Here is a 57,671-nt window from a genome sequence, read left to right as displayed (position 1 = left end):
ATCAAACTTTGCTTTTGAGCTAGTATAAGTAAACTCTTTGATTTTTAGTCCATTTTCATAAGTAAAATTACGTTCTAAGATATTTAATAAATCACGAAAATTACTATTCGTTGGAAATGGTCCAAAGTAAAAGCTATCTTTTTGATATTTATCAAAGCGATAGGCTGATGAGATTACTAATTCATTATTCTTTTTGATTTGTAAAGCTAAATATGGGTAACGTTTATCATCAGTTAAATCAATATTATAAGCTGGCTTATATTGCTTAATATAGTTTGTTTCTAGGGCCAAAGCATCTTTTTCACTACTACAAAGGAAGATTTCAAAATCAAAGATTTCCTCTAGCATTTTTGGAGTCTTATATGAATTAATTGTTCCTTTTAAGTATTGATTTAGACGCTTGTTTAAAGCTTTAGCTTTTCCGACATAAATTACTTGCTCAAAGTGATCTTTCCATAAATAAACCCCTGGTGTATTAGGTACATTTTTCACTTTAGCCTTGAGTTTTTCTAATATAGCTGCATTCATATTTTAATTTTATCATTAAGGCAGAAAAAAGCTCACAGATGTGAGCAGATTTCTAGCCTTTGTATTGTGTAAAGTAAAAGGTACTAATTTGTGATAGTAATTCTTCAGAAACACCTTTGATTGAGAAGTGTTGAATTCCATTTTTATCTTCAATTTCATATATTGCTAGTGCTTTTCGGTCTACTTGATTGTCTTGAATAAAGTAATTACGTTTGATAAATAAGTAGTCTAAATAAGCAGTTGGTGTATAGTTGATAAAGTCAAAGTTATTTAAGTTAGCATACTTATCAGCTACCACTGGAGCAAATTGTTCATTTGCTAAATCCACATGGTTAATTAAGTTAACAATCAATTCTTTAAGGTGACTAGTATCTTTAGTTTTAAATAATTTATCTGAATATAAGATAAAGTTTTGCTTAATTAAGTTATCGCTTAACAATTCATCAGTAACAAATTGATCATATAAACTGAGTTTACTAATATCATCTAAAGTTTGATTATATAAATCAATTAATCTTTTTTCAACTGAAGCATATTTAGCAATATCTTTAAATATAGGCTTAAGCACTGAATCTAAGTAATCTTGATAAATTTTTAAGCTGTATTTTTTATAAGCTTGATTTAAGTCAAAAGTATTATTAGCTTTTGAAAAACGTCAAGTTATATTTTGCAGCACACTTTCATTCAATGTTTTATATAGTTTACTTTCATAGTTAGAGTCAATATCATTTCTAACCACTATTCCATCAACTAGTAAGACATTTTGACCTATTTTTAAGCCTTCAACAGTTCCATTTGGTACTGTATCATAATTATTGTCTGAATAATACATATCTAGCATATCACCATTATAAACAATCCCGCTGTCAGTTTGTTTATTACTTGGGTCAAGTAATCTAGCTACAATATTTTGCCCATCTCCGTCAAGAGTAATGTAACGTGAATTACTTACTGGATATGAAGTAGCTGCTTGAATAACATTTCCAAATTGTACAATTTGGTTCTTATAATTTTGTTCTGTAGAAGTCCCAGTAAAAGGCTGTAAGGTTAATTTATTATTTTGAAAGTCATAACCTGAAGCATATAACATATTGGTACGAATTGCATCAGTAATGATGTAATTTCCATAGCCACTTTTTGAAATTAAATTAAGCTCATTTAATAATGAATATGGCTCAATAGTAGTTTGATATTGATTGCTTAAGGCTACAGCATTGGCTTGTAAGTTTTGAGCATTAATTTCTTTACCATTGATAGCTTTGGACTTATTGTAAGCAATCATTCCATCTTGAGCATAATAAGGAATAAAGTATTCTCATAAGTGGACTGGATTAGCTAGTTTTTTGCCATGAATGTCAGTAGTTAATTCATCATCATAAGAAGCAAGGTGATTAAAAACAATTGGTGAATAAATTTCTTTTAGTACATTAGCTAAAAACTCTGTATCACCTAATTTATTAAGCAATGCTTCATCAAAGTTAGCATGATCTACACTTTTGAATAATTTTTTGAAATCAATTTTCTTAATGTGACCTTTTTTAATTAAATCAATTGCTTGGAAGTCGCTTCCAATTCCAGCAATAGCTTTATTGTTAACTAAAGCATTGGTGAATTCATTGATTTCATCAAAAGTTTTATAAGTAAAGTCTTTTTGGATTTTGTCAATATTAGTTTTTGACATATAAGACTTATAGTTATAAAACGCAGGCTTAAATGGGTGAGAAAATTTAAATGCAGAAAGTAAAATTACAACTAAAGCAATTATAAAACTGCCAATTGCTAGTAGTGCAATTTTGATCTTCTGGAGAGGGGTTTTTTCTTTCATAAATATCCTTTTTCTTTAAATATGCATTATTTTAATACAATCCAGAAAAAATGATTAAAAAACACTCAAAAAAATTGAGTGTTTTGCATCATAAGCCGTGTTCTGTTCCGCACAAAATTGTACGGTGCTGACAATTTATCTAATATCATACGATATTCCCAAGTTTTATTCATTTCTTAGCTTGAGTTCCTCTACCAAAATTTGAGTTTCTAGCTTGCGGAGTTTACCCGTTTCATTTCTCTCGTCTCTGTGGCACTAGTCGTCTACAATTGCTTGTATCCAGGGCTTATTGGGCCAAGCGCAATCACTACCATCATCGCAGATGGTGCTAGCACGGACTTTCCTCTACATTTCTGCAGCTGTCAGCTGTATGCTTATATATAATACCATTAATCTAAGAGAAATTAAGAATTTTCTTAAAAGTCCATATCAGGAATTTCTAAATGATTATTTGCTTGCTTAGAAGATAATTTAACATCCTTATTTAACACAAATTTTAAATAATCATAAGCTAGCATATTAATATTAGCTTTATATCCATCAATGTATAAATTATGTGCATTAGCCAGTACCATTAAGCTATATGCATGTATTTTCTTATCTTTGATTTTTGCTGGCTTAGTACTTTTGAATCAGACTTTATTAACAATAGAGATGTTAACTGGTTGCTTTTCATCTTGAATTTTGTCCAGATTTTTGTCAGACACAACAATAAATTTGTGTCTACCTGAGCAAACTGAGACTTGATGATATTTTTCAAGTGCATCCGGTTGCAACATATTTTCAATTAAGTTTTCGTCTGCAAACTTACTATTTGCCATTTGTCATTCTTGGAAGCTATTTATAAAAGAATTACTCTGTCTAATATAGATCAAAGCATAAATTGTTGACAAGAATGACAAACCCGCTACCAGTAAAAGCGCTATACCGATAAAAAATAATGTACTAGTTTGCTTATCAATAGCTATAAAGCAAATTGCTAAAATAAAGCTTGGAACAAATAAGACTATGCTATAGGTCATTAAGTATTTTAAAGTCTTGTTAAACTTAATCCAGTAAGTCAAAATATCTTGAAAGTAAAAATCTTGAATTTTGATTTTTTTCGAAATGTAATAATCAATATTTGTATCTTGTTTTTGTATTACTTGTGCCATTGTTTTAGGCTGAAAAATCATATGCAAAATATATATTAATGTAATAATCATATCTAACCTAAATTATCTTCTTTTATTTTATTAGGCAGTTTCTTAATATATCACCCTCTAGTTTGACTGTGTACTTTAATCAACCCATATGAATATAATTGAATTTTACTCATTTTTAACATTTGATCCAATGTTTTTACTTCACCTGTTTTTAAGTTCTTAAAAACAGTGTTTTTTCCGCCAATTCCTCCTTCATCATATTTTTTATCAAGAGGTGTTTCATCAACCACAACTCATTCAACTTTTTCTATTTTTGAAAGATTAGATGAAAAATCAAAAAGTAATTTGTCAAGTTCCTTCATATGATTTTGATACATAATAATTTCTTTTGAAATTTCATACAACTTATAAGAATCAATACCCGCTTTTAGTAAAGCAGCCCCAGCACCTAAAACTTGTGTGCCAAATAATGCGTCTTCACCAGCATCAATGAGAAGATTTGCATTTTTAATTATATCTGTAGATTTCTTTAGCAATGTAGGAAATGCAGTTATCATTGATACAATTGAAATACTAATTGAGGAATTAAATGTTGTTATTAAAGAGTTTAATTTATTATATTCATCATTTAAAGTGTTAATTCTATTGGTTATGGATATTGATATTACACTCAAAATCGCTCCAACAGCTGTTAAAGCAGTTGCTGCTAGAAGACATGGTGGGCAAAAAAATGAAGCAATATATAATCCAGCTGCTGTTGCTGAAATTACAATCATAGAAGATACTAATGTAGCATTAATTATTTCTAAAGTCTGAATATTTTCATTTAATGGCTTAATTTGTTCGTTTACTAAATTTACCTTTCGTTTTAAATCATAATATTCTTTTACCACTAATTTAGAATTAATGCTTCCATCATCGTTAATAGCTCAACTCGGATTATCAGTGGTTTGAATTCTCTCTATCTTCGTTACTGTATTTTTATATTGCGATTCTTTTTTCGCCTTCTTTAATTCTTTTTTATAAGAAATAAATTGTTCTTTAGCATTTTGAACAAATTTTTTTTGGAATTCATCTTTATTAGATTCTAATTTTGATAAAATTTCTTTTTTCTTATCACTGCTTAAATCAGATTGCTTTATTCCTTCGATATATAAGTTATATATATCATTTTTGTCAGTATCCGATATAGACTCAACAAATTTCTTTGCTGATATTTTAGTATCTGACATTTTTTCAGAAAGTTTTTTAATAGTGGCATTGGTAGTGTTAGCCATGTACTGTGAAATATTTTTTAAAGATTCTAGTTCATTTTGCGATAAAAGCGCATCACCCTCAGGTGTTTTAATAGTATTATCATTCTCTAAATCCGAATGTAATACAGATATATTTGGCGTAGGAGCAACAGAATTTCCTATTGTTGCTGGTCCATTTAATAAATTTATAATAGATAATGTTTTAAGTTTCATTTGTCCTCCATAAATTATTCTAGCATGGAAGACCTATTTATTAAATTACTATGGAAGGCGTTTCAGAAAATTCATTTTTTTATAATTACTTGTTATTTTTTAGGGGAATTTAGCAATATTTTTTATGCTTTTTATAAGTTAAATATGTTTTTTAGTGTGTAAAGTAAAGAAAAAATGCTTTTTATAAAAAACTAAATATAACTGCCTCCCTTTTAACCCTAATCATAATGTAATGTGATTTCAAATTGGATTCAACTATAAAATTATCTTATTCATGTTTTGAACACACTTATCATTTTTATGTACCAGTTACATAGAATAATAAATCATATTTAATAATGTTTTTTACACTTTAGCAAAATTTAGATATAGCCCAAATACTGAAATGATTTCCTCTATTAATAGCAAACACATTACATATCCAAATAAAAAGATAAATTACTGAATATCAACATTTTGTTATAAAAGACTTTTTAAATATCATTATAGGTGCATTGCAAAATTTTACAGAATGGTTAAAAGTCTAAAGAATTTACTCACATTTTATATAAGGTTGTAACAACAATTAAAAGTAAATATAATCTATCGAAAAAAAATAAAAATTACTCAATTATATTAAAAGAAATTATAAAAAAGAGCAAATAAGCTCCTTAAAAATCTAAAAAATATAATTAAAAAATTATTTTATAAACTATATTAATTTTCAGACTTATCAGAAAATAAAACTACAATTTAATTGTTCATATAAATAAAATTTGTTAATAATCTTCTTGATAACACGAAAAATAGTTTTTAATTTAATTACTAACCGTGTAAGTAACAAATCTCCTAATTTTAAAATAATTGGATATAATTTTCCCATGCAGAAAACAATTGAAATAAAAAAATCAACATTTCATCAGTGAACTAAACTAAGAAAAGCAACATTATTTGCCGGAATTGCTATTTTGATTTTAATCTTTATTGCAACTTTATGAAGATGAGCAATTACAGCAAATGATATTGTTAGCATAATTGATAAATTTAGCCCTGAAGAAAAAGCTAAACTAGTAGCAGAAAAAGCTGTTCCAGCAGTATTGCCAAGTTTTTGAGCAATAACTGGAACATTTACTTGGATTAGTAACCTAGCTATTGGAATTGGACTAATACTTTTTGCCATTTATCCAAAAAGTTGAATTGCACAAAGAGCTTTATTTTTAGTTAACACCTATATTACAATTACATTTGTTGTCTTTTGAACATTAATTTTTCCAGTTAGCATAAAGTACTTCCAAGCTCAAAGATTTATTAATAGCGCAATTGTGCACTTTCTAAATCCATTAATTTGCTTTATTTTTGTGATCTTAAATCGCAAAAACATTCAAGTTACCAAAACTACCATTTGACTTTCTAGCATTGTGCTAGTGGCTTACTGGTTCTTTGCTCTATTCTTATTTTTCTTAGGGCAACCTGTACTAGATGCTTTAGAAGTTAAAAATCCAGGTCCAGATCTTTATAAACAATTAGCTCTAGTTGTCTATGATTTCTTAAACTTCAAACATCCTCTTTTCTATAAAGGGAATAGTGTTGCAATTATAGTGCTTTTAAACTTAGTTATTTTCATTGTAGGATTCTTAATTACACCTGGAATTGGATTTGCTTGAAAATATGCTTTAAAAATTCCTTATGATAAAGTAACTGAATCATGAAATATACAATAATCCCTAGAACATAGGGGTAAAAATCTAGTTAACAAACAAAAGTTAGCTAGATTTTTCTTGCACTTTTCACGATATATATTAAATAATGCTTTATAATTAAACTAAATTATGATTACAGAAGAATTAATTGTTAAAAAGTCCACATTTATTGGTTATTTAATACCTTTAACATCAAAGGATGAAGTTAAAGATATTATTGCTCAATTAAGAAAAGAACACAAGAAAGCTCGCCATGTTTGCCATGCTTATTTAATTAATCAAAATGGAGCTGAATCAGCTGGATTTAGCGATGATGGTGAACCTAAAAATACTGCAGGTAGACCTATTTATGATCTAATAACTTTAAAAGGAATATCTAACGTACTAGTGGTAGTGGTTCGGTATTTTGGTGGGATAAAGCTCGGAGCTGGAGGCTTAATTCGTGCATATCGTGAATGTGCTTCAATGACAATTAATAAATATCTTGAAGAAAGGAAAGAAAATGTTAAAAATTAATTATGATAAGCCAGGTTCAAGCCTACGCTTAAAAGCTGCTTTTGAAGGTCAAAACTTCCCTCAATGAGTTGCTAAAAAACAAGGAAGAATTACAAATAATTTACAAGCAAATGAAGCTTATGTATATTTTGATGTTAAACACCAAACATTAGATGAATTATTAGCTTTCTTTAAACAATTACCAGAAAGCATTAACTATTCATATGATATTGATGTTGAAAGCTTTGTACTAGAAGGAAAAATTTCTTACGATGCTACTTTAAGAGGAATTTATTCTAAAGTTGCATTTGGATCAGCTAAATTATTTAAGAAAACTATTGAAAAAGAAGAAAAAGAAACTAATACACTTTCTTTATTCTTAAACAGATCTCAAGCTCAATATGGTGAAGAAATTAAGAAACTTGAAATCATTGCTAAAGCAGTAAATGACACAAGAAACTTACAAATCATGCCAGAAAACTTCTTAAACTCAGAACAATTAGCTGCTGCTATTGCTTCTGATTTTAGTGGAATTGCTAACTTAGAAGTTCAAGTGTTAACTAAAAAAGAAATTGAAGAATTAAACATGGGATTACTTCTTTCAGTTAACAAAGGAAGTACTCATGAAGCTCGTGTAGTTATTGTTACATACAAAGGTAACAAAATGAATAAAAAAGACCACGTGGCTATTGTTGGTAAAGGTATTACATTTGACACCGGAGGTGTTAACACTAAAGGATACCACATGGAAGGTATGAAATACGATATGTCAGGTTCTGTAATTGCAGCTTATGCAGTTAAAGCACTTGCACAAATGAAAGCTAAAGTTAATGCTTCAGCAATTATGTGCATTACAGACAACAGAATTAATGCAGATGCTTCATTACCAGAAAACGTTTACCAATCAATGAGTGGAAAATGAGTTGAAGTAGTTGATACTGATGCTGAAGGGCGTTTAGTACTTGCTGATGGAATTTTCTATGCAGCAGATAGAATTAAACCTTCAACAATTATTGATGTTGCTACTTTAACTGGTTCAATTCTAGTTGCACTTGGAAATACATATTCAGGTATTTGATCAACTAATGATGATAAATACAGCCTATTTGCTCAAGCTGCAGCAAATGCACAAGAAAAAGTATGAAGAATGCCTCTTCATGAAGATTACAATAAAGGAAATAAAGGATCAAAAGTTGCTGATTTAGCATCATGATCACAAACAGTTCGTGTAGATTCTTCACAAGCTGCTATGTTTTTAAAAGAATTTACTAAAGATATCGACTTTATTCACTGTGACGTTGCTGGAACAGCTGACGTTCAAGGTGAACCACAAGGTTGCTTAGTGGCTACTTTAGTCGAATATGCTTTATTAAGTCAAAAATAATGACCATATTTAGTATTATTTTAGGCTTCTTTGCTTGTTTACCAGTATTATTTGGAAGTTACAAATTAATAAGAACTAAACACGTTGATGGCTTTTCTGTTTTTAGCATTATGGTTTCACAAACTGGATCATTATGCTACTCAATTATGGGATGAAATAATCCTACATACTTAGCAATTATTATTTCAGGTGGTGCTGTTTATTTTGCTAATGTGCTACTAATGAGCATTTATTTTGCTTTTAGTAAGAATGTCATTAGAATTGGAAAATTAAAATTAGATCACTGAGCTCAATTTAGTTTAAATTTAGCAATGTGATGTGCTTTTTACATAATTATTGCTATTGTATTTAGTTTTGTTCATGTAAAATCACCTATTTTTGAAGCAATTCTTTCATTCTTAGCACCATTCTTAATTGCTTTTGCAGTTATGCCACAAATTATTGAAACATTTAAGACTAAAGATGTTAAAAATCTTTCTCTACCAATGTTTTCAATTAGCCAAGTCCTATGTACTTGCTGACTTGTTTGATGATCTATTAATACTAATGCTGATGCATCAGCAGCCAATATCATTGGTGTCTGTGCACAAGTATTTTTCTTCTCAATTAATGCTATTCAAATTGCTTTAATAATAAAACATAGATACATTAAGAAGGATCAAGTTTAAATAAAAATAAATAACTACCACTTTAATTAAAAAGGGTAAAATATAACTACTTAGTTAAATACAAATTAGAAGGAGAAAATTATGTTTATTAAAAACGTTGACAAAACAAGAAATAATGCAATGTTATTAAAAGCTGTTTTCAAAGGTGATTCATACGATAAAACACTTGTTGAAAAAAACAATGTTGTTACAGATTACTTTGATAAAAACGAAGCTTTAGTATATTTAGGTGAAGGTGATAAATTCAAATATGAATCATTATATGCCTTTGCTAAAGGGTTCTTTGCTTCACAAGCTAGAGAATACCAAATCGATTTAGCAAGCTTTGTTAAAGGAAACTTAACATTAGCTTTAGTTGTTAAAGCATTCGTTGAAGCTTACAACTATGTAAATGCTGACATTTACTCAGCTAAAACAGGAAAGAAAGATGAAAAATTTGCTGTTTCATTACTTTCAAATGCAAATGAAGCTGAATACAAAGCAGAATTAGACAAAGCTATCATCTTATCAGAAGCTGTTAATTTTGCAAGAAACTTACAAGTTACACCTCCAAACATCTGTAACTCAGAATGATTAGCAGACCAAGTTGTTGCTGATTTAGCTAAATACGATAACTTAAAAGTTACAGTATTAGACAAAAAAGCTATTGAAGAAAACAAAATGGGATTATTACTTTCAGTTAACCGTGGAAGTGTTTACGAACCACGTGTAGTTGTAATTGAATACAACGGAAATCCTGATTCAAAAGAAAAAACAGTTTATGTTGGTAAAGGAATCACATTTGACTCTGGTGGATACAACATCAAAACTGGAAGAAACATGCTTGGAATGAAATACGACATGTCAGGTTCAGTATTTGTTGCCTCAGCTTTAAAAGCTATTGCACAATTAAAACCAAAAGCAAACGTAGCTGCTGTAATGTGTATTACAGATAACAGAGTTAATGGAGATGCTTCATTGCCTGACTCAGTATGAACAAGTATGAATGGTAAAACTGTTGAAATCAACAACACAGATGCTGAAGGTCGTTTAGTAATGGCTGACGGGTTAACATATGGTGTTAGAAAATTAGGAGCAACAAGATTAGTTGACGTTGCTACATTAACAGGTGCAATCTTAGTTGCTTTAGGACAAACATATACAGGAGTTTGAGCTACAAGTGAAAAAGCTTGAGAAGAACTTTCTACAGCTGCTAAAGAATCAAACGAACTTGTATGAAGAATGCCTTTAGATGAAGCTTTTGCTAAAGAAATTAGAAACTCAGTTGTTGCTGACTTAAAGAACACAGATTTAAGTGGAATTGGTGGTGGATCATCATCAGCTGCTATGTTCTTAAAAGAATTCACAGAAGATGTTGAATACATTCACTTAGACGTTGCTGGAACAGCTGATATTGCTTCACGTCCAACAGGTGTAATGGTTAAAACATTAACACAATTAGCTTTAAATAATAAATAATTATTACTTTTAAGATAGCACATTTTGCTGTTGCAAATATGCTATCTTTTTTGAAAGAGGAAAAATGAAACTAAAAACAACAGAAATTATAAATCTAGCAAGTACTTTATCTTCCAATATTATGCCAAATCCAACTCCAACTACACCAGCTATTGTGAATATTGAAGTGGATAAAATAAATAAGGCCAAGCCATATGAGCTTGCAAAAAGTCAAAATGAAGAACTAATAAATTATTTTAAAAATTATTCAATAACTGAAGATGAGAAATACTTTTTAAAAGAAAAAATTGAACAAGTAAGTAAATTAATAAATATTTCAGAAATTGATTTTCAAAAATTAGGAATAACAAGTGAAGATTTTATCGCTAGAACAGCATTAGAGGCAATGAGAATAGAGGAAAATCAATATAATCCAGAAACTATTAATACTCATATTTCTAACCTAACTAGCAAAATTAATGATCAAGAACTTATTAATAAGCTTAATGAAGTTAATAGTAATAACGAAATATATAACAACTTCAAAAAAATGAATGAATTGTATACCGTTGATCAAAATAACTTTAAGACAAGAAAAGCAATACCTTTTAATCCGGATGAAATATATTTTAACTTTCACCGTGGGGAGGTTCTCGCAAATGGGAAAATCGACAACAGAATGTCCATTACTGAAGCAGAAGCTAAAGAACAACTGAAGGATGATACATACAATAATCTTACTATTGAACAAAAAAAAGACGCAATTAAGAAAGCAGAATTTAAGTTGGGTGATGACTGATATTATTGTAAAGAAATCGAAAAATTTAACGATTCTGTTCAATTTAGTTGAGAAGTCTTAAATTGATATAGCAGTGCTTTATATAGAACAAATGTTATAGCATCTGGATTAGCTGCTGCAGAATTTGCACTAGCAATTTCATTAACCGTTGCTTCTTTCTTTACTGGAGGCAGCTTAGCACTGCAAGCAGCGACAGCATATTTACAATCGGGTGTTATGGCGTCCATAAATGTTTTAAGCTGAATGTCATATTTTAAATTAAAAGATACTATCAAATTGTATGATGACTATATAAAATCAGATGAATATGTCATCCTCTCAAAAATTACAAAAGCTGTTTCGGTTGCACCAACTAAAGAAGAAATAGAACGCGTTAAAGATATTTTATGTTGAATTTTCGAGACAAAAGAATCTGATAGTATGATGAAAACTATTGTTTCAGATGCGTATAATATAGGTATTTTTACATTAGGTACCGGTATGTCTTTATTAATTGATAGTGATGCAATTCAATATTCATTAAAAGCCCTAGGCGGAACATTAAAGAATGCTGCCACCAATTTAGCCAAAAAATTTACGAAAAATGTTCAGTCTAGTTTTAATTTAACAAAGAATTCTATTTCATCTATCTCTGAAAAAATAGCAGCTAAAGAAATGACATTGAAAATAACTTCTATTGCAAACCCTATTTCTTCATTTATTTCCACATTTGATCTTATAAATAGTGTTGTAGGTCTTGGTGAAAGTATTTTATTTGGACATATAATGAATAAGAATGATAGTAATTTACAAGGTTTAATAGATAATGTTAAAAGCAAAATTCAAGGATAAACCACTATATAAATACAATGCTGCTGCTTCATTTAATAATGCATTAGCATCTTCATTTGCTTTTACGCTAATAGGAATTTATTGAATTTATCATTTTAATCCATTATACTTGCTAATTTTTGCTTTTAATCCAATTACAATTTTTTACTATTTCCAAAGTTTTATTTATCTATTTAAATACATTGCTTATATACGTAAATATTCAAACCCTATACCAAATAGTCCAATTGTACATGAAGACCTATGATATGGTGTCCAAATGACTATCAAGTCTAGAATCAACTTTTCTTTTCAGCACTCTAGCCAATTAAGTCAAATATATAGCGACTTGCCAAAAACTGATGACCAAATCAAGGCAGAATTCGACAATTTTTATGCCTACATAGTTTCAAAAACCTGAACACAGCAATATTGTAAGTACCCTTGAGATATTTTTAATAAAGCAAGTAAAAGTCTTTTATCAAGCTTTTTGAGAAGATATCAAAAGAAACTTTCAATTCAAATCAAAACAATTCATTTTATATCTAATTTATTTGATGCTTTATTTAAGTGATCAATTATTTCTCTTATCTTTGGTTCAATTTTTGGATTTGTTAACATATTATCACTGCCTTCTATTGGAACTGATGAGGGATTTCACTCAGTTAAGAAAATTGTTTTTCATACAGCTATGTGCTTTGCTAATATTTTCCCCACATTTATTTTCTTATTTCTTGGAGTTCCATTAAAAGAAGGCTTGCTTAAAAGAATGTCATATTACACAGTTATTAAAACATGCAGTAATTTAGACAATAGCATGTTAGTTTCAATACTATGCTGCTATGATGAAGAATTTATTCAAAAATTTATCTCTTATAGTAAAAGAAGCAAAATTAGAAGCTGAAATAATATTTAAATCAATTTTATAAAACATCTTTTAGGGCTAAATTATTGTCACCTAAAAGATGTTTTTTTCAACTTTTAAACCTTTATGCTAAAGAATTAAACTTTTTAAACTTACAAAATGTGGAACAAAATGATAATTTCCACATTTTTACACCATTTCACCTATATTAAAGTAATAAATTACTATAATTAAGTTATATGAAAGGAAAATTCTAATATGAACAATCGAAAATATAAATTAATTCTATCTAGTGTAATTGCGACTAGTGGAATTTGCTTACCTGTTATTGCTATCTCTGCAAACACTACTAATGAGACAGTTAGTGCTCAAGGAGATAATGTAGATCCTTTACAAGCAAGTAAAGATGAAGTAACAAATATTATAAATACAGATAGTCAATTATCACCTGCTCAAAAAGAAGCTTTTAATACTCAAGTCTCAAGTGCTAAAAGTGATGATGAGCTAAAAAAAATTAAAACTGAAATTGACAGTTTAAATAAATTGATTCAAGAAATCTCAACATTTACTACTCTTACAACTAGCTATGAATACAAGCTTTCAACAAAAGAACAACAAGATGCATTCACTAAAGCATTCACCGAATTAGACGACACTAAGAAAGCTTATGTTCAAAGCATAGTGGATAAAACTTATGCTGCCACAACAGCACAAGCTATTAACACAGAATTAAAAGACCTACTTGTTGCATATAACCAACTAAGTGGTATTAGAACATATGAAATAATTAAGGATGCTTTAACTAATGAAGCAATTATTAGAGCTTACAGTTCACAAAACGCCACAACTTTAGATCCAGCATTCAAGGAATTAAAAGAAGTTCAAACTAGTGCTCTAACTGCAGAATTAACTTTTGACTTAAACAAACTTAATACAGCAATTGAAACTATTGGTCAAGAAAATATTATTGCATCAATTCAAATTTCAAATGCTAGAAAGCAACTTGATGATGCTCTTGAAGCTGCTGTAGCAAATCCAGCTATTCAATACATTAGCACATTAATATCATTTGGAAAAGGTCTATTATTAAACGATGGTAAAATTGTTGCTACACCAGCTGCTGCATTAAACACAGTTTATGCTGAATTAAATACACTTGTTAAAGAAGCTCCAACTGTTGCTGATTTATCAAGCTTAGTAAATAACACTAATTCACAAATTGCTGCTTTAGAATCATTTAAAACATCAGACAACAAAGCATTAGCTAGTCTAGCTGAAAAAGTAGCTGCAATTATTACTTTATATGCAAATGCAGCAACTAAAGCTTCTAATGACTATGACAAGAACTTACAAGATAACTTAATTAACTTTATTGTTGAATCAAATAAACAAGTAGCTAACTTATCTCTTGAAGCTTACAACACTCAATTAGCTAAATACAATCAAGCTGCTAATGCTGCTTTAGAAGAACTAAAGACAACTATTACTCCACTAGTTCAAACATTTGATCCATTATTTGCTCAAACCATTGACTTAGTAACAGAAATGGATAAGGCTACTGCTGAAGTTAAAGCTACTGCTCAATATGCTAATGCAACACAATACTTAAAAACACAAATTGACTTACTCAACCAAGAACTTAAAAAGACTTTAACTCAAGCTAGTGAAATCGATTCACAATTCCCTGGTTTTCCAGCCTTCTTAAATGCAGATAATTCTAACTTTAATTACAAATATGTTGATGCTTTAAACACATTACAAGATATTGAAACTAAATTTGCTAACACTAAGGCAGAAATTAGTAAATTCCCTGATACTCCACTTGTAAATGGAAAACAAGCAGCAGTTATTGAACTTGAACAAAAATTAACTATCTTTACTCCTGAAGCTAAAGAATTATTTAACAAACAATTCCAAACACTTCCTACATATGAAGCTACTCTAGGATTCATTGCTAAAGCTAGTGATTATAACACTGTAGTAAACAAACTATTTGTTTACTCAACTAAGAGTTTAGATTCATCAACAAGCTCACTAAACGCTTTAATTAGTGACCTTGGAACATCTGAAAAAGTTGCACCAGCTGTAAATAACTTACATGTTGATTCTAGTGCACTTACTTCATTAGCAGGATCAAATTCAGATAAAGACTTTGAGGATGCAATTAAATTAATTGATAATGCCTTCATTAATTTACAAGAATTCATGTATCAAATTAACAAATTTGAAAATTCAACATTTGATACTAATGTTCAATATCAAGCTAGCTATGGTGATGTAACTAAAGCAATTGCTAAATTTAGTGATGATACTAAGGCAAATATTAAATTAGCAGACTTATTTAACTCAGTAATTGATGTTGCAGGATTTAATACAGCAAATGATACTAGAATTAAAGAAAACACTTTATATGTTGATTTAATTAATGCAATTGAAACCAAAAATGTAGCACAATTTAATAAACTTGCTGAAGAACAAAGTTCAGATCCTCGTGTTATAAACTTAGTTAAATACATTAAAGAAAGCAATTACTTAAAATACACTCAAATTCCAGCAGTTAAATTAACTACTCAAGATAGAAATACCATGAATGATATGATTAATACAAAAGAATTTTATGGACTATCACCAATTGCTCAAGATGCAGTTAAATTTGACTACCCAGTACAACGCCAAGGATTCTGACTTGCTATGGGACTTTTAGGTGCTCTAGTTGCTATCTCAGGAATTGGACTTCTTGTTGCAAGAAGAGTAAAAAGAAACAAATAATTAAACTTTTATAGGCACACGCATGTGTGCTTTTTTATACAAAAAACTGCTCAAGGCAGTTATTTGGTTTGAATTTCATATTCTTTATCTAAAATATAGTTCTTTAATCTTAATTTTAATTTAGGGAAGAGATTTCTAGCTGGAATAACACTATTACTTTCAGCTTCTAAAAATGCTTTGGCTTTATCTTTATCAACTAATTCAACTAATTTGTCAAATCTTGAAAAGTCATTATAATTTTCTTCATTTGGCACGTAATTAATATATTCATTTAATTCAGCTTCTGGTAGTCCAAATGCAAGAGCAAAATTATGTATATTGGTGGTTTTAGTTGTGACTTTTCTTTCATTGATATAGTCTCTAAAGCTTTTATCCGGGCTAATAATTAATTCACCTGATTGAATTTCAAAAATCAATGAGTTAGCAATACTTTGTTCTTCTTGTGATAAGGTTGCAAATGATGATTGTAATTCTTGCAATTTATTTTGCACTAATTCAGCATCTTTATTTATTTGTAACTCTTTAGTTCACTTAGTAAATTTTTCTTCTAAGTAATCTTTATCAATTCTAGTTGCATCCATTTCTATGATGGTTGTATCTACATCATAGGCACTTTCACCAGCTGTTGCATATTCTTTTTTAGCTAGTTCCTTTAATTCATTATATCTTTGCATTAAGATATCATAAGTTACACGTTCTAAATCACAAGTAACTTGTCTAGGTTTCATTCCTTCTTCAGGATCAAACTCGGTATAATGAGTAACTTTTTCTCAATTAAACCCTTGTAAGGTAGCTGCTTGAATTCTTCTTCATAGTTTATTAAATTCACTAGCAAATTTGGCCTTTGCTGCCTTAGATTCAGGGTTTTTCTCAAAATTATGAATTCCTTCAGCTAGAAAGATTTGAGAGATTTCTTTAAATAAAATATTAACTGTAACAATATTTTGACCAATTTTATCAACGTAAGCTACACTAGCTTTATTTCCTGAGTAAACTTTAAAAGCTTCCTCAATGTTTCTTACCATGGTATAAGGCTTTTTGTATAGTTTGATATTTCCAGATTCCTTACGAATTGTTTCAATCCGGTTAGTTCTTGAAAAGGCTTGAATTAGGCCACTGTATTCAAGTATTTTATCTAGATATAAGGTATTAACATATTTAGAATCATATCCTGTTAGCATTTGATCAACTACAATAAGTAAATCTAGACGCTTAGAGGTCTCTTTAGCAACTCCAATATAAGCTCCTTTGTGAGCTAGACGATTTGCAACATCTTTTTTGAACTTATCTCAATCAGTTACCATAAAGCATTGGTCAAAGTTAGCGTTATAATCTTGTAAGATTTCAGCTTTTCCATCTTCTTTAAATAATGAACGTTCAGTATCAATGTTATCGATATTAGGATCAAATAAACAAGTAATTTTTAATTGAGGTCCATCCGGATTTTCTTGCATACGTAACTTAAATAAACGATAATACATGATTGCTTCAGGAATAGAACTTACAGCCATAATGGCACTATAAATTCTGCCCATACTTAGCACTTCTCAATTCTTTAAGATATCGCTAACAACCATATTTTTATGAGTTTTTAAATTAGTTGCTTCCTCTTCTCATGGGCGCTTATATTGCACTTCTGGTATTAAATCTTCTAGTCCAGTTTTTCTTTTGCCTAGCGAATCAATATAACCAGCATTAGGGAATTTTTTAGGATCATTATAATATAAGAAAGCTCCTTCTTTATCTGGATTATTAAATACTTCACTTTCGTTATTAGCTTTTGCTTCACGTAAAGCAATTTGCTTTCTAATTGCTTTATAATCTAGAGTGATAACAGGTGTGTAATCAAATCCTAGTACACTTTTATCTTTAATCCCATCTACAATGGTATAACGGTGTAGCTCATCCCCAAAAATATCAACTGTAGTACTATTTGACTTCATGTTTTCTTCTTGAATTGGGGTTCCGGTAAATCCAAAGAAGATAGCATTTTTAAATAGTTGCTTAATTTTGATAAACATATCTCCAAAAGTTGACCGGTGACATTCATCTACAATAAAGACTAAGCGTTTATTATTAATAATTTCTAAGTCTTTCTCAGTTCGATATTCAGTATCAATCCGATTCATCTTTTGAATTGAAGTTACAATTAAGCTATCACTAGCTGCATTAGATTTTAGTTTTGAAATAAGTGAATAAGTATTATGTGTATCTTGCACAGATTCTTGATCCTCTGCAAAGTTACGATATTCATTCAGTGATTGAGTACTTAATTCAATTCTATCTACTAGGAAAATAACTTTATCTGCATCTTTTGAATTAGCAATTAATTGAGCTGTTTTAAAGGAAGTAAGTGTCTTTCCTGACCCTGTGGTATGTCAAATGTAACCACCTTTAATCCCTTTTCTACCTCAGTTATCTTCACGATTAATTTTTCTAACTTGTTCAGCAATTGCTCTAGCTGCATAAATTTGGTAGCTACGCATAACTTTAAGCGTTCCTGTTGAGCGATCATTACCATCACTTTCAGCTACTGTATAAAATCCAATTAACTCATGCGCCATTGGAATGTTTAAAAAGAAGGTTGATAATTTACGTCAATCATTAATTACATCGTTATTCATATCAGCATAATGGAAGAAGAATTTTTCATTAAATTCACTATCTCCAGGGTTAGCAAAGTAAACCATTTCTTCCGGTGTCATAGCCACAAAAATTTGTACCATGTTAAATAAACCAGTAAAGCATTGTTCAGCTTTATATTTTTTAATTTGGTTAGTTGCTTCTGAAAGAGATACTCCTGAACGTTTTAATTCAATATGAATTAAAGGCATTCCATTAATAAGCAGTAATAAGTCCCCTCTGCGATCGCTTTTAAGTGGGTTATCAATTCTAAAAATAGGTTGTTCAACTATTTGATAAGTTGAAATCCCAGCTGCAATTTCATCACGATCATAAATTTTAAGGCTGATTTCTCTACCATAGTTATTAAGATCATCTTTATTATCACGAATAATTGAAATAGTTTTACCATTAACAAACTTATTAATATGATACGGAGTAGCGTATCTTACTTTTTCTAGAATTTGATTCATTTCTCCTTTAGTTAACGGATAGTTACCTAAACGATATGAATCACGGTTATTCTTGTATAAGATATCTGCTCAGTTTTGGATTAATTCTTCTTCTGTTTTGTTCTTGAGTACTTGAGTTTCTCACCCATTCTGGGTTAGTTTTTCAATTAGTGCTCGTTCAAATTTTAATTCTGAGTCAAAAGTCATATCTACCTTTCTTTGGGAACGTCCTCATTATATAAAGAATTAGCCCTAGGCATAGGGCTAAATGCTTATTATTAATTCATTGATAATAATTTTTTGAATTCTTCTAAACCTTTTTTGTCTTCTTCATTAGCATCAAGTTCATCAATTAATGAAATTAATGTATTTGAAACTTCTCTAATATCGTTTTCAATATCCATTAAGGTGTTTTGGTATTTTTCACCAAGTTTCTTAAGATTATCAGCATAAGTTTCAAGAATAGTTGTAGGTAAGCTTTCTAGTGATTTAATTACTGGAGTTACTCATTTAATAGTAATTAATTCTCTAGCATCAGCATCGCTTAAAGTATCATAAATAGCAATAGTTTGTTTTACAAGTTCCTCAGCTAGTGCCTTGCTTTGTTTTGCTACTTCTTTTTTCTCTACACCTAGAGTTGAAATTTCAACAATTTTAGCCTCAAATCCTTCAGGATCATTGCTTGCTACTTTGCTAAATTCTTTAAGTACTGATTTAACCTCTTTATCAATTAATTTACCTGTATCTTCAGCAAATAAGTTGCTGTAAGTTTCTTTATCTTCTTCAGTGATTTCACCAGTTAATTCTTCAATTCTAGCATCAATGTCTTGTACTTTTTGTTCAAGAGCTACTTGTTGTTGTTTTAAGTCTTGAAGTTTAACTTCTTGAATTAATTCAAAAGGTAAAATGTATCCCATGTAACCATCTTGTACTTCGATTGGATTATTGTTTTTATCTTTCTTAGAAACCATTTTAGGTTTAATAGCTTTGATTACATCAAAACCTTCAGCTTGAATGACTTCTAAATCATTAGAAACAACTTTTCATTCATCATCCATTAATTGGTAAGCTTGATAGAAGTCTACTAATTTTTTATTTTGTAAGCTAGCTGCTAGATGATTACTAATAATGTCTTCTTCTTGGTGGATGTTTACTTGCATCATTCCATCAATTAGTTCTTTCTTTAAGAAGGCTTCAAATGAACTTAAAGAATCTTTAAAGTCTTGTTCATAAGCCTTAACTTCTCTATTAGCAAAAATATCTTGATAAATGTCTTTGTTTTTAAGTTCTGAATATTTATCATTAATTGGTGCAAATAGTTCTTCCTTAAGAGTTGGGAAAGCACTTCATAGATCATTGAATGCTTCTAATTCACTGTTTGGAACTCCGCCAAACATTGAAGCATAAATATCTCATGATTCTGCTTTAGCATTAGAGTCTACATAACGTGGAATGTTAAGATTGAAATCATTTTGTCTAATTTCTTCTCTTGTAACTTTACGAGAGAATTTATCTACATTAGCTCTTGCTACATAAGTGTCAACAATCTTTTTGATATCAGATGATTGCAATCTATTGTTTTTACCATCTTTAATAAAGTTTTTAGATGCATCAATAAAGAGCACATCATCATTAACTCTATCTTTTCTAAGCACCATAACAATTGTAGGAATACCTGTTCCAAAGAAGATATTAGCTGGTAGCCCAATAATGGCATCAATATTGTTTTTTTCAATTAAATTACGTCTAATTCTTTCTTCTTCTCCACCTCTAAATAATACTCCGTGAGGTAAAACAATTGTAAGTACCCCATCACTCTTTAAGTGGTATAAATCGTGTAATAAGAAAGCATAGTCAGCTTTAGATTTAGGAGCAATACCATATTCAGCAAATCTTGGATCATTTTCCATCATTTCTGGATCTCATGGTTGAGAATATGGAGGGTTAGAAACAACTGCATCTAAATATAAACGTTCATAAACTTTGTTTTCATCGAAGTATGGTCAATCTTCTTTTAAAGTATCACCATTTCTTGTTTCAATGTTGTTAGGTAAAATACCTCTCATGATAAGGTTCATACGAGTTAAGTTATAGGTACTATCTTTTAACTCTTGAGCATAGTATTTAATGTTTGACTTATCAATGTATTTAGACATACTTTTACCAATGTTGATTAGTAAAGAACCTGAACCTGAAGTAGGGTCATAAATACTAATAGTTTCTTTGTTTCTAAGCACGTGAGAAACAATTTCAGCCATTAATACTGAAACTTCATGTGGTGTATAGAATTCACCAGCCTTTTTACCAGCATTAGCAGCAAACATTGAAATTAGGTATTCATAAATAAATCCAAGTACATCATAGTCTTGTTTATCATCCATTGGGATATCTTTAATTATGTTAATAATTGAGGCAATTTCCTTAGTTTGTGCTCCAGTACTATCTCCTAGTTTAGAAAGTCCTGTTTCAAGTGTATTAAAGATTTTATTAAATACTTTCTTGTGTTTTGGACCTATGTTGCTGTTAAAACGTGCTAGTCCTCTATGTACTGTATCAATTCCAAAGTCTTTACCCATTTTTAATCAAGTTGAGAATAAATCATCATATTGAATGTAGTATCCAAGTGTTGATTGAATATCAACAATAGTTTCAATCATAGCTTGATCATCTTCTGATAATGTTTCAAGTTCTTCCTTGTTATTAATCAAAGATAAGTCATATTTATTTTCACCTAAGTATTTAAGGTCTTCTTTGCTTCAGTTATATTTAGAAATTAAGTATTTTTCTTCTTGTTCAGATAAGAATTTGTAGAAGATAAATCCAAGGATGTAATCCTTGTATTCATTAGCTTCAATTTTTGAACGCATATTGTTAGCTGATGCTCAAATTCTATTTGCTAATTCTTGCTTATTCATATAGTGCTCCTTTTAAATTAATTTATTAATAAATTAATTTTATCATATCGCCAGCTTTTAGCATGCAAAAAGGACAAATGGATCATGAATTTATTACTTCGATGTGTAATAGCAATTTTCTTGCTTCAAAATTAAAAAATGCAGCCATAAGACTACATATTTTAACAAAACATTTTTTCTAATAAAGCTTGCTTGATGTTGTTTAGCTTTTCGAGTTTTTGTTCTTGATAATGGATAATAGAGTCTAGACTTGAGAAGAATTGACCTATTTTTTGTTGTTCAGATACACTAGTTGGAAATGTTGCATATGAGGATAGCATTTTTTGCAAGCTAAAACAAGTTCTTACTCCTCCCTCTTGATTAGAAAGCACTATAGAATTAAAAATTTCTGTTTTAAATCATTTCACTAAAAAAGTATCATTTACAAAATTTTTGTTTGTTTTGAAAACTTCATACATTGGACTTATCAAGATTTTTTCATCTTTATCTCAATAGCCAATTGATCCAACATCTATTCTAGCTGGATTATATGCGAATGTATTACAATCAACTATTGTTGAACGGGATTTATCTGCAGCTAAAGCTATTCCACCATATTTAAACTGTTCTTCCTGATTAATGAATCCATATTTATTAGATACTGAATAGCTTTTTAAAATTAAATTATTAATATTTTTTTCACCACTAGGGTAAATGATTTCACTAAAGTAATACGTTTTCCATTTCTCATTGAACCCTTTAAACCTTATTTCTGGCACTTTTTGGTCATATAAAGCAAACATTTTGTCTAATAATGATTGTTTAATAGTTTGCAGTTTTTCCAGTTTTAGTTCTTGAGAATGAATAAGCAAAGCAAGATTATCTAATAAATCTGAGATTTCTTGCTGTTCATCAAAAGAAGGAAAAACAACACGCCCGCCTAAAGCTGTTTCATCACTTATTAGTAGTGTATTTTTTGCGCCTTTATTAACTAATGGGTAAAGATAATTATTTAATCTATCATATTTAGAGAAATAATGTTCTACAAAGCTTGAATGACAAGCACTACTTGGCTCATAAGTTGCATATAAGGTAGAAACTATTCCTTGCTCATAGTTGTTAGTTTTTATTATTCCAAAAGGAGTTTCGTTTAATGGTGATTTTGTATATACAATATGGCTTAATTCTAAGATTTTATAATTTCTTAAATCGCTGCCAGCATAAGACCTACCAAGGTATTTTATTTGGTTTATTACACCAGAGTCTTTAGAAACTGATAAAACCTCATTTTGTGAATATCTTAGTTGTTCATTTCTTTTAACTACAACATTTAAATAGGGACCGTGAAAAATGAGTGTGTAGCTCTACTTCGAAAAAGAAGTAGGGCTTTTTAATTAAGCCTTGCGTAAATGAAAAAGTGAGGTGAATTATGGAAAACACAAAATTTGATGCAAAAGATTACGTTAATATGAATGATAAAGCTATTAATACACTTAAAGGAATGAAAGTTTGTGTTAACAGAGAGTTCAGTTTGCTTTTTCACAAAAAGATGTACTTTTTTGTTTTAATGCTAATGAAACACAAAGAAGAAAACAATGAATGTATTTCACTTAAAGAAATGAGTGAAGAATACGGAATTAGTTTGAATACACTTTGAGGTGCTACAAAATATTTAGTTGCAAATAATTTAATCATCAAGAAAGCTAAAAAAGAATTTAAAGTTAATGACGATATTCAATATGCAAAATATGGTGAAAAATATATTTCAATTGATAATGATGTTAAATGAAATTTATTATTTGCTGGGAATTTTATTACATTATGAATTTTCCAAAAAATGTTAGTTAAAGTACGTAGTAAAAAAGATTTAGAAAACGTTGACTTACCTAACAAAGCATTTAGATTTCTTGGAATTAGTAGAGTAACAATATATAAACAACTTAAATTGATTTCTGAAGTTTTATTGAATTGTGATTTCAATGATGTTTTTTGCACTGAAAAAAATTCATACAAATTAGATAAACCTGTTTTCGAAACATATACAAAAGAAGAACTTGAAGAAAAAATGTTAAATGATGAAGAATTTAATATTGATAAACAACTGTGTAAACACTGTTGTGATTTAGAATATTCCTTACATAAGACTGATGGATATAACTGAACTCGGTTTCGAAAGAACGGGTGATGTTACTTTTATAAAAAATCACAACACAAAAATAAAATTCACTGAAAAAGTCACAAAAACCAAATAGTTAAATTTATCAAGTCCGGATTACAGTATTTTACAAGAAGAACAGCGAACAGTCAGCTGTTCATAAATATATTAGCTTTAAAAAGTTTCTAACAGTACGAAAATTATCCTTAAGTATTAAATAAATTTAATACTATTTTAGCTCAAGCCCTGAAGCTTGTTTAGTTGTAATTTGATAGTTATAGAAGGTGGTTTATGAAAGTTATATCTAAAAAAGAAGAAAACTTTGTCTGAATAAATTTTCAAAATTTTAATGTTTCTAACTTTTACAATAACTCAATTAATATTGAAGGCAAAAATATTGATGAAAAATCAAGACATTTTGAAATAGTTAAGTTTTTTAAAAAAATTGCATCAAAACTTAATATTAATATTAAAAATATTAATTACTCCTTTGAAAATAATTTTATTAATTTTGAATTAGACAACAATTCAGATATCACTAAATTTATAAGTGTACTTATTAAAAAAGATAATAACTTTGCATTTAGTAACATAACAGTGAATATTGGTAAAGTTGTTTCTAGAGAAATAGGCTTTGATATAAATGGATAATTATTACACATCTTTTGAATTCACTAAATGAGGATTATCTAAAAGTTTGCTTAAAGGGCAAAATGAAGTACACGATTATGATTTTTATGCAAGTGGTACTTTTATAGATTATGTAACTAGAAGTGATGCTGTGTATATACAAGATAACAATAGTCAAATTGAACTATTAGATATGTATAAATCATCTAATTTATCATTTAAAGACTGATATAACACACGTAATAAGCAAAATCTAAAAAGCAATAAGAGTGGCGCATATAAATTATTTGAGCAGCCTAATGATGTTCCTATAACAGATATAAAAGATAATTACAAAAGCATTTCAAAAGACCAACATATATGAGAGATGATTATTAATTTAGGTAGTGATGGCGAAAAATACTTCTTCATTAATAAAGAAAGTTGAAATGATGCTTTAAATAAAACATTACCTACGCTATTAAGAAAAAATAATTTATCTTCTAATAATATTGATGGTTACTGAGCTATACATTGCAATACCGGTAATCCGCATATACATTTAAGTTTTTGAGAAAAAGTGCCTAGTATTGAACAAGGCGGGAAATTTATTTATAGACCTAAGGGTGCATTTAATAAATATTCATTAACTATGTTTGAAAAAATGTTTAAAGCTGAAGTTCAAGCAATTGCAACAATGAATTCAAATCAAATTTCAATTAATGAAATAAGAAAAAGCAAAAAGGAAATTTGAGATAAAAGAAAAGAAATCAAGAATGAATTAAAGAATTCACTCAAAATGTTAAATGATGAATTGCTTTGTTTAAATAAGGTTAAAGAGATTAAGGCTGAATTAAATAATAAGGATAATAAAACATTCGCTAATTTAAGTGAAGCTAATAAGCAAAATGTATTCGAAATATTTAATTACTTAATCAGCAATAATGAAGAGTTTAAACATTATGTTGATAGTTATAAGAATACGCTTAATCAAATCGAGGATAAAGAGTATCCATCTGAATTTTTAGACAATTATGTTAATTCTTTTATTGAAAAAGAAAATAATGAGTTTATGTCGCAAGTAGGCAATATTATTTGTAAAACAATTGATGCTTTAGAAACTAAAAATTACATTGATTATTATGTACCTCAAAAAAGAAAAAGTGAAATTGATTGAATTATAAAGAGGTGAGAATGAGAAGCTAATCGTGCTTTATGAATTAAAAAGCAACAAGCAATAAAAAACTTTAAAAAGGAAGTACTTAACTAATGCTAGCTAAGAATGATAAATTTTGATTAACAATAAAATTGTTTTTAAGTTTTGTTCTTACTCCATTTTTGCTAACTTTTGCTATGTTTGTGATTTTACAAGTTATAGTTGTTGGAAGCAATGTGGTTAAGGAATGAGTATTAAAGGAAACTAACTTTTGAAATGGCGTAAAAATCATTTGGACAGTTGATAAGTGGTATATATATCGGGTTTGAAATGTATTAATTCCACTGATTGGTTCACTTGCTTGCTTTATTTATCTTGTTTTATTTCCACAATTTAAAAACAGAACAAGGGATAATAAGGAAGTTGAGGGCTGATTATATAACGAAGAAAATAAAACTGGAAATTGAAATAAATTTAGAAAAACTTTTAAAGGTGGCGTAAATGGTTTTGCTTTAGGAAAAATTAAAGGAAGCTTTTATGCTAATGATAACGATACTCACGCAATTGTAATAGGAACAGCTGGTAGTGGTAAAACTCAAAAAATATTATTACCTAATATTGAGTACCTTGCAAGTGTAAAGTCTAAAAGTAATTTAGTTATCACAGACCCTAAAGGTGAAATATTAGCAAGTAGTGGAAATATACTTAAAAATAATGGATATAAAATTGTGGTATTTGATTTAGTTGATACTAGAAAATCTATTAAATGAAATCCGCTTAAACTTGCTTGAGAACAAGTTCATAATAAGCCAAAAGATGAAATCACACAGTATGAAATATCACGTGCATATGAAAGTATAAGCGATGTTATGAATGCTGTTTCTAAGTCTATATCTGAAAACAAAAATGAAAATGATATTTGAGAAAGAAAAGGTGTTGATATCGTTGAATTGGTCCTTAAATTTATGCTATTGTACTCTCTTGAAGATGATAATTTTAAATTAAATGACTTTTCAATTGCAAATGTAATGCAATTTATTAGCGAAAATAATTTTAAAAAAGGAAAATGAGTTGAAAAACTTAAAAAATATAGATACAAAAACGATGAATGAAAGAAGCTTTATGCTAGCTGGGAAATTTATTTTAATACTAATAAAGATACATTAACATCAGCTTTATTTAATGCTTCGGATTTATGCGCACCTTTTGCTGCATCTCCGGAAATTTCAAGTTTAACAAGTAATGATACGTTTGATGTAAAGGAATTATTAAGAGGTGAACAACCATTTGCTATTTACATTAAATACAATGATGCTAAAACAAAAATGAGATTTCTTATTTCATTGTTCGTTACTCAGCTATATCAAAATGCAATTGATATAACACAAGAAACATCAAATGGGAAATTAAAAACTCCACTTAGATTTATGCTGGAAGAATTCAATTCACTTCCTAATGTTGATATTGCTAATTGAATGGCTATATCACGTTCTAGAAAAATATTTTTCTGTATCGTACTTCAAGATTTTGAACAGCTTGCTAAATATGGTGGTAGAGATAAAACAGATGAATTGATTAAAAATCAGGCTAGACTACTTTACTATTTAGAAACTAATTCGATTAATACACTTGAAACAATTTCTAAACTGCTCGGTAAAAAGATTATTAAAAGGAAATCGATTACAACAAATTCTAATGGAAAAAGTGAAAATGTATCTGAGCAAGAAAAGGATTTAATGAGTGTTGATGAATTAAAAAATAAGAAAACAAAAAATGTAATTATCTTTACTGCGGGTAATAAACCAGTAATGGTGGCTCCTAAAATGTTTTATGAATATCATAAGGACTTAATTCCATATGAGAATGATTATGTAAAAGATGAATTAATTACAAAAGCATTTGATTTTGAAACCTTTAGTTTACATAATGTAGCAGATGAAATCGAACAAGAAAACATTGATGAACTATTGAATAAATACAAACACAGTGCTTGAAGTTTTCTACTAGAAGGAGCAAGAAGAAATGTTGAATTTAAGTAGATACGATGATTTGGAAATTGAACAAAAAAGAGAACACACAAAAGAATATATCGACACCGTAAAGCAATATGCGGAAAAGATATTTTCAAATCGAAGAGAATTGATGTCCTTTTTGACTTTTATCTCATATCAATTCAACGTCTTTAATATTTGAACATTGATTTATCTGTATTCAAAAAGCAAAATGGATTTATCACTAAAACAGGGCTATATATTCTTTAAAGCCCAAATTGAAGAAAATAATTGAGCAAGTTATATAAATTCCATTTCTGATAAAAATATATATCAAGCGCTTGGAACTTATACATTAGAAGATGAGGGGAAAAATAAAATATTTTTCTATGAACTCATTAATTTAAAGGATGTTATTAACATTACACAAGACCTTGCGGGCAAGAAACTTAGATATATCGATAGAGATATTAAGGTTGATGCTTTAGTGGGGTTTAAAAGAGAATTAGAAGCTAAAGGATACGATATTAAAATTAACGAAGATATTAAAAACTATGGCGGAATAATTGATTTGGAAAATAAAAAAATTTATGTATCTAGAAATTTTGAAGATGATGTAAATGGTCTAGATAATAAATGAAGTTACTATGCATTGTGATATTTAATGGCTCGTAAATTGCAAAACAATATGCAACTAGAACTAGAAAAGAAAAAATCGGAAATTATTCTAATGCAAAAAATGTTAAAGATTTATTGCAAAGTTAATGATGTACTATATGGAGCATTTATTGATGACTTGGAATTTCTAGGTTTAGATATCTGAGATAAAGTAATAAATTTTGAAACATTGTATTTAGAGGTACTTGATGTTTTGAAGGAAATACTAAATGATAGTCAGCCTAAAACAGCTTAATGAATTTAATAATGGAATACTAAAAGCTGATTTTAAAAATTTTTGTGAAATCAGTAGTTTGTATTTATATGTAGATTTTGAAGCTCTTGTAGATGATGACTTAAGACAAAATGGGCTATGTTCAGCATATTTGTTTTATTTTGACTATGTAGACCTATATAAGAAGCTTAAGATTAGTGATTTCTTATATGTCGAAGCATTCTTAGAGAAATTAAGTGTTATTGATGAATATCAAGTTATACGAATGTTTGTAAATATGATAAAGGAGGATTAATATGGGGTATATACAACATAAGGGATTAAAGCTAAAGTGTACTATTAAAGACTTTAATGAATTATTTGACCAAGAAGTAGTTAAAGAAGTCAAAAGTTATATAGATTGATATGATGTGCTTGATGCTTTAGAAATTACAACTAATAGCATAAGCTTTGCATCATTAATTAATAAAAAGACTGTTTATGAAATTAAAGATATTACAAAAAAAGATATTGCAAGATTTAGAAATTCTATCTTTAGTTCTATTGATTTAATGAGCAATAAAAAGCTAAATAAAGAATTAAAGGATATAGCTACACTGAAATTTGATTTCTTTAAATATACACGTCAATACTGAATAGATATTGATAATGAAAGAGTGTAAATGAAAATGCAAGAAACTAGCTATAAACTAAATTTACTTGATAATGGAAGATTAATAAATGAATTTAAAGCTTGACTGTTAGAAAATAATATTTTTGAAATTCAAGATTTGAAAGAAAAGCTAGATATAGGATTACGCGAAAAAGGGATAAATGCTACATTTAATTCATTGATTAATTCTGAACTAAGAAAAACATTACTCGAACATAATAAAGGGTTTATTTTCTTAAGTAAGGTTGAAAAAGAAATTGATGGATATGTATTAAAGTGAGAAACATTTTTAACAGATGATGAAGTAGTAGATATGTTTTTTAAGGACACAAATACAAAAAGAATACAAAAATCAATAAAGGAGAGTGATGAATAATATTGAAGAAAAAGTTTTAAAAAGAAGAGATGAATTCATAAAAGGTCTTGAAAATCAAATTGAATGGATTAAACAAGATGAATACTTTGATATGGATGTTATTTATCTTAGATTAAATAGTTTTATTCAAAATAACATTAGAAAAGAAAATAGATTACTAAATTATGGGATTGCAGAACTTAATAATTCTATTATTTTAATTGAAAGAGGAATATTAGACGAAACTATAACCTCAGTAGAAGAAATAGCTTTTGTTTCGTTTTCTCGGCCAATGGAAGATGGTAGTTTAACTTTTTCAGACAAGCTTGCAAAATTAGAATTAGATGCTGAGTTCGATAATTTTCAAGAGATAAATGAAGTATTGCATAAATCTCATTTAAATATTGATAAATTTGATAATGAACTAATTCATATTGCTGCTGTTGAGCAAAAATTAGCTAATGCATTAAAAGAGAAGTTTTGTTCGTTGTATGCTGGAAAGTTTGCTGATAATTCAAGCATAGATAATAAATTGTTTTTATTATTATGTGCATATGAATTAATGCAAGATAATGGTTACGATTACAAAGAAAAAGTTAGCCAAATCAGAAAAATATTGAAAATTTATTAAGCATACCAAAGAAGAAGTAAATAGGAGAAATATGAGATTTAAGACAGAAGAATTAGATTACATAAAAAACAAAATAGATGCATATAGCAACACTTTTGATAACGAAGAAAAAGAGGAATTTGCAGATATATTAGAAAATATGGATAATGTATTTTCGAAAATTGCATTTACTAATGGGATGAAATTAGAGATGTTACAAAAAATTTACCTTGTAGATGATTTTGATGAAATATTTGAAAAGCATTCACTTGGTGAGCTAAAACAAATAGACGAAATAATTACTGACGAAGATGATTTCGAAAATTATGTAGCTAGATATCAATATGATAACAAGGTATATACAGATATGGAACATTTCGAAAAGATATTAGATGAAAATTGAGACGTAGTAGGCTGAGAAGATATTGCATTTCAATATCAAGGTTTATGTGCTGGAGTAAATAAACCACAAGTGGTAGAACTTGATGTTTATGAAACAAGAATAAATAATAATTGAGCAAGCTATGATGAATTTAAAGATTATCTTAGATATGACTATTTAGTTGATGATGCATCACAAAAAATTCGTAGCGAACTAGGGCAAAGCCAAAAAAGATAATATGAAAACTAATTTTAATAGTGAAATATTTAACAAATATATTGATGCATTAGAAAATAGAAATGATACTGATGCTGATGTATTTAAAGTGCTAGATGAATATTTTTATGCCTATGAATATTGTGCAAAAGATACTAGCGAATACTTAAGATATGTCCCTAGTGAAAAAGAAATGCTATGTAAAATTATAGGTCTTCCACCAATAATTGCTACAGAAGAAAACATAAATGAATTTATTAATCAAGTTGATTTAACAAAATTACAGGCTGCTAATGAGACGATTAATTTTATCGCAAAAAAATTCGAACCTTATTATTGTGGACAGATTTCAAGATATTTTGAAAAATACTCAAAATCTGAAAGATGTAATCAATTTAATAAAGCAAGAAAGCTAATTAGCGGAACAATGCATAAGGATTTTGAAAAAATTATGCAAGAAAGATGTATTGAACTAAAAGAAGGAAAAACTCAAAAAAGATAAAGGACAAAATGTATGCAAAAAAGAGAAGATTTAGCAAAATTGCAATATGAAGCTTTTTTGAATAATATGAGCTGTAATGCAAAAATATTACACAATGAATATTGAAATGATATCGATAAAAAAACGAACTTTGAGTATTATATTGAAGCAGCAAATAAATTTAGGGATGAAAATGAATTTCTAAGCCTTTGCAATTATCAAGAAGCTTATCGGTTAGGATATGTTGACGATAAATTTGAATTTAAAATTTCCTATGAAAATACGCAAAATGATAATGATATCGTTACATTAGTATTTAATAAAGATACTATAAATAATTTTGAATTTTATGCTGATTTAGATATACCTGTAGAACTGCACAAAAAAGGGTACGTACAAAGTGAATATATTAGTTTGGAGGAGCCTAATATTATCAATGCAAATGGTTTTTTTGGACTAATAGATAAAAATTTTGAGTTAATTGTTAAATCAAAATATGGTTCAGATTATAAAGATAACTATAGTGCATTTTATGATGAGAATAGCATAGAAACCATAAAAGATTTCATAAATACTACTGTTGAAAATACCTATATAGTTGTAAATACAAGTCAATTTAAAAAAGAAGATTTCGAAATTAAACATTTATCTGATATTGAAAAAATAATAGCTAAAAGTGAAGAAAAGCATTCAGCTTCACTATAAATTACGGAGATTATATGAACAAATTATTTTTAAGTGGGTCAATTGCAAAAAATTCAGTTAAAAAAATTACTAGTGATAAAGTGATGGTTTATACATTTCAAATCAGATGTAAAAAAGAATATGGGCAAGGATATGACTTTATAACTGTAACTGCATTTGGTAAAACTGCTGAACATTTTGAAAAGTTCTATAAAGAAAATAAATTTATCGAACTTATTGGACACATAAATCAAACAATTTTTACTGATAAGAATGAAAAGAAGCAATACAAGGAACAAGTAATTGCTGATGAAATTCATATTATCGAAACAAAAACATTAACAGAAGCAATTGAAAATGTTGCTAATGAAAATGATGAAAATAAAGTGCAAGTTAAATTTGTTGAAACGGAAATGGAAACTTTAAATGATGTTACAAATGTAGAAAATGAAGAAAGCAACTTGGAAGATGAAGTATATGAAACTGAAATCTTGATTGAAGACAAAGAAGAAAATACTACATCTACAAGTGATAAAAACACACAATATGATGAATTTTACTAATGGAGGTAAAAATGGAAGAAAAGAAAAATGAAGTAACAGAAAATGTTACTGAAAACAAGATTATTAAAAATCAAAATAGAGAAAAAAATCAAAAGGGATTAAGTAATTTCTTTAATCCTAAAAATAAAAAGGCACAAATTATTTTGTTTAGTGCCTTAGGAATTTTCTTAGTATTCTTAATTGCAATAATAACAATTTCTATACTAGGAATTATATAAGCACACAATTATGTTATAAGGCTTTAATTTAAAATGATATAAAATTTAGTTATAAAGGAAGTTTATGAAAAGAAAATGATTATTAGCTTTTAGCTTATGTGGTGCACTTATAGCACCACTAAGTGCTGTGTCTTGTGATAAAGAATTTGTTTGAAAAATAGGTTTTGATACTTATAAGCCTAAAGGTGATGGAAAAAAAGATAAAAATAAAGAAAATCCACCTTTAGAAAAAGGTGGGGACAAAATTGAAGCGCCAGTATTAAGTGATATATTTGCATATAAAGATAAAACTTATTATCTAAATAATTCTGATACTTGAAAGACTTATCAAGATAGAGAAAAATGAAGATATGACTATGAAGCTGTGGCTGAAGAAAATAGCTGAATGGAACAAAAGATAAAGCAAGATTTAAATCTTGGAACATATATTGCTGAAGTAAATACTGCTGGTGATGGAGTGATTTCTCAAAACATTCCATCCATTGCATTCATTTCTAAATATGTTAGAAATCTTGATTTTACTAAAAATGGAAAATTAGTAAAAAAACAAGATGGAAGCTATGCTACTAGTGAACAATATAAAATGTTACTAGGAAAATTAAAAGAAATTTTAAATCCTAGTACAAAAACAGATTTTGATAGTAGAAAATATGGTGCTAGATATGCGGTAGAAATAGTTAAGCCAACTGAACAATATCTAGTTGAAAGTTGAAATATTCTAGTAAATAGTATAAAGGACTTAGATATATTTTCTTATTATTCAACCACAAATCAATATGCAAATAAAATATTAATAGCATCTGTTGAACTAGCACAAAATTGATGAAATGAAAATGGATATACTTCACCTTATGGTGGATGATACAATTATCCTAGCAAAAATAAATCATCAACCACTTTAGAGGTATTAATAAATGGATATCCACTATTAACAAATAGTACAAATATTTTTGATGATGTGTCGGTAGCATTTACATCCTTAAATATGGGTGTAAATGAGGCAAACCATCCTAATTATACTTACGGCAATGATATGAACCTTTATCTTAACCTAATATCTTCAAGTTATATTAAAATGCAAATGCTTCAATATCAATTGCTAAATGATTATTTAGACTTCTTAATTATGATGAGTAATAAGCAAGAAGATGAAACTATTAAACAACATTTAGCAAAAGAAGAAAACAAAAAAATTCTAAATAAATATCACAACAGATTAATTGAGTATCTACAAGCGAAAATGATAGTAGGAACTACTATTCCACGTGAAGATGGTACTTTTAAGAATTATGATTTAACATTATTTGCTGGTGGGCAATATGCACGAGCAAGTGATTATCAAGACACCTACTTATGAGCTAAAGAACAATTTGAAAACGTTACACTTCCTTTAATGTATGATGAAAAAGATGAAACAAAAAGCTCACTAGCTTTTAAGATTTCATTCAACGAACAATTCAAAAATAGTAATAAAGAAGATAAATATCAACTTATTTGAACAGCACTAGAAAAAAGTACTGGGGCAAGCAAGCCTAGCGTGCCTAATGATACAGCATTAGCAAGCAAGCAAAAAGATATTTATCAATATGCAACTGAATTATTTGGTTATGAAACAAAACAATAAATATAAATCACCATACATTAAAACTAAAGAAAAAATCATTTTAGAAGATAGAGATATTAGAAATAAGTTCTTAACTGAGCTTATGAAGAAAAATATTTAATAAGCCTTATAACATACAAAAAATTGTGTGTTGTAGGGCTTTTATTTATATAAAAGCAAAAATACTAATAAATAAAAATGTAAAAGTTATTATTACATATAAATGGAGGAAATTATGATTAACGAAATTAAACTAATGGGAAGAATTTCAAATGAGCCCAAATTACAAGAAACTGCAAAAGGAAATCAATATCTAAAAATTGATATTGCTGTGGATACAAAAGGAAACACTAACTTTATACCGGTTACATTATGAAACAAAAGCGCTGAGTATGTGGTAAATAATTTAGAAAAAGGCGCATTAATTATGTTACAAGGTAAGATTAAATGCAATGTTTTTACTAATGCAAGTGGTTATAACCAAAAACAATTAGAGGTTGTTGCTGATACTATTACTTGTTTAGAAACTAAAGCTGTACGTGAAGCAAGAAAACAAGATGTTGTAGAAAGCGAAGAAAATAATGAAGAAGAAAATACACGTAAATATGTAAGAAACGAAAACATAGATTATGAAGCTATAGAAAATATTAAACCTCAAGAAGAAGATGAAGAAGAAACATCATCAATGAAAATGTAGGTAATTATGGAAAATTATCAAGATATCGAAGCACTTAAATCTTATTTAGATGATATTTTAAATGAACGTAAAAACCTAATTCAAAATGCTTTAAATGATTTAGAAAATGATTATAAAGATAGCTTAAATTCTGAAGAATTAAGTAATGCTAAAGAATGAATTAAAAATTTAAAGGATTTTAATAACTTTGATATTGAAATACTAAAAGATGCATTACAAGATGCTGAGAATGCGAAATTCCATCATTATTCCATAGAAGATATTAAGGATAATTATGGTGACTTTATGGATAACTATGATGCTTATAATAGTATCTTGTATGAAAAATATATAGAAAATAGTCAAGATGATGCCGAGACTTTTGAATACTCAAATATAAGGGATGATTTAAATTTTCTTTATATTAATGATATTCAATGCCTTTATATACTAAATCTTATTAAAGATGTTTCTAATGATGAATATTATGAAACATTAAGAGATTTAAATATCACAACAGATATTTTAAAAGAAAACGAAAACTTAAATTTAGATGAAGAATATACTTCATCACTAAAAAAATAAACGGAGGTTCTTATGAACGATAATTTAATTAAATTTTTTGAAGGTGGAAACAGTGAGACTATTACAACTGGAATTTCACAAATCGCACAACAAGTGCAAACATATGCAAATATTATACTTGGAGCTTTAGCTGGTTTATTTGTACTTGCAATGGCTATTATATGTGCTATTGCATTCTATAAAGGTGCTAAAAGTGAAGATGAAAATGAAAGAAAAAAACAACTTGATAAAGTTAAATGAGTATTTATTGGATTTATTGCAATTTTAATCATTTGAGCATTAACTGGTGCAATTACTGGTATTATGCAAAATGCATTTATGAATGGAACTGGGTCAAAAGCTGAACTAGTAACAAGCGCTTTAATTAATTTCTAGGAGGTAATAAAAATGTTTGGTGGACTATACTATTCAGTTTTTAGTACTTCATCAACCATTTTTGTTGCATTACCTTTAAAGCTGATTTCAGTAATAGTACAAGCTTATCAATTAATCGCGATTGATTTACCACAATATATCCTTTTTGGAGTAAGAATACAAGATGGTATAAATGGTGCTGAAGTTCCATTTATGTTTGTTCGATTTATTGTAGTCTCATTGATATTATGAGTATTTATGGTTATGTTTAGTGTTGTACGGATGCACTATGCAAAAATGGATGATAGTGATAATTATGTAAAAATAGCAATAAAAAGAAGTGCTGTTGGTACATTATATCTAATAGGTATACCGATTATAATTTTTGTTGCTAATATGATTATTTCATTAATTGTTGGAGTAATTTTAGGAGAAGGTGGTTCTACTACATTGTCCGATACAATTTGAAGTTCTTTATATGATAAAAAAGCATTAGCTAATAGAATTTCATTTGAAGAATGAAATAAATGAGGTTCTAATTTTAGCGAAGGGGAATATGTAATACCGAGAACATACTATGATAAGTTAAATTGAGGTGAAGGTGCAATGGTTATTGTTACTGGTGCAATGATTTCACTTGGAACAATTTATTGCCTTATTATGGGGATAATGCTAGTGGTTGGTAAAGTACTACAAATGTTTTGATTATTTATGATATCACCTTTTGTTATATCTGCCGCAATTTGCGATGATGGTAAGCGCTTAAAGATATGACGTACGCAATATATTGGAAAGCAACTTGCAATTTTAGCATTCTTTATTGGAATACAGATTTATGTGCAATTCGTTTCACGCGCTGGTAGTTACATTAATGCTATAGATAATATTAACTTTTTATTAAGAATACTTTTATCTGTTGCGCTTTATGTTGGTGGTGCTTTAGCAATGCAAAACTTTGGTTCTGAAGTAGCTAACTTTATTGGCGAAAGTGCAAGTGTTAAAGAAGGAATGCAAGATATGAAATCTATTGTGACTGGTGGTAGAGCGCTTGGTATGATGACTAAGGCTGGTATTGCTGGCGCAGCTGGTGCAGCCGTAATGGCTAAAGCTGCAACACACGGTTCAAATGGATTATCTGTATATCGTCAACGTAAGAATATTAAAGGACTTCAAAGAGCTGGAAAAATATCTGGTAGTGAAGCTAGAGAACGTATTCGCAAATTGCACGAAGGTGCGAAACAAGAGCGTGCGGATGCAAAAGCTAATAAGCAAGTATTTAGCGAAAGAAGAAATAGCTTAAGACAAGAATTAAAAGCTAATAAGCTTGAAAGCAAAATGTATAAGAAAACCGGAGATTTGGATGGATATGCTGATGCACAAAACAATTTAGATGATACAAGTAGAAACTTAAATAATTTTGATACAAAACATAGCCACGGAATTAAAGGTAAATTAAACCACTGAAAACAAGCAAGAGAAGCAAGAACGAAACAAGGGCTAAAAACTGCTAGTGATTACTATGATGGAAAAAGTAATAGCAAATGAACAAAAAATAGAAATGAAATCGAGGAATAAAAAATGCTACAACCAAAAGGTAATAATAAAAATAAACTTTTAATTTGAAGAGATTTTAATCTTGGGGATTTTGCTGTTGCTATGGCGCTAGCTGTTCTTTCGTTTGTTCTAGGATTTACTATTTTACCATCAAGTGTAAATGAAATATTTAAATTAATATTAACAATATTTTTTATGATTTCATTTAGCTTTTTGCTTATTAAGAATAGAAAATATAACTGTAGAACATACGTGCTAGGTTTTAGAGCCTTAATGTACTTATTTTCAAGTAAAAAATATACAAAAAATAGCACGAAAGGTAATACAACTTTTAATCTATTTCCGTACGAAGATATTGAAGATGAAATGTATATTAAAACTAAAAACATCAAGGGTGGAAAAAGATATTTGGGTGTAATTGCATTTAGCGGTAATAATCCGTGAAGTGAAGATGAAAATGATGCTGAAATGTTTATTAAACAATTTACAGATATTTTAGATGCAAGTGAAACTCAAATAAGCATTGTAAGATTACGTGATTTAGAAGATTATTCTAATAATGTTAATTGCCTTAAAAAGAATAGAAAAGAAAAAGAAATTTCTTTAGCTAAGGCAAGCGAAGAAGTCAAAGAAAACTTTAAAAAATATTATGATGCTAGAATGCAAGATTTTGAAATACTTGATACAAATTATGAAGTAGATAAATACTATTTGGTTCTATATTCTAAAAATAAAAATAACGTTTTTAAAAGTTTAAATAACGTTTCAGATGCTTTAGATAAAATGGGGCTATTAAATGAAATACTAAAAAAGGAAAAACTGTTTAAATTTTTAGCTAATAAAGAAGATATTGATATTGATAACGAAACAATTGAGAAATATTTCTCATCTGAAAATTGAGAAGGCGATGAACATATTTATTTAGATGAGTTGCTTACTGTAGATGAAATGATTTTTAAAAAGAATTATTTTAAGAAAAATGAGTTATTTTACAGCATACAAGTAATGAGTGATTTACCATTAAAACTGCCTAACAATTGAATGTTACCACTATTAAGCAATAACTCTCAAGTTGTTGTGCAATGTGTACCATTTAATGAAGATATGCAAGCAATAATGCTAGATAAAGGTACAAAGCGTACTGAAGATAATATTAATGGGATTAAATCTAAATATGCTAAAAAGACAAATGAATTACAGCTTGAAGCAATTGAATATTTACAAAATCAATTGATTACTAATCAAAATAAACTTTATGATGTTCAATTTCTAGTTATTAATAAAGCTAATTCATTAGAAGAATTAAAGGAAATTGAAAATAGTAACTTTAGAGAAGCACGCAAAAGCAAAATAAACTTAAATCCTTTACCTTTTAAACAATTTGAAGCATATTCACAAGCTTGTTTAATTACTACTAATAATCTTAAAGAACAAATGGAAATGAGTTCTTACAATTTAAGTCACGGTTGAGCGTTCGAAAACGCAATGGTAAATGATGGAAATATTAATATTGCATCATTGACTTATGATACTGCCGAACCACTAATTATTAATAGATTTTATAAAAATAGTAGTAAAAGAAGCAATTACAACGCTTTTGTGCTTGGAAGTTCTGGAAAAGGTAAATCTACTTTTCTTGGAAAAGAAGTTCTTTCATTACTGGCTGAAAACAATAGAGTATATATTTTAGATATTCAAGGCGAATATGTTAAATTATGTGAAAAGTTTGGTGGTGAAGTTATTGACCTTGGAAGTGGTAAAAATACTACGTTAAATCCACTTGAAATTAGATATCAACTTTATGATGAAGATGAGGTTGATGCTTTAGGGGTAAAACTAATAATTAATAAACATCTTGAATGACTAGAGGCTTACTTTAAACTAATTTGCGATGAGTGAAAGACTGCGCAAATTATGATGATATTAAAGCTAGTTAAAGGATTATATGAAGAAATGGGTGTTTATAAGATTAAAACGATTGAAGAAATTAGTAATTTTAAATATCCTATAATGAGTGATTTAATTCAATATGGGAAAAGATATAAACTACCTAAGGGCGAAAACATTACAAGCAAGCAAATATTGCTAGCTGATATTGTTGAAACACTAGAATACTTGTTTGAAAATAATGGTAAGTATGAATTTATTTATAATGGCCAAACAAATATGAATTTAGATAGTGACTTTATAGTCTTTAATATTTCTAAATTAGATATTGCTGATGATGAAATATCAGCTGTTGCTGTGTTTGTGCTTATCTCTTATTTACAAACTAAGATATTTAATAACTTTATCTTAGATAAAAAAGTAAATACAACAATTCTTGTTGATGAGTTCCATCGATTTAAAGATAATAAACATACAATGGATGCATTATTCTTTATGACTAAAACTGTTAGAAAATATAATGCTGGAATGCTAATTGCATCCCAAAATCCATCAGATTTCTTATCAAGTGCGGACGCAAGCAAGAAAGCAGAAGCTATTATGATGAACTCTCAATATTCTTACTTTTTTGGATTAAGACAAAATGATTTAGAGGCTGTTAAAAAACTGTATGAAAATAGTGGCGGATTAAATAATTCGATTACTACTTTCTTAGCTAAAGCTGATATTGGAACTAATTTAACATCACTGCACGAGTATTCAAAAATAAAAGCTGAAGTATTTTACAACGACTTTGAAAAGAGCATTTTATTTAAACAAGGTAATTTTGGTAAAAACTAATTAATTAGTTGAAAGGGGAAATATGATAAATGAAGATGAATTAATGAGTAAACTTGCGCAAAAGGAACAAGAAGCTCAGAATGAAAAAGAAAGTAAAATTGAACAATTAATCAAAAGGGATTTAGCTAAAGTAAAACAAGCTGAAAAGCGAGCAAAAGAAAAGAAACAAAAAGAAACTGGAATTGCGACCACAATACGTTTTTATAATGGTGATGATGTTGCACGGCTAAATAAGCTTAAAAAGCAACTAGCTGGTCAAAAAGTTTCTTTAAGTGCATATTTAAGTGATATGGTAGCTATGCAGCTTGCTAATGATGAAAAAGAAATTGTTCTTAAGGATATTAAATCTGACTTATTTTATTCATTTAGAAAAAGTTTTTATGCATCATTAAGCCCTTTTCAACACAATATTATTGCTGAAATAGAAAATGTTGAAGATGAAGTAAAAATTCTAAACGAAAAAGTGGATTTAATATTAGAAGCTTTATGCGGATACAATATCTCTAAAGCTGATATAGAAAAAATTAATGCACATAAAAAAGCAATGTTACAAGAAAGGGAAAAAGAATGAACAAAACGCAAAAAATTAGATGAAACAAGAGAAGAAACACTCAATACATTTCAAAATTATGATATTGAACAAAAATTTGATAGCGAAATTTTAAAGGATGAAATTGATGATGAAATATTTGAATAAAAAAGTTAAAAATCTAATTTTATTAGGCGCAAGTACAATTGGTACTGTACCTTGTTTTGTATCTGCCTTTAGTAACTATGATATACCTACTGGAGAATATGATGTTTCACGAGCATTGTCTGAAATGCAAAAGAAACTATTAAATCGACCAATTGGTAGTTGCGAGTGAAGTTGGTCAACTAATAGTGAAATTAAGTCAATTGGTGATACTGTTTATTTAAAATTTGGCGAAAATAATATTTATCAAGGAATGCAATTACGTGATGATAACGAATTTATAGTAAACACCGAAAGTTTGGGTTCTTGAAGTACGAAAACAAACTATAAACGTAAATTAAGTATTCATCCAGATTTTATGGAACAGTTAATTCAAGGTAGGGATGTGACTGTTTTATATCCAAATGGGAAGAAAATTTTTTCTGGGTCTACAACTGCACTTATTAATAGTGATAAATGAAAATTATGAAAATTATCAAATACTGATACTAAGCTTGATACTAATTGAGAAATACAGTATGCTAAAGTAAATAGTAGAAAGACTTATACATCTACCGAAACTAAGTGATATATCACAGGGTTATCATTTACTTTTAAATACGAAGAACCTAATTTAGAAATTGATAAGTATAATGCTGATAAAATAGCTCAACAATATAACAATTTTGTTAGTGAATTAAAAAGTGAGTGAAGAAAAGGTGTAAATGTAACAACAGATACTGGGGGTGATATTTACACAGAATTGCCTAATGAACACGAAAAATCAACAAAAGCTAATAGTGAATATTTAAATGAAGAAATTAAAAAAGTAAATCTTGCAATACGTAATAAGTTATCTGCCGAAATGAATTTAAGTTTAGACAAAATTATTTCTTTAAAAACAAGTATTGCCGATAATACTCACATAAATTTATATTTAACATCACCTTGAGGAGATTATTTAATATATAAAAATTTAAAAGTTGATTTTATCCCATCAGAATACTTTAAGTCAAAAAATGTTGATAATAGATTAACAATTGATTTAGGTAAATGGGTTGATTTTGAAACCGGAACAACTGCATTAGTTAATGATAAACTAGTAAGAGTTGCTGGTGATAAAGAAATTAAGTGCAATGGTAAGAAATGTTATCTTGGTAAATATGAAGTACATACACCACTCAAAATTTCATTTACAACAGTTAATGAAAATGAAGTATTAAAAATCAATGGTAAAAGAATTGATGTTTTAAACAAATACTTTGAAGAAGAATTAAAGGATAATAGAAATAATGCTAACGATAATGAACGGGTATTTGATAGCGGTGTGCAAACTGTAAATGCTAATGGAGAAGAAGTAGCAAAAACAGAAGAAAATTCACATAAGAAAAATGAATATAGAATTGAAATTTATTCATATGATGGACAAGGTAACTTGGATAAAAATTTAGTTAAGCAATATGAAAAGATACTTGTAATTAATTCCAAAAGTATTCAAGAAGATTTTAAGTGATATGCTTGAAATCCAGATGAAAATTATCATCAAAAAGTTTTGATTTCACCATACAAAATCGATGAAAATGGAAATGAAATTAAGGATGAAAAAGGTCACAAAATACCTAATGAACTTTATGATGCAAGTATTGATGTTAAAACTGGTACTAAAAAACAAATAATTTGAGTACCATCTAAGGGATTTAATCAAAATGATGATTATGAAGAATATACTGATGAGGAATATTACTCCTCTTGAGAGCATATGTACAGTGTAGGAAGTAATGATTATAATTATTACAAGCAAACTTTTTTACCTTATGGGGCAAAAACATTATTTAAGCCGGAATTAAAAGATGCGGGATTTATTGCCGAAGCTGTTGTTCTAGGCAAAGGTGGATTAAAGTCGTATATTGGAGACACAAAAGATGTACATATCTTTAAAATATTTAGTGATAGCAATGTTTTAGGATATGGTACTGAATTTGAAACAGATATAAATCAAAGTTCAGAAAATAATTATTTTAGTGAAAGTGGTTTATACCTAATTGTTCAAGACGGAAAAAATGCAATTTCGAACTTTAAATTTGTACTCATAGATGAAAAAACAAATCCACAAAGTTTATTTACAGATAATGTGCAAAATTGATATTTAATTCCCTTTTGAAATTCAAAAGTTGGTGCTGAGATGTATAACTTTATCTCAGATAAATATAAATTAAAAGATGATGTTATATTTTCTTTAAAATATGAAGATGTTATGGAATATTATAAATTGTTTATGAATGCTATTTATAATAATGAAAAATTTAATGCTTATATTGCAATTACACCATTGCTAAAGAAATATAACGTCCTTACTAAAGAAGAATTTAATGAAAAGTTTAAAACAAATGATACGTGAAAATTCAATGATATTAAAGACTACTTTTTTGATAATTTTAAAGGTAGTCAATATGTAGAAATTGATAATGTAACATTTGATGATAAGAATAATGCTATTTTGCATTTAAAACTAAATTCATTTAATATTAATCACAAGCTCAGTAGCGAAACAATATCAATACCATTAAAAACTAATGGGGCGAATAAAACTGTTATCACTTTAAATTGAAATGCTAATTATTTCCAAAATGAATTAAGTAATAGTATGAACGCTGATGAATATAGCAATAAAATATTAAGTAATAAAGAAAAATGATTTATTAACTTTAATGATTGAGACAAGCTGATTGCTACAGAAGAAAAAAACAATTCTTTCATTAAACTAGGCGTTGTTTTAAAGCCGGAATTTCAAGATAAATACTTACTAGCTGGTAGTCCAACTTTTATGGTTGATATTACTGGTAAATTTGGAAAAGATAAGAAACAAAATATTAAGAATATTTTTGGAAATTTTGGTGAATTAACAATAAATTTAAATGGTGAAACTGATGTTGAAAAGATTAAGAAGTTAATAAAAGAAAAAATTGTAACCTATTACAATTCTCTAATTCTTGATGTAGATTATGAAATTAAAAATTTAGATACTGTAGCTAATGAAAGAAAATTTGTCGAATTACTTTTAAATAAGGACAGTATCGGAAGTAAATATTCTACTTTAGAATTAACTGCTAAAGAAGGCAAAAATGGGCGTGTATTAGTAAAAGTATATAACACTGCACATAGTATTTATGATAAAGAAATTGATTTAAGTAAAATTGCATTAAATGAAGTCACAATAAAGAATGCAAGCAATGCTGAAATGTTAACTGAACTATATACAAAAATCAATAATCAATTAAAAGCACATAATATCAGCGTGCCTAATGATATTGACTTTACTATAAATAGTGATTTAATGTTAAGTATTTTGAAAAGAAAAGGTTCTTTTAAAGCAACATTAATTGGTAAAAATGCAATGTTGAAAAATACTACAGCAATAAATATATTAACTAATATTGATGCTAATGCAAAAGAATTAATTAACTTAAATCAATTAACTGGTTTAGATAACTTAAAATTCAATGAGAATAAGCTTTCAGTGCTTAAAAATAAATTAATAAACACAATTAGTAATTACTTATTTGAAAAGTACTATTTAATTCAAAATAAGGATTATAAGTTTAATTTAAATGAAATTAATAAAACGTTAAGAGAAGTTGTTAAAAGCGATAATGTTGAACATAGTGGATACATTAATATTTATGGAATAGATAATGTATCTACTGGAACTAAAGCATTTGAATTTAGTAATACAACTGATAAAGAAATTGAAGATGATTTAGTAGATATTATTGACTTAGATAATATACCTAATTGAGACGAACACTCTTATAGCTTTAATAGTATGAATTTACTAAGAAATACGCTTATTAATGATGTGATTGCATATTTAGCTAAACAAAAGCTAACAATTTATAAAGATTACACATTTGATATTGACGAAATTAATAAAACTATTAGAGATGTTGTAGTTGGTGATGGAAAAATACATAAAGGCGTAATTAGCATTTATGGTGTTAACAATAGGAGTCAAGGTACTAAAGCATTTGAATTTAGTAACACAACTGATAAAAAACCTATTAATGATTTAGATAAAAAAATAGAAATAAATAACATTTCTAAAATAAAGGATTTAAGTGTTATTAAAGGTGCAAGCTTTGCATATAGCGAAAATGACCTAGAAACATTAAAATCAAAATTTATTAGTGATTTAAGTAAATATGTTGAAGCAATATATGGTATTAAATACAATATTGATTACAATTTAGATGTTAATGAGCTTAATGAAGCTATTAGAAATGTTTCAAAATCTGATGGTATCATACGAAGCGCATTTGTTAAACTTCATCCTTTAGGTGATGTTAAAAATGATGGTTATGTAACATTAATGAACCGTACAACACAAGGGATTAATGATAATTTAACAAATAATATCAATGATAAGCAAAATGAAAAGAATATAGCTAAACGCGTCGTGTGATTTATTGGTATTCCACTTGCATTATTAGCGGTGGGTGCTAGTTCAGTATTGGGATGATTTATTTATGTGCGTAAATATCGAAATAAAGTTAAATAGAAATAGCAAGGGTTTCCTTGCTATTTTTGTATAATTTTAATAATAAAAGAAAGGACACTCAACATAATACCAATCCCTGCTGAATGTCCATATTATAATTATATCAAGAATTCAGTAGGGTGCAAAAGAAGAGTGATTAATAAGATGAGAGAGAGAGAGAGAGAGAGAGAGAGAGAGAGAGAGACTAGCGAGCTAGTCGCAAATAAATCAAACAACTCAAACTTGCACAGTGCAAAAAATGCGAAGAATGATGAGTTTTATACTCAATATGATGATATTGCAAAAGAATTAAATCATTATAAGGAACAACTTAAAGGCAAGAACATTTTATGTCCTTGTGATTTTGATTTTTACCTTTTAAGTGAAGATGAAAAGAAAATCATTCAAAATGGAAAATTGCTTAAACAATATAATGATGGGTTTAGTTTTAGTAGATTTTTAAGAGCTAAAGAAGATGAATGAAATTTAAATTTAACGTTTAGCGCTTATAATCCTCAAACTAATGAAGGAATACCATTTCAAGAAAGCATAAAAGAATTTGCTAAAAAACATCCGGAAGGAATAATTATAACTAATCCACCTTTTTCATTGTTTAGAGAATTTATTGAAACTATAATTGAATACAATTTAAATTTTTTAATAATTGGTAATCAAAACGCTATTACATATAAAGAAGTATTTAAATATATAAAAGAAGATAAATTATGATTAGGGTATACAAATGTTAAAACATTTAAACAAGCTGACGGGAACTTTAAAACTTTTGGAAATATTGGATGATTTACAAATCTTGATGTTGAACCTAGACACCAAAGGATAATGCTTACTGAAAAATATAATGAAATAAAATATCCTAAATATGATAACTATGATGCGATTAATGTAAATAAAGTTAAAGAAATACCTTATGATTACGAAGGCTATATAGGGGTACCGATAACATTTTTAGACAAATATTGTCCAGACCAGTTTGAAATCATTGATTTAAGTAGATATGCTGAAAAAACAATAGGAACAAAAAAAGATGTATCAATTAATGGTAAAGATGTTTATATGAGAATAATTATTAAAAATAAACTAGTTAGAAAGGACAATTAATATGGAACAAAATAATATTGCAATGAGTATTGAGGAAGTTATTACAAAAGTTAACGATGGAAAAATTATTTCTGATATTTCAATACAGAGAGAAATTGTATATGATGCTAATAAACAAGCCTTGGTTATTGATAGTATTGTAAATGATATTCCTTTACCAGCCTTTTATTTTTGAGAAAATGAAAATGGTGTTTATGAAGTATTAGATGGTAAACAAAGAATTGAGGCAATAAAAAACTTCAAGCAAAATGATATTCAATACAATAATAAGAATTGAAAAGAATATGGAAGTGAAGAACCTAGATTACAAGAAAAAGTTAATAATACTTTATTAAATATCATTGTTTGTCGTGGTGATGAAGAACATAAAAGAAATATCTTTTATAGAATAAATACTTTGGGTGTACCTTTAAGTGATTTTGAAATAGTTAATGGTTTATATAATGGTGTTTTTATCAATACATTAAAGCAAGTATGTAATGATGATAAGAGCTTAAGAAAAGTATTTAAAGAAAGTAATAAAGCATCAAGAGGTGCTAAAGAATACTGAGTACTTAGCAAAATAGTAGGTAAAAAAGATTTAAGTAAGATACTTGATTACGTCAAGGAAAATAAAGATAGTGTTACTAAACTAGAGGATGACTACAATAGCAAATTAAGTCCGATTATTGATATAATGGTAACTATATTAAATAATCCGGCGGATGATAGAGATATATGGTTTGAAATTTTTTCTAAAGCATTAAAGAAAAATAAACAATGTAAGTCTATTTTAAAATCTAAAAGAACTGAGCTAAATGATTTTATAGTTTATTATAGTAAAGTACTGAAGAAAGCTGGCTTTATTATCAAAAAAGACTATTATGAAAATATTGTAAATTGCTATTTACAAAATATTAATTTAGATAAAAATAGATTGTTTTCAGATAATATAAAAAGAGAGTTATTTGATGAAAGTCAAAAAGAACTAATGGGTAATAAAGAAGCTGTTAAATGTAATAACTGTAGGGAATACTTTTATTACGAAGACTTACAAGTTGACCACATATATCCTTGAAGCAAGGGCGGAACCACGACAAAAGATAATGCACAATTATTGTGTGCAAGATGTAATATAAGTAAATCAAATAAATAATAGCAAGGGTTGCCTTGCTATATTTTATATTCTTTAATTAAAAGCTCTATGATTTGTGAGCGGTTCATTATATTGCCTTTTTGTATTTTGATAAATTCAAGTTTATCAATAGCTTGTTGGCTTAAGGTGATAGAAATAGCTTTCTTTAAACTATTATTGTTGTTTGCTTTAGTTTCTTCTACACTATAACTAGAAACTCTTTCTTTTAAATTCATTTTTTTCTCCTTATTTGATAATCATACTGTCGAGTATTGGTATAAAAACATATTTAGATAATATACCTAGCACGATAAAAAGAATAATAAAACCTAGAATATATTCAAGTATCTTCATTGTTAAATTCCTCTTTTATTTAATTTTTAGTGATTTAAAGTAATTGATTAATACGCTTTTGTAGCTGGCGTATTTTTTATATCCTAAAATAGGTTGATTGTACATTAATACATATCGTCTTGGTGATTGTGAGTTTTTAATTCGATGTTGTGAAATAGGCAAGAGTTTAAAATGGTCTTTTAATTGAAATATTAAATCTTCCTCTATTTCGCTTCGAGCATTTGTTATTGTAGGCACTAATGATAATATTTCAAGCTTATGATTTTCTTTTTTAGCATTGTTTATAAAGTTTATAACGTTGGTTAATCCACTAATAGAACTAAAATCTGGATTAAAGGGTATTATTAAATATTGTGAGCCTAATAAGGTGTAATATAGTAAATTGCTTAAATTAGGGCTTGTATCAATAATAATATAGTCGTATTTCTTGCTTGATATGATTTCATCTATTATTTCATTAGGTAATTTAAATTTCTTTTTCTGTTCCATTAATGATAATAATGTTTCATCGAATTGAGCTAACTCAATTGATGATGTAATAAAATCAATGTTGTTTTTTGAAATTATGGTTTGCTGATATGGAATATCATTAAACATTATGTCTCAAATAGAATATTTTGCTTCTGGTAAGTAAAAAGTTTCAGCTACATTGTTTTGTGCGTCAGTATCAATTATTAGTACCTTATAACCTTGTTGTGCTAAATAAACTGCGTGGTTAGTAGCTAATGTTGTCTTTAAAACACCACCTTTGTTGTTTAAATAAGTAAGTACTTTTGTTTCCATTTTTCTTCTTTCTATATATATTATATCACAATATAAAATATTATAAAATAATATATTTAATATAAATATACTCCATTTTTTAGTACTAAAATAAATTTAAAACATATCATAAAATATTATTTTATATTATAAAAAATACTTGACTATATAAAAAACTATGTTACAATATTAATGTAATCATTATAGATTACGATGTTGAACGGGTACGGGCGTAACATCTTAATGAAGATGCACCACAAGGAAGCGTTAAGATAAGCCTATTGTACACCGCGGTGGTTAAACTAGGATAAATGTATACAATTTAGTAAAGGATATGTAGACTGGCTAACTAAATAGTGATTTATCAATAGGTGTACACATATGATAAAAAATCCACTTTAATTAGTGGATTTTTTATATTACCTTATAATTTAACATAATATAAAATATGATAAATAATATAAATATACTCCATTTTTTAGTACTAAAATAAATTTAAAACATAATATAAAATATTATTTTATATTATAAAAAATACTTGACTAAATAGAAAACTATGCTACAATATTAATGTAATCATTGTTGATTACGATATTAAACGGGTACGGGTGTAACATCTTAATGAAGATGCACCACGAGGAAGCATTAAGATAAGCCTATTGTACACCGCGGTGGAACACTAGTGCAAACGGATACAATTTAGATAAAGACATTCAGGCTTGAGTTGTCTAAATAGTGGTTTGTTTATAGGCCTGTTACTAATAAATCTACTTGAAAAAGTAGATTTTTTTATATTACCTTATAATCTAACATAATATAAAATATGATAAATAATATAAAAATGTTCTATTTTTAAGTACTAAAATAATTTTAAACCATATTATAAAATAATATTTTATATTATAAAAAATACTTGACTATATAAAAAACTATGTTACAATATTAATGTAATCATTGTTGATTACGATGTTGAACGGGTACGGGTGTAACATCTTAATGAAGATGCACCACAAAGTAAGCATTAAGATAAGCCTATTGTACACCGCAGTGGGACACTTGGATAAATGAATACAAATAGTAAAGAAAGAGGTCATACTTGCTATATAGTGATTTATCAAAAGGACGCTCGGTTGATTTAAATCTACTTTTTAAAAAGTAGATTTTTTAATACTCCTTGATTTTAATATAATAATAAAAGGAGGTTTTATGGTTGAAAAAGATATTTTAAAAATAATAACAAAAACAAATTCTAAGAGTGATTATGTTTCAAATAATGAAACTATTATTTTTGATAGTGAAGGTAACCTTATTAATTCACATCCTATCGGACATAACAATAGGCCTTTAATTATTTTCGAAATTAATAAAAAGACTTATTACTTAAAAGTGCGTGGTGCTAAAGAACCATTTAAAAAATTGCCTTTTGAAGTAGAAATAACTAAAGATGATGATTTAAATGATAAATTATCTAAGAATTCTTGAGTTGATACAGCTAATATCCAAATAATGGATAGTGATAAGTTTCATAAAATTTATAGAGAAAAACAATTTAATTCATTAAACGATTTAAAAAGTGAAAAACAGCTTGAGATAATATCAAATATATTTTTAAATATAAATAATCAAAAAGCTACAATTCAAGAAATTGATTTTGATAATGAATTAAAAGTGTATTCAAAAATGATTAAACAGAGAAATACATATAAAATTAATGATGAAAAAGCATATGAATTTTATAAAAACACACTACTTTTTAATTTAGGTAAATATATTTTAAAAAATAGTGGTGAAAATGATATGTTTAAAGACTATAAAGAAAATAATAATGTATATGAAATTGGTGAACTATACGATATCATTGATAATGATATTAAGCAAAATGGAATTAGAACACAATATGGTAAGTTGATACCTCAATTTAAAACAATAATTAATAAAGATATTGCAAAATATCCCTTACCTTTATTAAAAGTAAATGATGATATGACCTCATTAGAATTTGTAAATATAGATGAATTTACTTTTATTGCACTTAATAGTATAAGCAAAGAAAAAGAAACTCATAAAATATATGAGCTACCAAATAATGATATCTTAATAGAAGATGGTGGGACTTTAAACAGTGATGAAGGAATTATTGAAGATAATGAAAAAGCAAGCAATTTAAAAATATAAAAATATTTTTAGCTATAACTTAATTTTATGTGTTATAATATTGCTAATATATTTATGAACAGCTAATTATTCGCTGTATTTTTTTTGACTTTTTTTATAATTAAATAATGAAAAAACTAATTAATATTGCACAAGTACAAATGCAGCAATTTGTTGATACATTAAATAATAAAGAAAAAGAATTCAGAGAAAAGATAAGAAAACATAAATTCCCGACGTGAAATATATGTCGTAGAAAACAAAAGAAGTTTATCACAAAGTATGGTACATTTTCCTTAAATATTACTATGTACGAAACTAGGATAAATAGAAAAGTAAAGAGATTTACATATTACCACGATGATATTATGAAACAGATAATGAAATATAAATATGATTATGAGTTAATGAATGATTTATGCTTTAAGTATTTAAATGGTGAAAATATTGGGTCCATTAATGGAAAAAGAATATCAGCTAATCATATTAAATATTGGATAAAACTACTTGGAATTGATAAAAATATAGAAGAAGAAAATAATAGATTAATTGATGAAATAAAATCAAAAAAACTAAATGATTGTAACTCTGATATTGATATTGAAATAGATGATACATATAATGGTGTGAACTCTAAAATAAGTTCGAGAAAGCATTGTTTTAGACAAGCTGTAATTCATTCAAAACGAAATAATAAAATAGGCAAAAATGGTGTTGTAATGTTGATGCTTTTAGGTGATAAAGAAAAGGAAAAAAATTCAAAAACTAATGGTAAGAAGATTAATGATTTTCAAAATCATATATTAAAGAATATTGAGGATTTTACTTGTAAAGGAACAGAATTATTTCTAAAAGCTGATGGTGCAAAATGAATAAAAAATATAGCTAATAATATAAAAGCTAATTATGTTTTAGATTTATTTCACTTAAAATTTGTGACCAAAAAGGCTATAGGCTATTCAAAACATAGTAATAATCCATATAAAAATTTCTTTAAAAATTGATACTCAAAAACTTTTAATGCTCGATGATATGATTTATTCGAGTATGTTTTTGAATGCAAGACTTTACAAGATTGTGATAGTTTGATGAACATTTTTATGGCTGAATTTGACGAGCTTAAATGTGAAAATAATGAGTTAAAAGCACATATTAGAGCATTTATAAAATACATTGATAACAATAAAAAAGGGATATGAAATTTAGATGGATATAGAATAAAACGTGCTTGCTACACAGAGCATTTTGTATATGCTAAATGCAAAAAACATATTAAAAGACCACAAGCTTTATACGGCTATGAAGCTATAAAATTAAGAATAATGTACGGAAATCTGAAGTCTGGATACTGTACATTATTTTATTAGCAAAAAATGTGGTGATGCAGATTTGATGCACAAAATTTAAAAATTCATATTACTATGTAATATGTTTTATGTTTTTTGTTAAAGTGATGCAGATTTGCATCAGATTTCAATTTGCTGATGCAGATTTAGTACATAAAAAATACTTTAAATAAATTACTACGTAATTTACAAGATAAAAAACTGCACCACGGTAAGTGGTTTGATGCAGTGCTTATCTTGCCTTAAAAGGGCGCGCGTACGCACGCGTGTAGTTTTTTCTATGAAAAAACTTGATTGAAAAAAACTGGAAAAAGTGAAAAAAATAGAAAAAATATTAAAAAAATTGCGAAAGTAGTATAATACTATTGAAGTAGCAGATACGCTACATACTTAATTTTCACGCTTCCTTTAAATATGAACTAAGTCTATTTGCCTTTCATTCCTCATCAAACCCTTTAAACCTAATAGCTGGTACTAATTTTTCCTTTTGCATATTTCCTTCCATCTCAAGCTAACTTGTTATAAATTAATTGTATCATATGCTAAATTTTCTAGCCTAAAAAGGGCAAATAAAAAGTCAGCAACTGCTGTTGCTAACTAGTTTTAAGCATATATTACAATAATAAATGCAATTGAAAGAATTAAATACAGTACTGAGGCAAAAACAAATGGGAATTTGGTTTTGGGATGGCTAGCTGCATAATCCTCTCTTTTTTGTCCTTCAAGCTTTTTCTTTTCTAAATAAAGACGTTTTTCTTCATTTGGCATCTTTTTGAGATCTTTTTGTTCTTTAGCATCATGAATATTATCAATTGATAATTTCATTTTCTTAAAGGTACGTTCTAAAAAGCCAAGTTTAAGGACTAGAGCAATAATTGCAATAAAGAAGGTAATAAAGGCCGGAACTGAAAAGGCATCAATGGCTTTATTATAGTTTCAGTTATCTTTATTAACAATGTAATAAGGTATTACTATTGCAAAATATAACACTAGGAAAACTAAATTAATGAGGTAAAAACGTAAGCTTGTAAACTCGTTTTTAAGTTTTAGCCCTATCTTATAGGTATATTTATTCATGTTTATTCTTTGCTAATCATTTTTCAACTTGACTTTGAGTTCCATATACATAGTGTAATCCATCTTCAACTTCAAATTGAGTTGCAATGTTAGGGAACATTTGTTCTTCTAAGTAAGAAAGTTCAAATTTAACATCTTTGAATTTTTCATTAGCATTTGAAATTTTTGGTATAGCTTTAAATAAGTTAATTGTGTAAGGGTGAATTGGGTTAGCATAAATTGCTTCAGTTTTTCCTGATTCAACAATTTTACCAAGGTGCATAATTTGCACTCTATCAGCAATATATTCAATCATTGAAAGGTCGTGAGCAATAAAGACCATACCAATGTTTTTCTTCTTACATAAGTCTTTTAGCAAGTTAACCACTTGCGCTTGAATTGAAATATCAAGTGAAGCAATTGGTTCGTCAGCTACAATGATTTTTGGTTCAGTTATTAGGGCACGAGCTATAACAATTCTTTGTCTTTGACCACCAGAGAATTCATGTGGATAACGATAAGCAAATTGTTTAAGCAATCCAACATCTTCTAAAGCTTTATAAATAATTGATTGTGTATAAAGATTTGAAATACGTCTCATTCTTAGTGGTAAACCTAAGCTTACTAGTAAAGAACCAAATTTACCCATTTTCTTGTATTTTTGATCCTTACGAGTAATTCCCATTAATAAGTAAACACTGTAAAGGTTTTTGTTAAGGTATTTTTGTTCAATTTTGAATGAAGCAATACCATTTAATCTATCTTCTACATTAGTTTTATAAACTTTAAGGTCAATTTGACGTTGTAGGTATTTCTTGTAATCTTTGCTATTCTTTTTAGCTTTTGATAAAGGAGCAATAACTTCTTTTTCAAAGAACTTCATGAAGTTATCGTTATTTTGCATAAATTGTGCAAAGACTTTTTTATCTCTCGCACGTAAGTCTTTATCAATTGCACTAGCTTGAGCAATTTGTTCTTGTAGCTTTTGAATTCTTTCACGGTATGAAACAATGTATTTTTTAGCTTCAGCATCAAATAAGGCTTGGGCTTGGGCTAATTGTTCTTTAGCTTGCATACGACTAGCATAGTAATCTGGAGCATATCTAAAGGCTTCTATAAACATTTTAGCTTTAGTTTTGTTTATAGCTTGTTTAGATTTTTTGTATTGAGTTTTAAGTTGTCTTTGTAATTGTAATGATTGTTCAATATATGAATCTAGATTAAAGTCATATTCTTCTTTAACAATGTTTTTAAGTTGTTTAATTGAAGCTTTAGAACTAGTATCAATATTTAATTTAGTTGCATAGAATTCTTGAGAATACTTTCTAAATTCATCTGACATTTTTAGTAACTCTTCAAATGAAAGGAACTTTAATTTTGAATAGTTGGCTTTTAACTCTTGATATAAACGATGGTTAATTAAATATAGTTTATATTCATGGAAGTAGTAATCTAAAAATGTGGTTGAGAAAGCATCATTTCGATGCATACGGTATTCATTTTTAACTTCAGCTAAAAAGTTTTTAATTGAGGTTTTAGAAATTTTAGCTGTATCTTTGTAATTAGTTTTATCTTCATCAAAAACTACTTTTTGCTCATTGTATAAGGCCTTAAGGTCATAATATTGTTGAGTAAATCAAAATAGTTCTTTTTCATGTTTGTATTTATTTCTAGCTTCTTCAAGTTCAACTTCATCAAAGTCAATTTTCTTGTCTCTAAAGTCTGCTTGTTTTGCTTCATATAAAGCTAGTAATTCTTCAGTGTTTTTATATAAGTTGTTAATAACAATTGAATTGATTTTAGTTCTTTCTTCTAAGTAAGCAAAATATGAGTTAAATTGGTCATCTAAATTATTTTGCACATCAAAGGTAATTTGATTTCCAAGGTTTTCTCATTTTGCAATGAAAGGTTCATGTAATTTGTTTGAAATTAACAAGCTTTTTAATTGGTATTGTAAAGCATGTTCAATAAAAGTAAATCTAAAGTTGCCCTTAACTTTACGTCAGTCTTTACTAATGTCTTTACGTTTGTTTTTAATAATCCCATTAACGATTAAAGGTTCTTTTAAAATACTATAAATGGTATTTTGTCCATTTAATGAAGCCATAGGATCTTGGAAGATCATTTGAATATTCTTGTGCATAAACTTTTTACGTTTACGTGAAATTCTTTTCCCTGAAATGATTTTGCCATCTAGACGCACAAATCCATTGTAGTCATCATAAAGTCTTAATAATGAACGTCCAATAGTTGTTTTACCTGAACCTGATTCTCCAATCAGTCCTACGATTTCACCTTCTTTAACATCAAAAGAAACATTGTCTACAGCTTTATTAACTGCATTTTTATTAACGAAATATTTCTTTAGGTTAATTATTTCTAAGATTGTCTTTTTATTACTCATTAAATACCTTCTTAAAGCTATCTAATCTAGCTTGTAATTCTTTTGATAGTGTTACTTTTGGTGCATCTGGGTGTAATAATCATGTGGCTGCATAGTGATCTTGGCTAACTTCAAATAAAGGTGGTTCCTTTAAAAAGTCTATTTCTAAGGCATATTCATTTCTTGGGGCAAACGCATCACCAAGAGGTAAGTTATTCATGTCAGGAGGTGTTCCATTAATTGAATATAAACGATCTTCACGATTTTCAGGGATAGCTGAAATTAAAGCTCAGGTATAAGGGTGTCTTGGGTCAGTAAAGATATCTTTTTTACTTCCTCTTTCCACGATTTTTCCAGCATACATTACATAAATGTAATCACAGAATTTAGCAACAACTGAAATGTTGTGGCTAATTAAAATAATTGTAATTTTAAATTCTTGTCTAATTTGTTCAAATAACGCTAGCACAGAGGCTTGCACAGTTGGATCTAGGGCAGTAGTTGGTTCATCAGCAATAATTAAACTTGGTTTTAGTGCGACCACCATAGTAATAACTACCCGTTGTTTCATCCCTCCTGATAAGGTATGAGGATACATGTCAAAAACTTGTTCAGCGTTTCTGATTCCAAATTGTTTTAGTAGTTTAACTAAATAAAGTTTCTTTTCATTATTTGGTTTATCTTTTCATTCTTCGTTTTTATTTAGCGCATCTAGTAGTTGTTTTCCAATCTTTCTAGTTGGGTTAAGTGAAGTTAAAGGGTCTTGAGGAATGTAACCAATTTTATGTCCTCTAATTTTTTCTCAGAATGAATCTTTTTTATGTTCTAGTAAATCAATACCATCAATTTCCATTTTATCAGCTGTAGTAAAGGCATTATCATTGATATTAAGTAGTGCTTTCGAAGTAACTGATTTTCCTGAACCAGATTCTCCTACAATCCCAATGATTTCTCCACGATTAATAGCTAAATTTACTCCACGTACGATAGTGATGAATTTATTTCTTCTCAATTTGAATGAGACTTTTAAATTTTCTACCGTAAGTAGTCTTTCTTTTTGTTCCATAAATTCTCCTATCTAGTTTTAATAACTTTTGGATCAAGAGCATCGTGTACTCCTAAAGCCACAAAGTGAAGTGAAATTGAAATTAATAATAGAATCATTGCAGGTAGCACTAAGATAAAGGCATTATCTCCGGCTTGCGCAGCTGCTGATGATAGAATTGCCCCAAGGTTGGCTTGATCTGATTTGAAGAAACCAAGGAAGGCAAGTGATGATACTGACATAATAATACCTGGGATAGAAGCAACATAACTAGTTGAAATCTTTCCAATAATTGCAGGTAAGGCATGTTTGTAAATTAATCTAGCTTTTGAAGCACCAACTGATTTAGAAGCAGTGATGTATTCTTGGTCCTTAACTGTAATGATAAACATTCTAGTGCTTCCAACAGAACCAACTCATCCAATAACTACTAAAGCAACTCCTAAAGTTAAATCAGTAGTTCCAAATGTTGAAGCAAAGATTAATAATCAAATAAGTGTAGGAGGAGCTACAAAGATATCAATTAGACGCATGATAACTGTATCAATTCATGATCCAACGTGGAATCCTAAGTAAGCTCCAATTGCTACCCCAATAATAGTTTGGATTGTAGCAACAATGATTGCAAGTCTAATAGCTTGTCATGTTCCAACTCATGATAAGGTTCAAATATCGATTCCATCTTTATTTGTTCCTAAGTAAGTTGATAAGTTTAATTGAGGGTTAAGTGCAATAATTTTATCAATCATTGCATTAACTTGGTCTACAGGGGCATCTTTAGCTAGACCTGAACTTTGTAAGGCAATAGCAATGTTACGGGCTTTTAA

The 57,671-nt window shown here is 28.0% G+C and carries 47 protein-coding genes and 1 other RNA gene (2 of these 48 cut by a window edge); 34 read left to right on the top strand and 14 right to left on the bottom strand.

The genetic code is table 4. From position 1 onward, the window contains the following. The 5 genes from uvrC to ACNQ2T_RS01030 all read right to left on the bottom strand — a co-directional run. Window positions 1–528 carry the beginning of an excinuclease ABC subunit UvrC gene (uvrC, locus tag ACNQ2T_RS01050; protein ID WP_418035779.1) on the bottom strand. 1,218 nt of this gene lie to the left of the window's left edge, so only the first 528 of its 1,746 coding nucleotides appear in the window; the start codon lies at window positions 526–528; the stop codon falls past the left edge of the window. 52 nt (window positions 529–580) lie between these two features. After that, window positions 581–2,353: a type 2 periplasmic-binding domain-containing protein gene (locus tag ACNQ2T_RS01045; protein WP_418035778.1), complete on the bottom strand. Its 1,773-nt coding sequence runs from the start codon at window positions 2,351–2,353 to the stop codon at window positions 581–583. An 86-nt stretch (window positions 2,354–2,439) separates the two neighbouring features. Next, window positions 2,440–2,727, bottom strand: an RNA gene (gene rnpB / locus ACNQ2T_RS01040) — RNase P RNA component class B. Between the two features lie 42 nt (window positions 2,728–2,769). Continuing rightward, complete coding sequence (locus ACNQ2T_RS01035) at window positions 2,770–3,507, bottom strand: hypothetical protein (protein ID WP_418006419.1); 738 nt, start codon at window positions 3,505–3,507, stop codon at window positions 2,770–2,772. A 53-nt stretch (window positions 3,508–3,560) separates the two neighbouring features. Continuing rightward, window positions 3,561–4,967, bottom strand: coding sequence for a hypothetical protein (locus ACNQ2T_RS01030; protein WP_418035777.1), 1,407 nt, complete (start codon window positions 4,965–4,967; stop codon window positions 3,561–3,563). An 860-nt stretch (window positions 4,968–5,827) separates the two neighbouring features. Between ACNQ2T_RS01030 and ACNQ2T_RS01025 the strand changes: the two genes are divergently transcribed. The 8 genes from ACNQ2T_RS01025 to ACNQ2T_RS00990 all read left to right on the top strand — a co-directional run bounded on the left by ACNQ2T_RS01025 (window position 5,828) and on the right by ACNQ2T_RS00990 (window position 15,873). Next, entirely contained in the window at window positions 5,828–6,667 is an 840-nt protein-coding gene (locus ACNQ2T_RS01025) for an MAGa3780 family membrane protein (RefSeq protein WP_418035776.1), read from the top strand. Window positions 6,668–6,775: 108 nt separating this feature from the next. Further along, window positions 6,776–7,162 carry an IMPACT family protein gene (locus tag ACNQ2T_RS01020; protein WP_416755690.1) on the top strand — a complete coding sequence of 129 codons (387 nt, stop codon included), beginning with the start codon at window positions 6,776–6,778 and terminating at the stop codon, window positions 7,160–7,162. Then, window positions 7,149–8,525: a M17 family metallopeptidase gene (locus ACNQ2T_RS01015; RefSeq protein ID WP_418035775.1), complete on the top strand. Its 1,377-nt coding sequence runs from the start codon at window positions 7,149–7,151 to the stop codon at window positions 8,523–8,525. The genes ACNQ2T_RS01020 and ACNQ2T_RS01015 overlap by 14 nt, the downstream gene beginning before the upstream one ends. After that, complete coding sequence (locus tag ACNQ2T_RS01010) at window positions 8,525–9,193, top strand: PQ-loop domain-containing transporter (protein WP_416755688.1); 669 nt, start codon at window positions 8,525–8,527, stop codon at window positions 9,191–9,193. The genes ACNQ2T_RS01015 and ACNQ2T_RS01010 overlap by 1 nt, the downstream gene beginning before the upstream one ends. 81 nt (window positions 9,194–9,274) lie before the next feature. After that, complete coding sequence (locus ACNQ2T_RS01005) at window positions 9,275–10,651, top strand: M17 family metallopeptidase (protein ID WP_418006418.1); 1,377 nt, start codon at window positions 9,275–9,277, stop codon at window positions 10,649–10,651. Between the two features lie 64 nt (window positions 10,652–10,715). Further along, window positions 10,716–12,260 (top strand): hypothetical protein, encoded by a 1,545-nt coding sequence (locus tag ACNQ2T_RS01000; RefSeq protein ID WP_418035774.1) that lies wholly within the window; start codon window positions 10,716–10,718, stop codon window positions 12,258–12,260. Then, entirely contained in the window at window positions 12,235–13,155 is a 921-nt protein-coding gene (locus tag ACNQ2T_RS00995) for a hypothetical protein (protein ID WP_418035773.1), read from the top strand. Before ACNQ2T_RS01000 ends, ACNQ2T_RS00995 begins: the two co-directional genes overlap by 26 nt. Window positions 13,156–13,362: 207 nt before the next feature. Further along, entirely contained in the window at window positions 13,363–15,873 is a 2,511-nt protein-coding gene (locus ACNQ2T_RS00990; protein WP_418035772.1) for a hypothetical protein, read from the top strand. 59 nt (window positions 15,874–15,932) lie between these two features. On the opposite strand, the gene ACNQ2T_RS00985 is transcribed toward ACNQ2T_RS00990, so the two are convergent. The 3 genes from ACNQ2T_RS00985 to ACNQ2T_RS00975 all read right to left on the bottom strand — a co-directional run bounded on the left by ACNQ2T_RS00985 (window position 15,933) and on the right by ACNQ2T_RS00975 (window position 22,713). After that, a complete protein-coding gene (locus ACNQ2T_RS00985; protein WP_418035771.1) occupies window positions 15,933–19,154 on the bottom strand; it encodes a type I restriction endonuclease subunit R in 3,222 nt (1,073 codons plus the stop codon). 71 nt (window positions 19,155–19,225) lie between these two features. Next, window positions 19,226–21,862 carry a type I restriction-modification system subunit M gene (locus ACNQ2T_RS00980; protein ID WP_418035770.1) on the bottom strand — a complete coding sequence of 879 codons (2,637 nt, stop codon included), beginning with the start codon at window positions 21,860–21,862 and terminating at the stop codon, window positions 19,226–19,228. A 161-nt stretch (window positions 21,863–22,023) separates the two neighbouring features. Beyond that, entirely contained in the window at window positions 22,024–22,713 is a 690-nt protein-coding gene (locus ACNQ2T_RS00975) for a restriction endonuclease subunit S domain-containing protein (RefSeq protein WP_418035769.1), read from the bottom strand. 557 nt (window positions 22,714–23,270) lie between these two features. Between ACNQ2T_RS00975 and ACNQ2T_RS00970 the strand changes: the two genes are divergently transcribed. The 24 genes from ACNQ2T_RS00970 (at window position 23,271) to ACNQ2T_RS00855 (ending at window position 47,765) form a co-directional block, all read left to right on the top strand. Then, window positions 23,271–24,185 carry an MAGa4850 family ICE element protein gene (locus ACNQ2T_RS00970; RefSeq protein ID WP_416755241.1) on the top strand — a complete coding sequence of 305 codons (915 nt, stop codon included), beginning with the start codon at window positions 23,271–23,273 and terminating at the stop codon, window positions 24,183–24,185. Between the two features lie 102 nt (window positions 24,186–24,287). Next, window positions 24,288–24,647, top strand: coding sequence for a hypothetical protein (locus ACNQ2T_RS00965; RefSeq protein WP_416755240.1), 360 nt, complete (start codon window positions 24,288–24,290; stop codon window positions 24,645–24,647). Further along, window positions 24,640–25,875, top strand: a complete 1,236-nt coding sequence (mobL, locus tag ACNQ2T_RS00960) for a relaxase MobL (RefSeq protein ID WP_418035768.1) — start codon at window positions 24,640–24,642, stop codon at window positions 25,873–25,875. Before ACNQ2T_RS00965 ends, mobL begins: the two co-directional genes overlap by 8 nt. After that, window positions 25,875–27,800, top strand: a complete 1,926-nt coding sequence (locus ACNQ2T_RS00955) for a type IV secretory system conjugative DNA transfer family protein (protein ID WP_418035767.1) — start codon at window positions 25,875–25,877, stop codon at window positions 27,798–27,800. The genes mobL and ACNQ2T_RS00955 overlap by 1 nt, the downstream gene beginning before the upstream one ends. A gap of 103 nt (window positions 27,801–27,903) precedes the next feature. After that, complete coding sequence (locus tag ACNQ2T_RS00950; RefSeq protein ID WP_418035766.1) at window positions 27,904–28,665, top strand: hypothetical protein; 762 nt, start codon at window positions 27,904–27,906, stop codon at window positions 28,663–28,665. Continuing rightward, entirely contained in the window at window positions 28,640–28,939 is a 300-nt protein-coding gene (locus ACNQ2T_RS00945) for a hypothetical protein (protein WP_416755235.1), read from the top strand. The genes ACNQ2T_RS00950 and ACNQ2T_RS00945 overlap by 26 nt, the downstream gene beginning before the upstream one ends. A gap of 1 nt (window position 28,940) precedes the next feature. After that, complete coding sequence (locus ACNQ2T_RS00940) at window positions 28,941–29,306, top strand: hypothetical protein (protein ID WP_418035765.1); 366 nt, start codon at window positions 28,941–28,943, stop codon at window positions 29,304–29,306. Next, window positions 29,307–29,672 (top strand): hypothetical protein, encoded by a 366-nt coding sequence (locus ACNQ2T_RS00935; RefSeq protein WP_416755233.1) that lies wholly within the window; start codon window positions 29,307–29,309, stop codon window positions 29,670–29,672. After that, window positions 29,665–30,282 (top strand): hypothetical protein, encoded by a 618-nt coding sequence (locus ACNQ2T_RS00930; protein ID WP_418035764.1) that lies wholly within the window; start codon window positions 29,665–29,667, stop codon window positions 30,280–30,282. The genes ACNQ2T_RS00935 and ACNQ2T_RS00930 overlap by 8 nt, the downstream gene beginning before the upstream one ends. Before the next feature lie 31 nt (window positions 30,283–30,313). After that, a complete protein-coding gene (locus ACNQ2T_RS00925; RefSeq protein ID WP_418035763.1) occupies window positions 30,314–30,880 on the top strand; it encodes a hypothetical protein in 567 nt (188 codons plus the stop codon). A 1-nt stretch (window position 30,881) separates the two neighbouring features. Further along, window positions 30,882–31,361, top strand: coding sequence for a hypothetical protein (locus ACNQ2T_RS00920; RefSeq protein ID WP_418035762.1), 480 nt, complete (start codon window positions 30,882–30,884; stop codon window positions 31,359–31,361). A gap of 12 nt (window positions 31,362–31,373) precedes the next feature. Next, on the top strand, window positions 31,374–32,045 hold the full coding sequence (locus tag ACNQ2T_RS00915; RefSeq protein ID WP_418035761.1) for a hypothetical protein: 672 nt from the start codon (window positions 31,374–31,376) through the stop codon (window positions 32,043–32,045). Between the two features lie 14 nt (window positions 32,046–32,059). Further along, entirely contained in the window at window positions 32,060–32,587 is a 528-nt protein-coding gene (locus ACNQ2T_RS00910; protein ID WP_418035760.1) for a single-stranded DNA-binding protein, read from the top strand. Window positions 32,588–32,598: 11 nt separating this feature from the next. Continuing rightward, window positions 32,599–32,805 (top strand): hypothetical protein, encoded by a 207-nt coding sequence (locus tag ACNQ2T_RS00905; protein WP_416755227.1) that lies wholly within the window; start codon window positions 32,599–32,601, stop codon window positions 32,803–32,805. A gap of 64 nt (window positions 32,806–32,869) precedes the next feature. Continuing rightward, on the top strand, window positions 32,870–34,429 hold the full coding sequence (locus tag ACNQ2T_RS00900; protein WP_418035759.1) for an MAG3960 family lipoprotein: 1,560 nt from the start codon (window positions 32,870–32,872) through the stop codon (window positions 34,427–34,429). A gap of 214 nt (window positions 34,430–34,643) precedes the next feature. Continuing rightward, entirely contained in the window at window positions 34,644–35,105 is a 462-nt protein-coding gene (locus tag ACNQ2T_RS00895) for a single-stranded DNA-binding protein (protein WP_418035758.1), read from the top strand. A 6-nt stretch (window positions 35,106–35,111) separates the two neighbouring features. Continuing rightward, window positions 35,112–35,669 (top strand): hypothetical protein, encoded by a 558-nt coding sequence (locus ACNQ2T_RS00890; protein ID WP_418035757.1) that lies wholly within the window; start codon window positions 35,112–35,114, stop codon window positions 35,667–35,669. A gap of 12 nt (window positions 35,670–35,681) precedes the next feature. Next, a complete protein-coding gene (locus tag ACNQ2T_RS00885) occupies window positions 35,682–36,044 on the top strand; it encodes an Mbov_0395 family pilin-like conjugal transfer protein (RefSeq protein ID WP_418018240.1) in 363 nt (120 codons plus the stop codon). A gap of 12 nt (window positions 36,045–36,056) precedes the next feature. Continuing rightward, a complete protein-coding gene (locus ACNQ2T_RS00880; RefSeq protein ID WP_418035756.1) occupies window positions 36,057–37,598 on the top strand; it encodes an Mbov_0396 family ICE element transmembrane protein in 1,542 nt (513 codons plus the stop codon). A gap of 3 nt (window positions 37,599–37,601) precedes the next feature. Continuing rightward, a complete protein-coding gene (locus ACNQ2T_RS00875; protein ID WP_418035755.1) occupies window positions 37,602–40,304 on the top strand; it encodes an Mbov_0397 family ICE element conjugal transfer ATPase in 2,703 nt (900 codons plus the stop codon). Window positions 40,305–40,326: 22 nt separating this feature from the next. Further along, entirely contained in the window at window positions 40,327–41,001 is a 675-nt protein-coding gene (locus ACNQ2T_RS00870) for an Mbov_0398 family ICE element protein (protein WP_418035754.1), read from the top strand. Beyond that, window positions 40,982–45,532, top strand: coding sequence for an Mbov_0399 family ICE element protein (locus ACNQ2T_RS00865; RefSeq protein WP_418035753.1), 4,551 nt, complete (start codon window positions 40,982–40,984; stop codon window positions 45,530–45,532). The genes ACNQ2T_RS00870 and ACNQ2T_RS00865 overlap by 20 nt, the downstream gene beginning before the upstream one ends. 144 nt (window positions 45,533–45,676) lie before the next feature. Then, complete coding sequence (locus tag ACNQ2T_RS00860; RefSeq protein WP_418035752.1) at window positions 45,677–46,630, top strand: adenine-specific methyltransferase EcoRI family protein; 954 nt, start codon at window positions 45,677–45,679, stop codon at window positions 46,628–46,630. 1 nt (window position 46,631) lies between these two features. After that, on the top strand, window positions 46,632–47,765 hold the full coding sequence (locus ACNQ2T_RS00855) for an HNH endonuclease family protein (protein ID WP_418035751.1): 1,134 nt from the start codon (window positions 46,632–46,634) through the stop codon (window positions 47,763–47,765). A gap of 17 nt (window positions 47,766–47,782) precedes the next feature. On the opposite strand, the gene ACNQ2T_RS00850 is transcribed toward ACNQ2T_RS00855, so the two are convergent. Then, the gene (locus ACNQ2T_RS00850; RefSeq protein WP_418035750.1) at window positions 47,783–47,980 is read right to left on the bottom strand and encodes a hypothetical protein; all 198 of its coding nucleotides are present in this window, start codon (window positions 47,978–47,980) and stop codon (window positions 47,783–47,785) included. Between the two features lie 133 nt (window positions 47,981–48,113). Then, window positions 48,114–48,881 carry a ParA family protein gene (locus ACNQ2T_RS00845; protein WP_418035749.1) on the bottom strand — a complete coding sequence of 256 codons (768 nt, stop codon included), beginning with the start codon at window positions 48,879–48,881 and terminating at the stop codon, window positions 48,114–48,116. 1,185 nt (window positions 48,882–50,066) lie between these two features. On the opposite strand from ACNQ2T_RS00845, the gene ACNQ2T_RS00840 reads away from it, so the two are divergent. Beyond that, complete coding sequence (locus ACNQ2T_RS00840; protein WP_418035748.1) at window positions 50,067–51,035, top strand: Mbov_0400 family ICE element protein; 969 nt, start codon at window positions 50,067–50,069, stop codon at window positions 51,033–51,035. A 107-nt stretch (window positions 51,036–51,142) separates the two neighbouring features. Then, window positions 51,143–52,381, top strand: coding sequence for an Mbov_0401 family ICE element transposase-like protein (locus ACNQ2T_RS00835; RefSeq protein WP_418035747.1), 1,239 nt, complete (start codon window positions 51,143–51,145; stop codon window positions 52,379–52,381). A 582-nt stretch (window positions 52,382–52,963) separates the two neighbouring features. On the opposite strand, the gene ACNQ2T_RS00830 is transcribed toward ACNQ2T_RS00835, so the two are convergent. The 4 genes in view from ACNQ2T_RS00830 to ACNQ2T_RS00815 are tightly spaced (at most 8 nt apart) and all read right to left on the bottom strand, a layout consistent with a single transcriptional unit that may run on beyond the window. Next, window positions 52,964–53,437, bottom strand: coding sequence for a DUF3899 domain-containing protein (locus ACNQ2T_RS00830; RefSeq protein ID WP_418035746.1), 474 nt, complete (start codon window positions 53,435–53,437; stop codon window positions 52,964–52,966). After that, the gene (locus ACNQ2T_RS00825; protein WP_418006243.1) at window positions 53,430–55,820 is read right to left on the bottom strand and encodes an ATP-binding cassette domain-containing protein; all 2,391 of its coding nucleotides are present in this window, start codon (window positions 55,818–55,820) and stop codon (window positions 53,430–53,432) included. The genes ACNQ2T_RS00830 and ACNQ2T_RS00825 overlap by 8 nt, the downstream gene beginning before the upstream one ends. Then, complete coding sequence (locus ACNQ2T_RS00820; RefSeq protein ID WP_416755677.1) at window positions 55,813–56,865, bottom strand: ABC transporter ATP-binding protein; 1,053 nt, start codon at window positions 56,863–56,865, stop codon at window positions 55,813–55,815. Before ACNQ2T_RS00820 ends, ACNQ2T_RS00825 begins: the two co-directional genes overlap by 8 nt. Before the next feature lie 8 nt (window positions 56,866–56,873). Beyond that, on the bottom strand, window positions 56,874–57,671 hold the 3' portion of the coding sequence (locus ACNQ2T_RS00815) for an ABC transporter permease (RefSeq protein ID WP_416755676.1). It continues 531 nt past the right edge of the window; 798 of the gene's 1,329 nt are visible here — the last part of the coding sequence; the start codon falls outside the window, past its right edge; it ends in the stop codon at window positions 56,874–56,876.

The sequence above is a fragment of the Mycoplasma haliaeeti genome (assembly GCF_048284645.1).
In the GTDB taxonomy this organism is placed as follows: domain Bacteria; phylum Bacillota_I; class Bacilli_A; order Mycoplasmatales; family Metamycoplasmataceae; genus Mycoplasmopsis.
Note: the sequence above shows the minus strand (reverse complement) of the source record. Positions and strands in the feature narration are given on the sequence as shown.